At 49.5% G+C, this 45,422-nt stretch carries 49 protein-coding genes; 20 read left to right on the forward strand and 29 right to left on the reverse strand.

What is annotated here, in order from left to right:
• Positions 1-131: 131 nt before the first annotated feature.
• On the reverse strand, positions 132-287 hold the full coding sequence (locus Q0986_RS13900; RefSeq protein WP_299411279.1) for a hypothetical protein: 156 nt from the start codon (positions 285-287) through the stop codon (positions 132-134).
• A 140-nt stretch (positions 288-427) separates the two neighbouring features.
• Here Q0986_RS13900 and Q0986_RS13905 point away from each other — a divergent pair, with 140 nt between their 5' ends.
• Positions 428-979: a GNAT family N-acetyltransferase gene (locus Q0986_RS13905; RefSeq protein WP_299411281.1), complete on the forward strand. Its 552-nt coding sequence runs from the start codon at positions 428-430 to the stop codon at positions 977-979.
• 17 nt (positions 980-996) lie between these two features.
• Here Q0986_RS13905 and Q0986_RS13910 read toward each other — a convergent pair whose 3' ends face one another.
• The 3 genes from Q0986_RS13910 to lnt all read right to left on the reverse strand — a co-directional run bounded on the left by Q0986_RS13910 (position 997) and on the right by lnt (position 4,209).
• On the reverse strand, positions 997-1,845 hold the full coding sequence (locus Q0986_RS13910; RefSeq protein WP_299411283.1) for a tetratricopeptide repeat protein: 849 nt from the start codon (positions 1,843-1,845) through the stop codon (positions 997-999).
• 5 nt (positions 1,846-1,850) lie between these two features.
• The gene (locus Q0986_RS13915; protein ID WP_299411285.1) at positions 1,851-2,537 is read right to left on the reverse strand and encodes a molecular chaperone DnaJ; all 687 of its coding nucleotides are present in this window, start codon (positions 2,535-2,537) and stop codon (positions 1,851-1,853) included.
• Between the two features lie 121 nt (positions 2,538-2,658).
• Positions 2,659-4,209, reverse strand: coding sequence for an apolipoprotein N-acyltransferase (lnt, locus tag Q0986_RS13920; protein WP_299411288.1), 1,551 nt, complete (start codon positions 4,207-4,209; stop codon positions 2,659-2,661).
• Between the two features lie 214 nt (positions 4,210-4,423).
• On the opposite strand from lnt, the gene Q0986_RS13925 reads away from it, so the two are divergent.
• Together Q0986_RS13925 and Q0986_RS13930 are read left to right on the forward strand one after the other, a co-directional pair.
• The gene (locus tag Q0986_RS13925) at positions 4,424-4,747 is read left to right on the forward strand and encodes a phasin family protein (protein WP_299411290.1); all 324 of its coding nucleotides are present in this window, start codon (positions 4,424-4,426) and stop codon (positions 4,745-4,747) included.
• A gap of 59 nt (positions 4,748-4,806) precedes the next feature.
• Positions 4,807-5,337 carry an FKBP-type peptidyl-prolyl cis-trans isomerase gene (locus tag Q0986_RS13930; protein ID WP_299411293.1) on the forward strand — a complete coding sequence of 177 codons (531 nt, stop codon included), beginning with the start codon at positions 4,807-4,809 and terminating at the stop codon, positions 5,335-5,337.
• 86 nt (positions 5,338-5,423) lie between these two features.
• Here Q0986_RS13930 and Q0986_RS13935 read toward each other — a convergent pair whose 3' ends face one another.
• The 9 genes from Q0986_RS13935 to murC all read right to left on the reverse strand — a co-directional run bounded on the left by Q0986_RS13935 (position 5,424) and on the right by murC (position 14,084).
• Positions 5,424-6,083 carry an LON peptidase substrate-binding domain-containing protein gene (locus tag Q0986_RS13935; protein WP_299411295.1) on the reverse strand — a complete coding sequence of 220 codons (660 nt, stop codon included), beginning with the start codon at positions 6,081-6,083 and terminating at the stop codon, positions 5,424-5,426.
• A 101-nt stretch (positions 6,084-6,184) separates the two neighbouring features.
• The gene (rpsJ, locus tag Q0986_RS13940; RefSeq protein ID WP_010467965.1) at positions 6,185-6,502 is read right to left on the reverse strand and encodes a 30S ribosomal protein S10; all 318 of its coding nucleotides are present in this window, start codon (positions 6,500-6,502) and stop codon (positions 6,185-6,187) included.
• 150 nt (positions 6,503-6,652) lie between these two features.
• Entirely contained in the window at positions 6,653-7,882 is a 1,230-nt protein-coding gene (tuf, locus tag Q0986_RS13945) for an elongation factor Tu (RefSeq protein ID WP_299411300.1), read from the reverse strand.
• 25 nt (positions 7,883-7,907) lie between these two features.
• The gene (gene fusA / locus Q0986_RS13950; RefSeq protein ID WP_299411302.1) at positions 7,908-9,983 is read right to left on the reverse strand and encodes an elongation factor G; all 2,076 of its coding nucleotides are present in this window, start codon (positions 9,981-9,983) and stop codon (positions 7,908-7,910) included.
• 102 nt (positions 9,984-10,085) lie between these two features.
• Positions 10,086-10,556, reverse strand: coding sequence for a 30S ribosomal protein S7 (gene rpsG, locus Q0986_RS13955; protein ID WP_299411305.1), 471 nt, complete (start codon positions 10,554-10,556; stop codon positions 10,086-10,088).
• 215 nt (positions 10,557-10,771) lie between these two features.
• Positions 10,772-11,146, reverse strand: coding sequence for a 30S ribosomal protein S12 (rpsL, locus tag Q0986_RS13960; protein ID WP_299411308.1), 375 nt, complete (start codon positions 11,144-11,146; stop codon positions 10,772-10,774).
• 78 nt (positions 11,147-11,224) lie between these two features.
• Positions 11,225-11,581 (reverse strand): YbaB/EbfC family nucleoid-associated protein, encoded by a 357-nt coding sequence (locus Q0986_RS13965; protein WP_299411310.1) that lies wholly within the window; start codon positions 11,579-11,581, stop codon positions 11,225-11,227.
• A gap of 128 nt (positions 11,582-11,709) precedes the next feature.
• A complete protein-coding gene (gene murB / locus Q0986_RS13970) occupies positions 11,710-12,624 on the reverse strand; it encodes a UDP-N-acetylmuramate dehydrogenase (RefSeq protein WP_299411312.1) in 915 nt (304 codons plus the stop codon).
• On the reverse strand, positions 12,621-14,084 hold the full coding sequence (murC, locus tag Q0986_RS13975; RefSeq protein WP_299411314.1) for a UDP-N-acetylmuramate--L-alanine ligase: 1,464 nt from the start codon (positions 14,082-14,084) through the stop codon (positions 12,621-12,623). Before murC ends, murB begins: the two co-directional genes overlap by 4 nt.
• Before the next feature lie 424 nt (positions 14,085-14,508).
• On the opposite strand from murC, the gene Q0986_RS13980 reads away from it, so the two are divergent.
• From Q0986_RS13980 to Q0986_RS14000, 5 genes are all read left to right on the forward strand, one after another.
• The gene (locus Q0986_RS13980; RefSeq protein ID WP_299411369.1) at positions 14,509-15,264 is read left to right on the forward strand and encodes an RNA methyltransferase; all 756 of its coding nucleotides are present in this window, start codon (positions 14,509-14,511) and stop codon (positions 15,262-15,264) included.
• Between the two features lie 137 nt (positions 15,265-15,401).
• On the forward strand, positions 15,402-16,790 hold the full coding sequence (locus Q0986_RS13985; RefSeq protein WP_299411317.1) for a serine hydrolase: 1,389 nt from the start codon (positions 15,402-15,404) through the stop codon (positions 16,788-16,790).
• 3 nt (positions 16,791-16,793) lie between these two features.
• A complete protein-coding gene (locus Q0986_RS13990; protein ID WP_299411319.1) occupies positions 16,794-17,171 on the forward strand; it encodes an Hpt domain-containing protein in 378 nt (125 codons plus the stop codon).
• A 104-nt stretch (positions 17,172-17,275) separates the two neighbouring features.
• Entirely contained in the window at positions 17,276-18,328 is a 1,053-nt protein-coding gene (gene obgE, locus Q0986_RS13995; protein WP_299411321.1) for a GTPase ObgE, read from the forward strand.
• A gap of 147 nt (positions 18,329-18,475) precedes the next feature.
• The gene (locus tag Q0986_RS14000) at positions 18,476-19,123 is read left to right on the forward strand and encodes a response regulator transcription factor (RefSeq protein WP_299411324.1); all 648 of its coding nucleotides are present in this window, start codon (positions 18,476-18,478) and stop codon (positions 19,121-19,123) included.
• Here Q0986_RS14000 and Q0986_RS14005 read toward each other — a convergent pair.
• The 8 genes from Q0986_RS14005 to Q0986_RS14040 form a co-directional block, all read right to left on the reverse strand.
• The gene (locus Q0986_RS14005) at positions 19,120-19,395 is read right to left on the reverse strand and encodes a DUF3493 domain-containing protein (protein ID WP_299411326.1); all 276 of its coding nucleotides are present in this window, start codon (positions 19,393-19,395) and stop codon (positions 19,120-19,122) included. The genes Q0986_RS14000 and Q0986_RS14005 overlap by 4 nt on opposite strands.
• Before the next feature lie 34 nt (positions 19,396-19,429).
• Positions 19,430-20,815 (reverse strand): cytochrome c biogenesis protein, encoded by a 1,386-nt coding sequence (locus Q0986_RS14010; protein WP_299411329.1) that lies wholly within the window; start codon positions 20,813-20,815, stop codon positions 19,430-19,432.
• 28 nt (positions 20,816-20,843) lie between these two features.
• Complete coding sequence (locus tag Q0986_RS14015; protein ID WP_299411330.1) at positions 20,844-21,587, reverse strand: cytochrome c biogenesis protein CcdA; 744 nt, start codon at positions 21,585-21,587, stop codon at positions 20,844-20,846.
• A gap of 33 nt (positions 21,588-21,620) precedes the next feature.
• Positions 21,621-23,030: an FtsW/RodA/SpoVE family cell cycle protein gene (locus Q0986_RS14020; RefSeq protein ID WP_299411331.1), complete on the reverse strand. Its 1,410-nt coding sequence runs from the start codon at positions 23,028-23,030 to the stop codon at positions 21,621-21,623.
• 72 nt (positions 23,031-23,102) lie between these two features.
• Positions 23,103-24,047, reverse strand: a complete 945-nt coding sequence (gene cysK, locus Q0986_RS14025; RefSeq protein ID WP_299411334.1) for a cysteine synthase A — start codon at positions 24,045-24,047, stop codon at positions 23,103-23,105.
• Between the two features lie 74 nt (positions 24,048-24,121).
• Positions 24,122-24,559, reverse strand: a complete 438-nt coding sequence (locus Q0986_RS14030) for an Rrf2 family transcriptional regulator (RefSeq protein WP_299411335.1) — start codon at positions 24,557-24,559, stop codon at positions 24,122-24,124.
• A 116-nt stretch (positions 24,560-24,675) separates the two neighbouring features.
• Positions 24,676-25,515, reverse strand: coding sequence for an A24 family peptidase (locus tag Q0986_RS14035; protein ID WP_299411338.1), 840 nt, complete (start codon positions 25,513-25,515; stop codon positions 24,676-24,678).
• 123 nt (positions 25,516-25,638) lie between these two features.
• Positions 25,639-25,923: a hypothetical protein gene (locus Q0986_RS14040; RefSeq protein WP_299411340.1), complete on the reverse strand. Its 285-nt coding sequence runs from the start codon at positions 25,921-25,923 to the stop codon at positions 25,639-25,641.
• Between the two features lie 435 nt (positions 25,924-26,358).
• Here Q0986_RS14040 and Q0986_RS14045 point away from each other — a divergent pair, with 435 nt between their 5' ends.
• The 5 genes from Q0986_RS14045 to Q0986_RS14065 all read left to right on the forward strand — a co-directional run bounded on the left by Q0986_RS14045 (position 26,359) and on the right by Q0986_RS14065 (position 30,908).
• Entirely contained in the window at positions 26,359-28,026 is a 1,668-nt protein-coding gene (locus Q0986_RS14045) for a DUF3352 domain-containing protein (protein WP_299411342.1), read from the forward strand.
• A gap of 65 nt (positions 28,027-28,091) precedes the next feature.
• Positions 28,092-28,370 (forward strand): 4a-hydroxytetrahydrobiopterin dehydratase, encoded by a 279-nt coding sequence (locus Q0986_RS14050; protein WP_299411343.1) that lies wholly within the window; start codon positions 28,092-28,094, stop codon positions 28,368-28,370.
• A 16-nt stretch (positions 28,371-28,386) separates the two neighbouring features.
• Positions 28,387-29,175, forward strand: a complete 789-nt coding sequence (gene rsmG, locus Q0986_RS14055; protein WP_299411344.1) for a 16S rRNA (guanine(527)-N(7))-methyltransferase RsmG — start codon at positions 28,387-28,389, stop codon at positions 29,173-29,175.
• 121 nt (positions 29,176-29,296) lie between these two features.
• Positions 29,297-29,689 carry an MAPEG family protein gene (locus Q0986_RS14060; RefSeq protein ID WP_299411345.1) on the forward strand — a complete coding sequence of 131 codons (393 nt, stop codon included), beginning with the start codon at positions 29,297-29,299 and terminating at the stop codon, positions 29,687-29,689.
• 121 nt (positions 29,690-29,810) lie between these two features.
• Entirely contained in the window at positions 29,811-30,908 is a 1,098-nt protein-coding gene (locus Q0986_RS14065; protein WP_299411346.1) for a radical SAM protein, read from the forward strand.
• Here the strand turns inward: Q0986_RS14065 and Q0986_RS14070 are convergent.
• The 4 genes from Q0986_RS14070 to Q0986_RS14085 form a co-directional block, all read right to left on the reverse strand.
• Complete coding sequence (locus Q0986_RS14070; RefSeq protein ID WP_299411347.1) at positions 30,900-32,795, reverse strand: GTPase; 1,896 nt, start codon at positions 32,793-32,795, stop codon at positions 30,900-30,902. The genes Q0986_RS14065 and Q0986_RS14070 overlap by 9 nt on opposite strands.
• Positions 32,796-32,840: 45 nt before the next feature.
• Positions 32,841-33,197 carry a DUF760 domain-containing protein gene (locus tag Q0986_RS14075; protein WP_299411348.1) on the reverse strand — a complete coding sequence of 119 codons (357 nt, stop codon included), beginning with the start codon at positions 33,195-33,197 and terminating at the stop codon, positions 32,841-32,843.
• Between the two features lie 270 nt (positions 33,198-33,467).
• Positions 33,468-34,640, reverse strand: a complete 1,173-nt coding sequence (locus tag Q0986_RS14080; protein WP_299411349.1) for an aldo/keto reductase — start codon at positions 34,638-34,640, stop codon at positions 33,468-33,470.
• Positions 34,641-34,656: 16 nt separating this feature from the next.
• Positions 34,657-35,169 carry a bifunctional nuclease family protein gene (locus Q0986_RS14085; protein ID WP_299411350.1) on the reverse strand — a complete coding sequence of 171 codons (513 nt, stop codon included), beginning with the start codon at positions 35,167-35,169 and terminating at the stop codon, positions 34,657-34,659.
• 237 nt (positions 35,170-35,406) lie between these two features.
• Here Q0986_RS14085 and Q0986_RS14090 point away from each other — a divergent pair, with 237 nt between their 5' ends.
• The 3 genes from Q0986_RS14090 (at position 35,407) to Q0986_RS14100 (ending at position 38,224) form a co-directional block, all read left to right on the forward strand.
• Positions 35,407-36,078: a riboflavin synthase gene (locus tag Q0986_RS14090; protein ID WP_299411351.1), complete on the forward strand. Its 672-nt coding sequence runs from the start codon at positions 35,407-35,409 to the stop codon at positions 36,076-36,078.
• A 258-nt stretch (positions 36,079-36,336) separates the two neighbouring features.
• Positions 36,337-37,812, forward strand: coding sequence for a VanZ family protein (locus Q0986_RS14095; RefSeq protein WP_299411352.1), 1,476 nt, complete (start codon positions 36,337-36,339; stop codon positions 37,810-37,812).
• A 70-nt stretch (positions 37,813-37,882) separates the two neighbouring features.
• Positions 37,883-38,224 (forward strand): MGMT family protein, encoded by a 342-nt coding sequence (locus Q0986_RS14100; protein WP_299411353.1) that lies wholly within the window; start codon positions 37,883-37,885, stop codon positions 38,222-38,224.
• On the opposite strand, the gene Q0986_RS14105 is transcribed toward Q0986_RS14100, so the two are convergent.
• Positions 38,213-39,403: an ABC transporter permease gene (locus tag Q0986_RS14105; protein WP_299411354.1), complete on the reverse strand. Its 1,191-nt coding sequence runs from the start codon at positions 39,401-39,403 to the stop codon at positions 38,213-38,215. The genes Q0986_RS14100 and Q0986_RS14105 overlap by 12 nt on opposite strands.
• A gap of 348 nt (positions 39,404-39,751) precedes the next feature.
• Positions 39,752-40,672, reverse strand: a complete 921-nt coding sequence (locus Q0986_RS14110) for a DUF3365 domain-containing protein (RefSeq protein ID WP_299411356.1) — start codon at positions 40,670-40,672, stop codon at positions 39,752-39,754.
• 315 nt (positions 40,673-40,987) lie between these two features.
• Here Q0986_RS14110 and Q0986_RS14115 point away from each other — a divergent pair, with 315 nt between their 5' ends.
• Positions 40,988-41,872 carry a PhnD/SsuA/transferrin family substrate-binding protein gene (locus Q0986_RS14115; protein WP_299411358.1) on the forward strand — a complete coding sequence of 295 codons (885 nt, stop codon included), beginning with the start codon at positions 40,988-40,990 and terminating at the stop codon, positions 41,870-41,872.
• Between the two features lie 48 nt (positions 41,873-41,920).
• Here the strand turns inward: Q0986_RS14115 and Q0986_RS14120 are convergent, their stop codons facing one another.
• A complete protein-coding gene (locus Q0986_RS14120) occupies positions 41,921-42,418 on the reverse strand; it encodes a hypothetical protein (RefSeq protein ID WP_299411361.1) in 498 nt (165 codons plus the stop codon).
• A gap of 258 nt (positions 42,419-42,676) precedes the next feature.
• Here Q0986_RS14120 and Q0986_RS14125 point away from each other — a divergent pair, with 258 nt between their 5' ends.
• The 3 genes from Q0986_RS14125 (at position 42,677) to purD (ending at position 44,983) form a co-directional block, all read left to right on the forward strand.
• Positions 42,677-42,853: a hypothetical protein gene (locus tag Q0986_RS14125; protein WP_299411363.1), complete on the forward strand. Its 177-nt coding sequence runs from the start codon at positions 42,677-42,679 to the stop codon at positions 42,851-42,853.
• A gap of 48 nt (positions 42,854-42,901) precedes the next feature.
• Positions 42,902-43,633, forward strand: coding sequence for a class I SAM-dependent methyltransferase (locus tag Q0986_RS14130; protein ID WP_299411365.1), 732 nt, complete (start codon positions 42,902-42,904; stop codon positions 43,631-43,633).
• Between the two features lie 66 nt (positions 43,634-43,699).
• Complete coding sequence (purD, locus tag Q0986_RS14135) at positions 43,700-44,983, forward strand: phosphoribosylamine--glycine ligase (protein WP_299411371.1); 1,284 nt, start codon at positions 43,700-43,702, stop codon at positions 44,981-44,983.
• A gap of 9 nt (positions 44,984-44,992) precedes the next feature.
• On the opposite strand, the gene Q0986_RS14140 is transcribed toward purD, so the two are convergent.
• Positions 44,993-45,421: a single-stranded DNA-binding protein gene (locus Q0986_RS14140; RefSeq protein ID WP_299411368.1), complete on the reverse strand. Its 429-nt coding sequence runs from the start codon at positions 45,419-45,421 to the stop codon at positions 44,993-44,995.
• Position 45,422: the final 1 nt, after the last annotated feature.

Raw genomic sequence — 45,422 nt, forward strand, 5'->3', positions numbered from 1 at the left:
AATACTCTGGAATTGGCTAAAACTCAATTTACCAGAGATCGCATAAGTTTAACTTTGGAGGTTTTGAACCTTTTGATAAGTAAATCTTATTCAATATTAATGGATTAAGCGTATTGCATCTTTACTTGAGTTTATATTTGTGGAGGCAGATACTTCAAATAGATGAGGATATTTTTCAATACATAAAGATCTTGTGCTTCCAAACTTGGGCGCAATAATCGATCCAGCGGCATAGCTCCAGCGAGCCAGCAAGAATGGCTGATGTCTTTGGTGTAGGGCAGTTTCATGCCTTCGCCAGAGAGCCAACTCTCTATCAATTCTGCTAATTTACAACATCCAGTTGATGACCTGGCTTATACTAACTTAAGTGGCATTTTGTAAAAAAATGCCAAATCACTTGTTACACTTAGCACTCACACACACCTGCATGGGTTTTTGGAAAAGCTTATTCGGTGGATCTAATGGGGCATCTGCGCAAACATTAGTCCCTGTCAATGGTTCGATCGGTCCAAGTCTATCGATTACAAATAACAATCGGGGTTCCAAAGTTACCCAGTCCAAAATTACCTTCAGTAAAGATCGCGACATTGATCTATACGAGTTAGAGGAGCTGTGTGACGCGGTGGGATGGTCTCGTCGGCCCATTCGCAAGGTCAAGAAAGCCCTTAAATACAGCTTTATTGTCGTCTCCATGTGGGAACAGAGAGGAAGCTACAGGCGGCTGATTGGCTTCTCTCGGGCCACATCTGACCATACTTTTAATGCCACCATTTGGGATGTGGTAGTCCATCCAGACTTTCAGGGCAAGGGGTTAGGCAAAGCCCTGATGAAGCAAATTATCAAAGAGCTACGTCGTGAAGATATTAGTAATATCACGCTGTTTGCAGACCCCCATGTCGTCAACTTCTACCGCGATTTAGGGTTTATGCCCGATCCAGAAGGGATTAAGGGAATGTTCTGGTATCCCAATTTCCGGTAAGGCGGGTTGGACTGTGATCAAGCAAATAAGGCGTTTTGAAACCTTAAGTACACTTCAATGTACTGTGAGTCCAGCGTCATGGCTTGTCGTAGGGCAAAATTTGCATCTTGATACTCACCCAGTTCATAAAGAGCGGCTCCTAATCCCAAAAAACTCTCAGCATGGCGGCAGTTGAGTTGTGCAGATTGTTCAAACGCAGTAACAGCCTCTTCCTGAAAACCAATTTGGGCATGCGCTAATCCCAAGCCGTAATAGGCCGCTTGCAAATAAGGATTAAAATACATCGCCTTTTGATAGAAGAGAGCAGCTTCATCAAAGTTCTGGGTCTGATAAAGTGCACTCCCTAAATTGCAGTGAATTTGAGCGTTTTGAGGCACAAGATCTAAAGCTTGGTTATAAACGGCTATTGCTGCTGCAAAATCTTTATCTTGGTAGAGAACACCGCCCAAACCGTTGTAGGCTGCAGCTAATGCAGGCTGTTTCTGAAGCGCCTGTTTAAAATTACTTTTGGCACCTGAATAATCTGCTTGTTCATACTTATGAATACCACGACGTAACCAAACCGTTGCCCACGACGTATCATTCGTGTCCTCCATGGCGAGCATGGATTGCTCGATTAAGGTAGGTTGAATTTGGGTTGTGATTTCCGACAACCCCGTTGAATGGAGACAGGATTGCCCTTCGTGGTTTGTGTTAAAGGGATGTGCTGCTGTCGGATCAGAAGCATTTGGACAGAGGGTTGCTTCAATTTCCTGGGCAAGATTGAGTCCACGCCTGATAAAAGAGGAAGCTTGCTCATCCACGCTCGCTCGAAGAGACGGAAGATTAGTCTTCGACTTCGGTTGCCTGTTTGGACCCGCCGCCATTGTCGTTAGCCCATCTTGGTCTTTAGCTCATGGAGCTGCTGTTGAGCCATTGATATTTCTTGATCAAAACGACGCGCCATCTCCAGTAATAAATCTTGGCCTAATTTTTCCAATTTTGAGGCTTTCATACGCAATTGATGTAGGTCTGACTGTGAGAGGGTTTGGAGTTTATCTTCAATCTGCTGTAATCGCTCCTGGCTTTGCGCAATTTGGCGAATAGTACGCACTAAATCGGCGGAGATGCCTTCGCCTTGAACGGAGTCTGGGCTACTTTCCCAATCCTGCAGAATCGCGCGTAGTCGCTCTTCATTACCCGATTCATAGGCTTGATTCACTAATGCCATCAGTTGTTCCCGACGCGTCCGTTCTTCTGGATCGGTGGCTAAATCAGGATGAATTTGCTTGGCAATCTCCCGATACAGCTGTTTTAACCGTGCTGAGGGGTGAAATTTATGGTTGGACGCCATTAAGGTCAGGTACCGAGAGATTTGGGCATTGATGTGATCGAGTTCTTCTTGCCGAATCCCAACGACCTGCATATAGCGGGACTCAAAGGTATTGAGTTCCGCTTGAAAAGTCGCTAAATCTAACTCTTTTTGAGCTAATTGAGTTTCTAAATCAAGTAGCTCTACTTGCTTTTTCTGAAGTTCTAGTTCTTCTGGCGTCAATTGACGCACTAGACTACTACTCATGGATTTTAAATAGTGCTGGAAAGAGATTTTGAATGGGTTGCAAAATAGAGCACATGCCCTGGCAAAACGGCAACGATTGTTGCTAAACCTCAGTTGAAAAGCCAGTTTTATCTAACTTAGCTTACTTCTTCGTCTGGATGAAAGAGAGTCTCCCCACTATGATACTGAGTCCCACGAAGCTCGGGAGGAGCCAATTTCCCCAACGGACATAGAGGGTTTGAGTTTGGCGGCGATAAATGGTCTCAGCATGAACCACAAAGGTTTGAGGGGACGAGCGCCACAGGGTTTGCCCATGGGGGTTAATCACACCTGAGTAACCGGTATTCGTCGATCGAACCGCCCAGCGATCGGTTTCTATCGCTCTCATCACATCGTGAGCATGGTGTTGGGCCATCATGCGGGTATTATACGGATCGTTATTAGATGCAGTGAGGATAAACTCACCCCCTTGGGCAGCTTGAGCCTGAAACAGTTGTGGAAAAGCAGAATCGAAACAAATCCCTGCGATCACAGGTCCCCAGGGCGTCACAAATCGTTGGTTACGCTTCCCCAAGTTCATCTGGGCACTCACGGGCGATAGTCGGCCAATCAGTCGACCCAATAAGGGCTCAAAGGGAATGTACTCTCCCAAGGGCACTAGCTTAATTTTGTTATAACGGCTAAAAATACTGCCATCGGGCAAAACAGTAATCAAACTCTGGGTAATCCGGTGATCGTCAGGCATAAAGCTGCCTAGCCAGGCCACCACCTGTTTTTCCTGAATGGTGGCTGCCAAGGGCGGTTGATTCTGCCAGAGGAAGGGGAAAGCCCCCTCAGGGGTCAGTACGGCATCCACTCCTTGATCGGCCAGCTGACGGTAGCCAGACTCATAATTTTTTTGCCCCAGCTCAATCCCTTGCTTAAATAATTTGATGCGCGTGGGGATATTGCCTTGAATAATACCGATGGTGAGCGCGTTATCCTGATCGGCTATCAAGGGCTGAATATAGAGACTCCATCCCAGAAGATGCAGCCCTAAAAAGAGTGCGATCGCAGCCCCCTGATACCGCCATCGATACCGTATCGTCGTCCAACTGGCGGCCAAGCATCCATTGACAGCTACCAAGGCGGCAGTAATCATCGTCGGGCCAGATAATTGGCCCAAATGCAGAATCACCAAATTCGCGGGACTTTGGGTATAGGCAAGGGATGTCCACCACAAGGGGGATTGGGTCCAAATCCATTCCAGGGCCGCCCACGCGACGGCTCCCGTCAGAATCCGACTGTAAATGGGTAATCGAGGGGCGACCCAGGCTATAAAGCCAGCCCAAAGAGCCGTAATCACAGCACCATAGAGCGTTACAAAGACCCAACAGGCCACGGCAATGGTAATACTGGTCCACCACGACAGTCCCATCCAGGTCATGGGATGTAAGCCGGTTAGCCAAGACAGCGCTGCGCCTTGGTACCCAATCCCCCAAATCAACCCTAATCCCATTGCTCGACGAACCTTTCCCTGAGTCCGCATGACATAGGTCCACAGCGGCATCAGGCTGACCCAAGCCAACCACCAAGCATTGATCGGTGCCGGGATAATGCCCATGACCAGTCCCGTCAACCCGAGAAAGCCTAACTCTCGCATCCCGACGGTGGCGGGGTTCGGGTGAACTCGTTTGGGAACAGGATTATGCACGCGGCTTTTATGACGGAAGGTCTGCAGGCAGTTTAACGTGATTCAGTTGTTCTTAATCGATGTATCCAAAGCGTGATCACCTATCGAGCAGAGGGTGTCGATCACCGTACTATCCCTACTTTCAGGACCTCCATCGACTTCGTTATGCTGATGATTACAGCTCTGTTTACGCTTCTATTGCGATCGCACATTTGTGCCAACACTTGAGGTTTTCATGGATAACAACAATTTTCTCAAACAAATGTTGATGATTGGTGTCGGAACCACATCCTTTGTTGCTGATAAGCTGCGAGAAGTCAGTGATCAATGGGTGAATGAAGGGCGGCTCAATCCCGAGCAAGCCAAAGCATTTGTGGATGATCTCCTCCAGCAAATGCGTTCAGATCCAGGTGATTGGGAAGGCCAAATGGAACGCCAAGTTCGTAACATGATGCAAGATTTGGGCTTAGCACGACAAGCTGAAGTAGACGAATTGCGCGGTAGGATTGATCGGTTGGAACGGCAAGTGCGAGACTTAGAGAATAAACTGTGGCGGTAGCCTCCCCAAACAGATAAGCCTTGCAAGCCGTTACTATTCAAATATGATTGGAGGAAAACTTGCGTAATATCTTGATCAGTTTTGGGATTGTCCTCGTTTGTAGTGCCGTATTATTGGCTGCTCAACTCACTCAGGGCGCCACCGAAGTTTCTGCAGAGCCGATTCAAACCGTCCCATCTCCAACAACCGTTGCCGCTATTCCTGTTGCTCAAAACACAACTGATATGACTTCTAATGCAGACGATGCTGATTACATCACCACCCCCTCTGGCTTAAAGTATCGCGACCTACAAGAGGGAACGGGTGAACAACCCCTGCTCGGCCAAATGGTAGTTGTTCATTACACGGGCACCTTAACCGATGGCAGTAAGTTTGATAGCTCTCGTGATCGCAACCAGCCCTTCTCCTTTCCCATTGGTAAAGGACGAGTGATCAAAGGTTGGGATGAAGGCGTGGCCTCTATGAAAGTCGGTGGTCGACGACAATTAGTAATTCCGCCAGAACTCGGTTACGGCGCTAGAGGTGCGGGTGGGGTTATTCCACCCAATGCCACGCTCGTGTTTGATGTTGAATTACTCCGCATTCAGTAACATTAGACGCTAAAGAACGGAGCGGAATCATAACATTTCGCTCCATTGCCAGTCATTATTTCGCTAAACCCTTGCGTAACCAGGCTTCAAAGACTCTCAGGTTCTAATGTATCCTTCAAAACGGTACGCGCAGCCAAGTGGTTGCGCGTAGAGGTCAAAATCTCTGCTTCTCGCTCTAGACGGGCTTGAGTATCCTGCATTTCTAACAGCGATTGTTGTTCTAACGCTGCACCGTAGAAATTACTAGCCACCCAGTAGGAAAGCTCCACGGGCAAGTTCGGGATATCATCTGGCAGATTAATATCTTGTTCAGTTAACTTTGCCGAGAGTCTGACCACATCATGGAGCAACTGCTTGACATTTGTCGTTAGGGCTTGCAGATTTTGATCTTCCTGCAAGGGTTGATCTTCTATCCACTCCACTAAGCCCACTCGGTAAGGCTTCTCTCGAATATAATGCAGCACCTTGAAGCGCTGTTGCCCTAGCGTTAAAATCATAATCCGATCGTCTGGAAGCCGCTCATGCTTGGTAATTTCAGCGCAACACCCCACCATTGCAGCTTCCCCTTTATTCTGGTCCCACATCAGCACTCCAAATTGGCGATCCGCTTCCAAAATGGTGTTCATCATAATGCGATAACGATATTCGAAAATATGCAGCGGCAAAGGGCGTCCTGGGAATAGGACGACGTCGGGCAGCGGAAAAAGCGGTAGCTCACGAACTGCGATGGAGGAGGGGATAGCCATTATTGAAGAGGAGAATGGAAAAAGTCTATCTATTCACTCTAGCCCAAGTCCCCTCAAGAATTCACAAACAATCGATAGAAAAAGGTTTGAGCCTACCAGAGTTAGAGCTTAACTTCAATATCCACACCAGCGGGTAAGTCAAGCTTCATGAGGGCATCAATTGTTTTGGGAGACGGCTGGTAAATATCAACGATACGGCGATGCGTACGGGTCTCAAAATGCTCACGTGAGTCTTTATCAACGTGAGGCGATCTTAGAACGCAGTAAATTCGTCGACGGGTCGGTAGGGGGATGGGGCCGACGGGAGAGGCATTGGTGCGCTTGGCTGTTTCGACAATCTTGTCGCAAGAGGTATCCAATAAACGGTGGTCAAAGGCTTTCAGTCTGATCCGAATCTTCTGCTGCTGGAGAGTTGTCATAAGTTTATGAGTGTTAAGTTGTCAAGGTTCAGATTCAACTGCATAAGGACATGCAGTGAGGGTTAGGGGGCCTTACCGATTTGCATATGGTTGCGGGTGATAATCGGTTGATCATCAATCACAACCATATACAAAACGAGGAATGGAGGGTTATTTCAAGATTTTGGAAACAACACCTGCACCCACAGTCCGGCCACCTTCGCGAATGGCAAAGCGCATTCCCTGTTCAATCGCAATGGGGTTAATCAATTCCACAGTCATTTTAATGCGGTCACCTGGCATCACCATCTCAGCGGCACTGCCATCATCAGCGGTAAACGCGCTAATGGTCCCTGTGACATCTGTGGTTCTTACATAGAACTGAGGTCGATAGCCAGGGAAAAATGGGGTGTGGCGTCCACCCTCATCTTTCTTAAGGATATACACCTCAGATTCAAACTGAGTATGGGGGGTAATCGAACCAGGCTTGGCTAACACCATGCCTCGCTCAATATCCTCTTTTTGCACACCCCGCAACAGGAGGCCTACATTATCACCCGCCATTCCTTCGTCAAGGGTTTTTTGGAACATCTCAACGCCGGTCACGGTGGTGCTGCGAGTATCTCTAATCCCCACCAATTCAACGGTCTCGCCAACGACGACTTTCCCACGCTCGATCCGTCCAGTGGCAACGGTTCCACGACCCGTAATGGAGAAAACGTCTTCAACAGCCATCAAGAAAGGCTTATCCACGTCTCTTTCAGGCGTAGGAATGTAGGCATCCACCTCTTCCATCAACTTGTAGATTTTGTCGACCCACTCGTTGTCCCCTTTCTTCATGGAGTCGGCACCGTTAAGGGCTTCTAAAGCCATTAGGGCAGAACCAGAAACGATGGGAATATCATCTCCAGGAAAATCGTAGTCATTGAGGAGTTCTCGAACTTCTAGCTCGACCAACTCCAACAATTCCTCATCATCGACTTGGTCTTGCTTATTCATAAAGACCACGATGTTGGGTACCCCGACCTGCTTGGCGAGCAGAATGTGCTCTCGGGTTTGAGGCATCGGACCATCGGCAGCTGAGACGACTAATACTGCTCCATCCATTTGAGCCGCACCCGTAATCATGTTTTTGACATAGTCAGCATGACCTGGGCAATCCACGTGAGCATAGTGGCGGTCTTCCGTCTCATACTCCACGTGAGCGGTGTTGATCGTAATCCCTCTTTCCCGCTCTTCTGGGGCCGCATCAATGTCATCGTACTTCCTGGCTTTAGCTTGGCCAAGGGCAGCGAGAGACATGGTAATTGCTGCGGTCAAAGTGGTTTTACCATGATCAACATGACCAATGGTGCCAATGTTGACGTGGGGTTTTGTTCGTTCGAATTTTGCGCGTGCCATGTATCAACTATTCCTTTTCGATGAATTATGCGTTCCCTTTGTTTTTTTCGATAATGGGTTCAGCAACACTGCGAGGAACATCCTCATAGTGACTAAACTCCATTGTAAAGATACCTCGACCCTGAGTCATAGACCGGATATCTGTGGCATAGCCAAACATGGTCGCCAGAGGAACTTTGGTGATCACTTTGGCGAGCCCTTGGGCCACTTCTTGACCTTCGATTTGACCTCTACGAGAAATGAGATCGCCCATTACTGAGCCTAGGAAATCTTCAGGGACTTCAACCTCAACTTTCATCATGGGCTCCAACAAAGCAGGGGAGGCTTGCAATGCCCCCTCTTTAATCGCCATAGAGCCCGCAATCTTAAAGGCCATTTCAGAAGAATCAACATCATGGTAAGACCCATCAATTAATGTCGCTTTGACATCAATGAGGGGATAACCAGCTAAGATACCAGATTCGCAGGCTTCTTTCATCCCTTGCTCAGCTGGACCAATAAACTCTTTAGGGACAGATCCACCCACAATCTTGGAGATAAACTCAAAGCCAGTCCCTTCTTCAGCGGGCTCAATTTCGACGACCACATGACCGTACTGACCTTTCCCCCCACTCTGACGCACAAATTTACCTTCGGCAGTGACTGCTTTGCGAATGGTTTCGCGGTACGCCACTTGGGGAGCACCAATGTTAGCCTCCACTTTAAATTCCCGCAGCATCCGATCAATCAGGATTTCCAAATGCAGCTCTCCCATCCCTGCAATAACGGTTTGATTCGTTTCCGGGTCAACGCTAACCCGAAACGTTGGATCTTCCTGAGAGAGGGACTGCAAGGCTTTGGACAGCTTGTCCATATCCTGTTTAGTCCTGGGTTCGACCGCGACCGAAATCACAGGTTCAGGGATAAACAGCGACTCTAAGACAATAGGCTTGGCATCATTGCAAAGTGTTTCCCCCGTGAAGGTATCCTTCAGTCCCAATGCTGCCCCTAAATCACCAGCACGAAGCTCGTCCACTTCAATCCGATCATCTGCTTTCATGATGATCAATCGGGACACGCGCTCTTTTTTATCTTTGGTGGGATTAAGCACATAACTGCCTTTGGTTAAAACCCCCGAATAGACTCGGATAAACGTGAGCCGCCCGTAAGGATCGGACATCACTTTAAAGGCCAAGGCAGCTAAAGGAGCGTCATCGTCAGCGGGGCGCTCAGCTTCGGTGCCATCGAGTAAGGTTCCGCGAATAGCAGGAACATCAATGGGGGCTGGCATATAGTCAATCACAGCATCTAGTAGGAGCTGAACCCCTTTATTCTTAAAGGCAGACCCACACAGCATCGGCACAAGGGTGCCGGCAATGGTGCCCTCGCGCAACGCGGTTTTGATATCGGTATCTGATAAAGATTCACCGTCCAGATACTTTTCCATCAACGTATCGTTAGACTCGGCTACCGCCTCCACCAGTAAGGTCCGATAGGCTTGGGCTTGCTCTTGTACCGCCTCTGGAATGTCTGTTTCTTGAATATCGGTGCCTTGGTCATTGGTGTAGAGGAACGCTTTCATATGCACCAGGTCAACAATGCCTTCAAATTGATCTTCGCTACCAATGGGAAGTTGGATGGCAACGGCATTGGCTTTGAGGCGATCGCGGATCTGATCGTAAACCTTATAAAAATCGGCCCCGGTCCGATCCATTTTGTTGACAAACACGATGCGGGGAACTTGATAGCGCTCAGCTTGCCGCCAAACCGTCTCTGATTGGGGTTGAACGCCACCTACGGAGCAGAATACGGCAATCACCCCATCCAAAACGCGCATGGAGCGCTCGACTTCAATGGTGAAGTCAACGTGTCCAGGGGTATCAATAATATTGATTTGATGGTCTTGCCAGGTGGTCGAGATGGCGGCAGCGGTAATCGTGATGCCTCGTTCCCGCTCTTGATCCATCCAGTCTGTGACGGTATTGCCATCATGAACTTCCCCGACTTTGTGAACCACGCCGGAGTAGAACAAAATGCGCTCAGTTGTTGTCGTCTTTCCCGCATCAATATGGGCCGCAATGCCGATATTGCGCACTTTTTCTAGGGGGACGGAACGTGCCACAGCTACCTCCTTCGTCCTAGCCAGTCATTCGCATGAGGGTGTACTACTCTGCAATGATTCTATAACTTCTCTTGAATTATCTTTACAAAAAATCGTCCAGGTCTAATAGCGATAATGGGCAAAGGCTTTGTTTGCTTCAGCCATTCGATGGGTTTCCTCTCGCTTACGAATTGCCGCACCTGTTTCGTTAGCGGCATCAATTAGCTCATTCGCCAACTTGCTGACCATTGACTTGCCTGGGCGCTGGCGAGAAAACCGAATAATCCAGCGTAAGGCGAGGGCGATACCGCGATCAGAACGAACTTCCATCGGCACCTGGTAGGTCGCTCCACCAACTCGACGGGCTTTCACTTCCACCAACGGCGTCACGTTGCGTACAGCTGTCTCAAAGACTTCTAGAGGATCTTGGTTGGTTCGATCCTCAATGATTTTCAGCGCATCGTACAGAATACGAGAAGCCAAAGATTTCTTCCCGCTTTTCATTAAACGCCGAATAGTCATACTAATGAGACGACTATTGTAAACCGGATCAGGGGGGACAGGGCGTTTTTGGACACGAATACGACGAGACATGAGAAATCCTACACAAGATAGTAATACTTAGAATAATGGGAGATGATAGGCCCTCCCTTGCCGAGGAATCAGATTTACTATGCGATCGCAAGGGGCTAACAGTCCAGACTTACAGACAGAAAAGGCAGTTGAAACGCCCTTCGCACGATCGCAAAACAAGACTTGAGACTGAGCGATCAATCGCTATCCTTGCCCAGAGCGGTCAACCGCTCATCTTAATCTTTGGGGCGCTTAGCACCATACTTGGAACGCCCTTGGCGCCTATCCTTTACACCTGCTGTATCCAACGTGCCGCGGATAATATGGTAGCGAACACCTGGCAGATCTTTGACCCGGCCACCGCGAATCATGACCACGGAGTGCTCTTGTAAGTTATGGCCAATACCCGGGATATAAGCAGTGACTTCAAAGCCAGAAGTCAAGCGCACCCTCGCAACCTTCCGCAGAGCGGAATTCGGTTTTTTAGGAGTAGTGGTATAGACCCGCGTACAAACCCCGCGCCGTTGCGGACAGCTTTTGAGCGCTGGAGACTTCGTTTTTTTCTTGGTGTTGGAACGTTCGCTACGGATGAGCTGCTGGATAGTGGGCATAGATGGGCGGCAATATAGATTAGGATTTTAATTTCTTCCAAATCCTAACTATATAGATCTTTACGGCTTAGTGTCAACTTACCCGCTCAATCCAGGTAAATTGAGATCGCCCGTCAAATCTTCCATGCGATCTCGCATGGTTTCGGTAGATTTTTGATAAGCATCTTTCATGGCCTCAGTGACCAGTTCGGATAAGCCGTCTAAGCCTTTGTCTACCGCTTCTTGCGTAATTTCAGCTCGGATGGGTTCTTGGTTCCCGCTCATAACAACCTTGACTAAGCCCCCGCCCGCTTCGCCTGCAATCTCCATTTGTTCAAGATCTTCTTGCAGTTGCTTGGCACCCTCTTGAACTTGCTGTGCTTTTTTAATGGCTTCAGCTAGCTCTTTCATCTTGCCAAGGCCGAAACCAAATCCTTGTCCTTTTCCTTGTGTCATAAATTTGATGATTGGTTAATGTGCTTCAAGTGCCTGCCATACAGAATGCTTTTCAAGAAAGCTTCCTAACGGACTATTTACTATGATACTGAGAGTCTACCCCAAGAGGCGTATGAGGACTCCATTTTCTATGTGATTTGTGGAAATTCCCCCAACATCTTTACCTCTGGTTTCAGTAATAAGGACCAATTGTCTTCAACTTTTTGCTGAATGTAATAAATCAGATTAAAAATATCAGTGGCCGTCGCATTGCCCGCATTGAGGATAAAATTGGCATGTTTTTGGGCCACTTGTGCTCCTCCCAATTGGTATCCTTTTAATCCGGTTTGCTCAATGAGCCACCCTGCTGTTCGAGGCAGTGGATTGCGAAACACGCTGCCGCAGCTGGGCCAATCATAGGGTTGTGTGCTCAGGCGATGATCCAAGTGGGTTTGGGTGGTCGCTTTCACTTGCGCCGCAGATTGACCCGACTGGAGCTGAAAAACAGCCTGGATAACCGCTTGGGGCTGCCGCTGTAAAATCGAGGAGCGATACTGGAACGCCAATTGCTCCGTGGTGAGGACTTGGATAGAGCCATCGGCTTGCAGGACATGAGCCTCCAGTAAGCACTCTGCAATACACCCGCCGTGTGCCCCAGCATTCATGACCACAGCGCCTCCCACCGTTCCGGGAATACCTACTGCCCATTCTAAGCCGGACCATCCCTGCTTGGCGGCTTGCCAGGCCAGGCGGGGCAGGGGTTTTCCGGCATCCACAATAATTTGATGGGTCTCTGGATCCAAGGTTTGTTGTCGTAGATGGCGTGTGGAGATCACTAACCCCGGCAAGCCTTGGTCGCTAATCAGTAGATTAGACCCTGCCCCTAAAAAGGTGATCGGCAACTGTTGCTCCTGAGCCCAGGCATAACTAGCTTGCAGCGCCGTCAGATCCTTCGGTGCAATAAACCATTCCGCAGGGCCGCCCACTCGAAAGGTTGTCATCTCCGCCAAACTCACCTGAGATTGGATCTCGCAACTGGCTAGGTGGATGGAGGAGTGAGTCATTGCAAAACAACCTCAGCAGAGGGATGGGGGGCGGAGGATTGATAGTGCGCTAACACCTCGGGAATAATCCGGTTCAAATCTCCTGCTCCCAAGAATAGAACGACATCACCCGATTGCAAGTGGGTCTGTAAAAAATCGACAACATTTGCGAGGGTGGGCTGAAAGGTGACATTGGCATGATGGGCTGCGATCGCATCCATCACCCCTTGGCCATCAATCGTTCCAGGATTGACTTCCCCGGCACTATAGATATCGGTCACCACCACCAAATCTGCATCGGAGAAGGACTGACTAAACTCGGTTAAGAAGGTGGTTGCTCGACTATAGCGGTGGGGCTGGAAGACGGCCACAACTCGACTTTGAGCGTATTGAGCGGCGGCCGTTTCTGCTTGGAGTTTGGCGGACGCTAGCGTAACTTGAATCTCGCTGGGGTGATGGGCATAATCATCGATACAGCAAATACCTTGTGCTTCTCCATAGATTTCGAAGCGGCGTTTAGCCCCTGAAAACGTACTCAGGATATTGGCAATCTGGGAAAACTCTAGGCCTACGTAACGACCAATAGCAACAGCCGCCAGTGCATTACTGAGGTTATGTTTTCCGAGCAGGGGAAGGTCTAAGGTCCCTAAGCAGTCTCCTCGTTCCACAACCTGGACCGTAGTCCCTCGACCAGAATAATCAATATCTTGAACGGTGTAATCTGCGGATGCACCTGACTGCAGGCTATAGGTGATCATGGACCGATGTGCTGGACGCCAGAACCGTTCTACAACCGTCGGACAATCGATGGAGACGATAAGGGTGTGGCAGTGATCCACAAATTGCTGAAAAATATCAACGACTTGATCGAGAGAGCTGTAATGATCAGGATGATCCAGCTCAATATTGGTAATCACGCCAATATGGGGTTGAAACTTAACGAGAGAGCCATCTGACTCATCCGCTTCGGCAACTAAGTAGGCACTGTCCCCCGTGCGGGCATTTCCACCCCAGGCTGCCACTTCCCCGCCCACAATAATCGTGGGGTCGAGGCTGGCTTTAAATAACAAATACCCCACTAGGCTGCTTGTGGTGGTTTTGCCATGAGTACCAGCGATGGCAATACTCTGGGAGAATTCTTGAATGAGAGCGGCCAGCACATCGGAACGATGAAAAATAGGGCAGCCCCGCTGCAAAGCGGCTTGATACTCGGGATTATCTTCATGAATGGCCGTTGAGCAGATCACTTGGGGGGGAGCGGCAGCCCCTTGGATCAGCTGTTCAATATTTTCGGCCGTTTGTTGCTGAAATATCTGAGCCCCCAACGACTCCAGTTGTTGGGTGATGTGATTAGTGCGTAAGTCAGAACCAGAGACAGGGAGTTGCCGTTTGAGCAAAATATGGGCCAGTGCAGACATGCCGATGCCGCCTATACCGATAAAGTGAATAGAACGGCCACTTAGATCGACTGCACTTTGCATTGTTGCGTTTTGCTCCTTCACTACCCACACCTACTTACACGCGACATCATAGCAGGAACTCTTCAAAATGCGAGTCTTTCCTCCCATACAGCCAATCCTCAGCAAATTGATTAAATCTTGAGTTTTAGGCAATATTCAGACTTCTGCCATCAATATTCAAATTATGAATTCAGTTTGCGACAGGATGAGGACTCATATGTGGATGCCAACACTTTTTCAGGCTATTAACACTATAAAGTTTTATGAGTTTTACTCTGCAAGATTTTTAATATTTATTAGAACCGTTGCGTCAATTTCAGCCTGTCGTGCAAGCACCGCAGCTGAGGCAGTGCATGCATTATGGCCTGCAATGATTGTTTGTGTAACGATTGCTTGTCCAACGATCACCGCTTTACTGGTGTAGGAGGAAGCACATAGAGAAATGATGAGCGATCCAAGATTAAGAGATATCAAAATTATCTTAGTTGAGCCAGCAGGCCCTCTAAATGTAGGCGCCATTGCCAGAGTGATGAAAAATATGGGCTTAGGTCAGCTCATCTTAGTGAATCCTCACTGTGATCCAGTGGGAGAGGACGCGAAACGGATGGCGGTCCATGCCGATGACTACCTCACCCAAGCACAAGTTGTAGAGACGTTATCCGAGGGGTTAGTCGGCTGTGAGCGCGTCATCGCCACCACAGCTCGATCCCGCCGCCTCCAGATAGCGACCCATTCCCCTCGCCAAATTTTGCCGTGGCTCTTAGAGGGATCTGCTGCATTGGTATTCGGCCCAGAGGACCGGGGCCTGAGTAACGATGAGTTATATCATGCCCAGGCCTTTCTCCAAATTCCCACTAGCCCTGAGTATGCAGCGCTTAACTTGGCTCAGGCCGTGACGATCTGCTGCTATGAGTTGCGTCAGCTGGTCCTGGAGGATCTCAATCCTTCACCAGAGACATCTCTCCAGCCGCCCGTTGAGGCAGGACAGCCCCAAAATCTGGCTCCCTTTCAGCAGCGAGAGGCGTTTTTTCAAGCGCTAGAAGCCGCTTTATTGGAGATTGGCTACCTGTATCCCCATACCGCCAAATCACGGATGCAGAAACTTCGACAGCTCTTTAATCGCAGTCATCTATCGGCTCAGGAAGTGGCCATGTTGCGAGGAATGATTCGTCAGCTTCACTGGAAAATTCAGCCAAAATGATTAAAATACTCGTATCCTTGCATAGACACTGAATCGGCTAGAGACTTGAAATAAGCCTCCAGCATTGTCCATTCGGTCAGACAATTGTTCCAGTGTCATTGCGCGCTATTTCATCTAATCTTGTTCAGGAGAAGGTAGTGTTACAACACGCCAAGCGACCTTTGACTTCTCGACAGCAGCGTCAATTATGGCAGCAGCGGCGCAGAGCGCATCAAGCCCGGCGAGCGATGCGTAAACAACAACTTCTCCGGCAGCGAGTGCAAGCGCAGCCGCCACGCCGCGCTCATCCGGCTCGGGATCGGCAGGTCTTGCCAACCACGACTCCGGGATCTAGATCCCACTCGTTGAATCAACGACAACGGTCGGTTCGGCCATCGCCCTCTGTGTCCAGCAGATCGGCCCCTCTACGGCGGCCCAGACGGTCATCCAGACGTTTGAGTTGGTTTTCGTACCTGGCACGTTTGGGGATTGTCGGCTCAGGGGTCGCTGCGATCGCAGGCACCATTCTGACTCTCCTTGATCCAGCGCCATCCTCACGCCAGGCGGCGTCGTCCTCACTGATCTCGCCTGCTGCCAGCGTCTCAGAGACAACCTCAAAACAACAAGTTGTACCCAAAACCTTTGATGCCCAGCCAGAGACACCGACCTCCCTCTTTTATCGCTGGTCCCAGGAGCCACGATTAACTCGCCTGATCCGAGAGGGACAAGAGTTAACTCAGATTAAGCAACAAATCCAGCAATGGTCTGCAGCCCAAACAGGGCTCACCCCAGTCATGTTTTTCCTCAATCCAGAGACTGGAGATTATCTGAATATCCAAGGGGAGCACAGTGTTTCGGCGGCGAGCACCATCAAAATTCCCGTACTCTTTGCTTTTCTGGAAGATGTTGATGCGGGGAAAATTGATTTAGAAGAGCCCTTGGTGATGCGCAAGGATCTGGTGGCCACTGAAGCTGGGTCCATGCAATATCAACCCGTAGGCACCCAATTTTCGGCGCTAGAGACGGCAGAATATATGATCGCGATTAGCGATAATACTGCCACCAATATGCTGATTGATCGCTTAGGCGGCATGGACAAGCTCAACCAGCGATTTCGATCCTGGGGATTGAAACATACGGTACTCCGAAACCCCTTGCCAGACTTAGAAGGGACCAACACCATTAGCCCTCAAGACATGGCGGCCTTGATGCTGAAGCTGACAGATGACACCCTTCTCTCCGCTGCCAGTCGCGAGCAGGCTGTAGCCATTTTGCAGCAAACGGTAACCGACACACTGCTGCCCCAGGGCTTGGACAACGATGCCACGATTGCTCATAAAACAGGGGATATTGGCTCTGTCGTTGGCGATATCGGCCTGATTGAAATGCCCAATGGTCAGCATTATGTCGCCGCTATCTTAGTGCAGCGACCTCACAATGATCCGCGGGCTCAGGAACTGATTCGCAAAATTTCCAAGCTCACCTATCGCACCTTTCGCCAGGCTCCCCCCGCTTCATCCGCTGCCAGTAGAGAATCAGGAGACTAGAAGATGGGGGAAGCAGCAGCGGTTAATGGAGAACCGCTTGGTCCAGAGCCTCAGGTGATTGACCCCAACCAGCTGCAAGAGTACTCCGATGGCGATCGTGCCTTTGAGCAAGAACTGTTAGAGTTATTTGTTGAGGATACTCACCGCCATTTAGTTCAGTTACGGCATGCGATCGCAACTCAAGCCTTTGAAGCTGCGCGACAGGAAGCCCATCATATCAAGGGAGCGAGTGCCCATGTGGGAGCCATCGCCATGTCTAAGCTCGCCGCAACATTGGAAACTCACGCCAAGCAACAGACCGCTCCCGCTCCCTTACTAGGCCAATTAGAACAGGCCTATCAGCAGGTTATGCAACAAGCAGAGCAGTGGGGGCAAGACTGAACAGGACTCGGCTAAGCTAACTACAGCAGTTAGATTTCTCAAATTGTCACGTTGAGAACATCAAGACAGACCTCCCCTAACCGTGTTGCCAGCAGTGTGCATCTATGAGATTTATCGATCAAGCCGAGATATGGGTCAAAGCCGGTAAAGGGGGAGATGGCATGGTGGCCTTCCGACGGGAAAAATATGTCCCTGCTGGAGGACCTGCGGGCGGCAATGGTGGACGAGGGGGATCCGTTGTTTTTCAAGCCTCTAATCATCTGCAAACCCTACTAGATTTCAAATACAATCACCAATTTACGGCTGCAGATGGCAAACGCGGGGGGCCTAAGAATTTAACCGGGGCCTCTGGGCAGGATCGCCTAATCGAGGTCCCTTGTGGCACAGTCGTTTACCATGCTGACACCTTGGAGCTGTTAGGCGACCTAACGACGGATGGACAAACCCTGATTGTGGCCCAGGGCGGCAAAGGTGGATTGGGCAACAAGCATTTTCTCAGCAACCGGAATCGGGCACCAGAGCACGCACTACCGGGTTTACCAGGAGAAGAATATCGATTGCGGCTGGAACTGAAATTATTGGCGGAAGTTGGCATTATTGGTCTCCCCAATGCGGGCAAATCCACCCTGATTTCGGTGCTGTCAGCGGCTCAGCCCAAAATTGCCGACTATCCCTTCACCACCTTAGTCCCTAACTTGGGGGTCGTACCTCGGGCCACTGGTGATGGCACCGTCTTTGCCGATATTCCAGGCTTAATTGCGGGTGCCCATGCAGGGGTCGGCTTAGGCCATGATTTTCTCAGACATGTCGAGCGCACCCGATTGCTACTGCACCTGATCGATGCGACAGCCAGCGATCCCGTTCAAGACTATCAAACTATTCAGCAAGAGTTATCAGCCTATGGCCAGGACCTGTATCAGCGCCCGCAACTCTTGGTTCTTAATAAAATCGATGCTATCGAGCCAGAACGACAGTCTCAATGGCAAACTGAACTGGAACACATCAGCGGGGGGCCAGTTTACTTGATTTCAGCCGTTGCGCAACAAGGGTTAGACACTTTGTTACACCGCGTGTGGGACGTGTTAGATCATCTCTCTGACGAGGTAGAGCCCTCCATACTGTCCGATTCAGCCTTATCCATCCCAAGGGAAAAATAAAATTAGACGGAAAGAGCGTGAATTGTCAGTCAATCTGGGAAAGATTAAGTAATAATACGGTATACATGTCATAGCTCGGCGATTATCAACCCCTGGTTGAAAGCGCTGAGTCAAGCTAAGCATTAAGACACGGGTGGCTTCTAGGGTATGCAAGACGTTATCGCGACGGATCAAAATCAACTATTGCTGATCGATGATGATCCAAACCTGATTCTATTGGTGAAGGATTATTTAGAGTTGCGCGGATACGAAGTAACAACGGCCAAAAATGGCCGCGAAGCATTGCGGGTTCTGGAAAAAAGTATTCCCAATCTGATCATCTGTGATGTGATGATGCCAGAAATGGATGGCTATGCTTTTGTAAAACGGGTGCGGGACAATCCCCAAACCAGCTATTTGCCGGTGCTGTTCTTATCCGCTAAGGGCCAGATTCAGGATCGAGTGACTGGTTTAAATACGGGCGCAGACGTCTATATGATTAAGCCCTTTGAACCCGATGAGCTAGTGGCTCAAATTGAAGCCTCCCTGAAGCAAGCCTCACGGATGATGCAGAAGCAAGCCAACTCCTTAGATGGAGAGGTCTCCGTTCAGGTGCCCTTTGATGTGGATCTAACGCCGACGGAAACGAAGGTGATTCAACTGGTGGCCAAAGGGATGTCGAATCGAGAGATTGCCGATGATCTGAGCGTCAGCCAGCGGACCGTCGAAAGCCATGTCAGCAATATGCTGGGTAAAACAGGCTTAAGCAACCGCACAGAGTTAGCACGATGGGCCATTGAGCAGCGGATGGTTTAGGAAGGGCGCGATTTTGAGCGCTCCAACCATAATAACCACAGCATTAGGGTCAAAATTCCCAGCTGCAACATTAAATTAGGCAACGTGGTGGCAATATCCTGACCCGCCAGCACCTGGAAAAAGAAAACCACTGCACCGACCAAGGCTGACCCCGCGAAGGCCACATAAAAAAATTGTCGTACTCCTCGATAGGGAGCCTTCAGTTCTGCCCGCAGTTGCTGCAGCTGAGCATCGTTTAAGGAACTGCGCGAGGGCTTAGGTTGTTCAGGCATAGTCGCATTCTAATGGATCAGCAATTTCCCCAGGCTAGAGCTTGGCCACTTCCTGGGAAGGTGAGTCTTCCGTCGGCGAAGCAACATCAGCCTGAGGGACCGCTGAGGTCTGCTCAATCATCTCGACCAATTCTCGTTCAAAGGTTAACTGGGCTCGGTTGGTGCGCCCACCGATATACAGCTGGTCATCTGCCGTTAATAGCCAGATTTGGGAATGAGACACGTAACTCATAATCACGCCAATCATCAATAACCCAAACCCACTGTAAATCCAGGGAATGCCAGGGTCGGCCTTAATTTGCAACCCTGTGCTCCCCACTAGCTCCACCAATTTTAAGCTAATTTCATTCACGTCAACGGACATCCCCGTGCGCACTGTGGAGACCAGCTTGCCGGATTCATCATAGACGACGACAGTGCCCTGTAAATCGGTTGTGAGTAAGGTGACGCCAGCGCTGAGGTCCGGTTTGGTTGGCACCCATGTCCCCCAGATTCGGCCACTAGATACTTGCAAGGGGGCCATCGGCAGCTGTAATACGGGGCTATTGTTGAGCTGTACCCGCACAGCGGCAATGGACCAGTCGGCTTGATACAGGGTCACGCCCTGATGCTTGAGCGGTTGATTGACATGAATGGTTTGCCGATCCAGCTCATGCTTGTCCTCATCGACGATCGATAAGTCCGAATAAAATTGGTCAATTTGGCCTTCAGGGGTGTAGTCAATCCAGAATCGATTCACCTGTACAGACCAGTCTGTTGGAATCTGCGCCCTTGACAACGGCCCAGATTTAACAATATTGCTCACCTTGGCTGTGGTGCCGCTGGGAATCATCTCTTGGGCCATAAATCCTGTTAAGGATCCCCAAATGGATCCTAATAGAATCAGAATCATGCTGGCATGGACAACGATGGGGCCAATCCGCCCCGTCATGCCTTTACGCGCATAAATACTCTGGTCCTCCTCAAAGACTTTGTAGCGATTCTTGTGGAGGGCCGTGAGTAACGAGGCTTTTTGGTCGGGATCCAAGGTGGTGCTCAGGGCCAGCTTTTCAAACTGACGCGGCTTTTTGTAAAATTTCCAGCTGCGAGCGGCTTTCAGGGCGGGCAGCTGACGCATAAAGGTACAGGCCGTTAGACTCGTGCCGAACAAAATCAGCAGCGATAAAAACCACCAGGTTCGGTAGACATGATCTAACCCCACGGCGAGTAAGACTTTCCAAGTCAAAAACCCAAACAGTGCCGGATCCTCAGGGTAATTGGCTTGGTAAAACTCTAGGGACTGGCCTTGTTCAATCACCGTACCGGAAATGCTGAAGAGTGCGATCGCAAGTAGTAAGACTATCGCCAGTCGCAGATCCGCTAAAACCGGGACTAAAACTTTTTTAAAAAATGTGCGGAATTGGTCAAAAGTAGAGGTCATGCCGTTGGAGTCTGAAGTCTAAGTAGGTTTAAACCACTGCGCTGGGGAGGACATGGGTTAACAAGGAAAATACGCCAAAGGCAACCAGTAAAACGCCACTTGCAGGCGTAATCCAAGCAGACCATCGGCGAATCGCCAAAAATCGTTTAATCGCTGCTGTAAACGTCCCAGCAATAATCAGTGGAGTGGTATAGCCTGCCGTGTATGACAATAACAGACCACCGCCCAGAATAGGATCTTGGGTACTGGAGATCCAGGCCAACAGGGTCGCTAAAACCGGCGTACTACAGGGAGATGCCACCAAGCCAAAGGTGAGGCCGAGCAGAAAGGAACGCACGCCTCTGGGCAACTGCTCCGAGATCAGATCAGCACCCGAGAAACTGGGCAGCCGCAGCGGTAACGCTTCCAGCAAGTTCAGGCCCATCAGAATCGCGACAATACTGACGACGATGGCCAAACCAACCCCCACCTGGCCATAAACTCTCCCCAACAGCGCGGCACCAATTCCCAAGCCCGCGAGTGTTAGGGCCAATCCTAAGCAAAACCAGATAGATTGGGCCATCGCCTGCCATCGATTTTCCGTCTCATACCCACCGATATAGCCAACGGTAATCGGGAGCATAGAGAGGGTACAGGGAGTCAGGCTCGTCAGTAGACCCGCTAGAAAAATCACCCCCACACTCAGAATCGTAAGATGAGTGAGCTGAGTCGAGACGATCGCATTGGCGAATTGCTCTAGGTGATATAGCTGAAGTTCTAGACTTTCCAGCATAAGTGCTTAACCCACAGGTGTTCGTTACTGATCTTAACGAAGTCTGTGCTGTCGGCGTTGTTTTAGTCGCTCTTTTTTAGCGGCCAGCGCAGCTCTAGCGGCAGCTTGTTCCTTGGGAGGGCGCGCGGACTGTGATTTTCGGAAAAGGTGGCGAAGGAAGTTCGGGGTTCGGCGGCGCTGAGCCAGGGCGTCTTTGCGAGCGTGATGCGGGGATGCCAGCGGTCGATGCCTAGCGGTAGAAACGGACGAGTGATCTCCCACCAAGCGAATAAAGGACGGGGTCTGTTCGGAAGAATGGGGGATGGCGACCACTTCTGCACTCTGGCTTTCGCGCGCTGCCCGAATCAAAAGACCAGCAATCAATAAACTAGAAATCATCGAGTTGCCGCCATAGCTGAACATCGGCAGCGGTAACCCCGTGGTCGGCAAGACCCCGATCACAACCCCAATATTAATCAAGGACTGTCCCACTAGAAAAATCATGGCTCCAATGGCAATCAGGCGGTGAATCGTATGGGTCGATTTCATAGCAACGCGTAGGGCTAAAATGCTGTAAACCCCCAATAGGAGCAAAAAGCAAAATCCCCCCAACAAGCCAAATTCTTCAGCAAACACCGCGAAAATAAAATCGGTATGTTGAATCGGTAAATAAGATAGCTTCAATTGCGATTCTCCAAATCCTGAGCCGACGATGCCACCTGAGCCAACGGCCAACAAGCTTTGGTACAGTTGATAGCCATCTCCTAGGGGATCAGCCCAGGGATTTAAAAAGGACAGGATCCGCGCTTGTTGATAGGGGTTACGGAAAACACTTAGGGCTGCTAAACCGACGCCAGCCAGGGCAGTAAGCACTAGAGATTTATAGCGGAGGCCCGCAGCTAAGGCAATTAGCCACAGCGTCATCCCACATAACGCCGTGGTACTCAGGTTTGGTTGCACCAAAATACCCAAGAGGGCCAAACCAAATAGACACAACCATCCGACTCGCTCGCCCATGGTGAGTCGAAACCAGCGATTAAACACCAGGGCACTTTGCAAAATCAAAAAGGGTTTGATTAATTCTGAGGGCTGCAGCGGGAAGGGGCCAATATCAATCCAGCGGGTTGCACCATTGATTTCCATCCCCAGGCCAGGAATCTTGGTGGCAAAGATCAGCAGTAAAAACAGAAAGAAGCCAATCGCCGCTCCTTTCATCAGCTTTTGCAGGGGCGTATGAATAGCAGCGCAAAAGCCAAGCAGCCCTAAAACGACGCCTAGGAGTTGACGTTTGGAATAATAGAACCCATCCCCGGATTCAATCACACCGGCATAATAGGAGGCTGAAAACAAGACCACGAGGCCGATCCCCAACCAAAACAGGGTTAACCAATGCAGTAAACGAGCTTCGGCAGCCCATAATTCTGTGGAGTAGGGAGGGGCGGGGATGAGGCGGCGTCTCTTCACAACCAAAAGGCCCTAGCGATAAGTCGAGGCCAGTATAGCAGACCCTTACAGGAAGTGAAGGAGGGTGGAAGACTAATGCGACTCAGAATCTTGAAATAACGGCGTACTGAGATAGCGTTCGCCAAAACTGGGTTGGATCATCACAATCAGTTTGTCCTTATTTTCGGGGCGCTTAGCGACTTGAATCGCTGCACATAGCGCTGCACCAGATGAGATCCCAGACAGAAGCCCCTCTTCTCGGGCCAATCGGCGACCGTATGCGATCGCATCTTCATCCTTGACCACGACCACTTCATCAATCAAATCGATATTCAAGACGGGGGGAACAAACCCAGCGCCAATTCCTTGAATCTTGTGAGGACCTGGCGCCCCTCCTGACAGCACAGGGCTGCCTTCAGGTTCAACTGCGATCGCATGGAACGACGACTTGCGCGCCTTTAAGACTTCAGCGACGCCCGTCAGCGTTCCGCCCGTTCCCACGCCAGCAATCAAACAATCGACTTGGCCATCGGTATCAGCCCAAATTTCCTCAGCCGTGGTTTGACGGTGAATTTGGGGATTCGCTGGATTGCGAAATTGCTGAAGCATGTAGGCATTGGGCATCTGGTCCACTAACGCTTGTGCCCGTTCAATACACCCCCGCATTCCGTCAGTGCCAGGGGTGAGTTCCAGCTGAGCACCGTAGGCCTGCAACATGGCTCGGCGTTCGGCGCTCATAGTGTCTGGCATGGTCAAGATCAAACGATAGCCCTTGGCCGCCGCCACCATGGCCAGGGCAATCCCGGTATTGCCAGAGGTGGGCTCCACTAATACCGTAATGCCAGGATGAATCAACCCCTGCTTCTCAGCCACCGCAATCATATTGCTGCCAATGCGATCCTTCACGGAAGACGATGGGTTAAGGCTTTCCAGCTTAAGTACTATTTTGGCCAAACAGCCTTCCGCTTTGGGGATGCGATTGAGTTGAATCAGGGGAGTGTTGCCAATCAGCTCGGTAATGTCACGGGCAATACGCATGATGAACTTCTCTGCTCAAGAATCAGATAGACAAAGGAGAGGGCAGGGCACAGTGCCGTTACCTTTTAAATAGCTTAGATGTAATACATCAGGTTGGCTTGCTGCTTTGCATCTCTGCGATCGCAGAGATCCTGTAAGGTGCAATTTTGAAAAATTTTATTGACCGCTTGATCGGCATCTTGCCAAATTTCATGCACCACTGCTTTCTCGACTGTCCAATTCTCTGGAGAGGTGGCAAGGGTCTGAGACTCTCTGCCTTCAATACAGTTAATAATTTCCAACAGCGTAATCTTCCAGGGCTCACGCGCCAGCAAGTAGCCACCGCGCGCCCCGCGCTGAGAACAGACTAAACCAGAACGGCGAAGGGTGGCGAGGAGCTGCTCTAAATAGCGATCAGGAATCTGCTGCTGGGCGGCAATCTGACGAATTTGCAAGGGATCACCTTGCTGATAGTGATCAACTAGCGTGAGCAATGCTAAGACTGCATACTCACATTTACAGGACAACTCCACAGGGCAAGACCCACTTAGGCAACAACAGTCGCTGACCTAGTATACTCCGGTTCTCCGTCGGAGTTTGTGGATTTACTGGGATGGATGGCTAAAAGCCATGAATCCTTGAGCCTATCCTAATTGAGGCTGATCCCCAACCAGTCATAGAATGCCACAATCCCATACTGATAAGCAGCCCAGATCTGTGCCCCTGCAAAAGCAGAGAGTAAAGCGCCAAGCACCAAATACGGACCAAAAGGAATTTTCTGAAAACGGCCAATCTTACCGATCAACTGACCGCCGCCACCGATAATGGTCCCGGCGAAACAAGCCAAAAATAGACTTAAGAGCATATATTTCCAACCGAGCCAGGCCCCAATCATAGCCATCAACTTGCTATCTCCCCACCCCATCGCCTGTTGTCTAAACAGGAGGGTGGCTAGGACCAGAATCGTGTCAATGAGCCATATTCCAGCCACAGCCCCAAGGAATCCAACGGTCAGGCCTTGCGCGATCCCAATCGGCCCAGCAGCATGCCAGCCCAACACACTTTGAAATACTAGGCCAGAGAGGACGCCCAATTTCGTCAAGGGATTGGGCAAGATCATCACATCCAAATCGATGAGGGCGAGGGCAACCAACACACTCACGAAGAACCAATAGCCTAAGGTGCGCAATTGATAGCCAAAGAGGATGAAAATCCCCAAAAATAGCAGCGCAGTGATCGCTTCAACCAGGGGATACCGACTCGAAATCGGGGTTCGACAGTATCGACATTTGCCCTTAAGCCATAGCCAACCTAGAACAGGGACATTATCGTAGGGTTTGAGTGGCGTCTGGCATTGGGGACAGCGAGAGGGCGGGTGCAGCAGAGATAAATTAGCAGGTAGCCGATAGATGACGACATTTAAAAAGCTACCAACTGACGCTCCCAGGCTGATGACTAGCCCATAAATCAAAATTTCTGCCCAACTCATAGAACCATTGCAACGACGAGGGTGACCTAGCCTAGCTAGTCATTACCCGCGATTGTCTCCCCTGGATTTGACCTGGGATGAAAGCCGAATGACCACTCATCTCCTATTGGAGGATACCCAGTTTTAAGGGCATTCTGTATCTTCAACCGGGGAGATGTCCTCTGCTTGAATTTGAGCAACAGAAATAAAAAATTCCTGAGGAAGTAAAATCGGTTGTTCGGAAAAAATCAGCTGGCCTCGCCCTGTATTTCGATCCATGGCAACACCAATCGGAGGTTGAGCATCAACGTGAATTTCACAATAGGCTTGATAGGTTTCACGTGCAGATGCCAACATTAATTCTGGGGAAGGAAGTTCAATCGGATCAGACTTTTGAGTTGAAGCAGGGGGATTATGAACGTAAGTCACTCGAATATCCCTGTATTACTAGGTTGAATTACCTGTAATTTGTAGCAAGAAACCCTTCTTTCAGCAAGCGGAACAGTAGAATTGCTGCCCAAAAAATAGAGGGTTTTCTCAACTTTTGTCTCCTCCGAACTGCCAAGCAGAATGGAGATATTGTGATTCAATGAGTGAAGAAATTCTATGTATGGGTTCCCAAATCGCATCGCTATAATGGGTCTTCATCAGGAATGCATCCCTATTTGAGGGTGTAGGGAAACGTCACCGTCCTACAAGGCAATCGATCAAATATCTCCGTTTTGAGTTCAGAAAAACTGACCTTTAAGAAGGGTAGTGAAGGCAACCATCCACTGAATTCCCTGCTGATTTCTAGAAAGAAGACTTTACCAAAGTTAGTGAAGTTGTGCATACTGACCTCTAAGTCTTGGATAAAACGCAATCATGAGCGAACGACGAATTAGACCTAAATCCACCCAACGGAAGTCCAAAAAAAAGCAGCCTCGTTCGTTGCTGCTGACGTTAGGGGGGGCGGCTTTGTTAGTGATTGGCGGCTCTGTGGCGTTTTTGCTTCTCCAAGGCGATCAAAAGTCAGGGCCGTTGCCTTTGGGGGCCAAGGTGGTTCCTCAAGATGTGATGTTAAGTGTGACCCTGTCCACGGAAGCCAATCAGTGGCAGCAACTGGCTAAGTTTGGCACGACCACCAGCCAAAAAAGTTGGGGTCAACGCATCCAAACCTTCGAGAATCGGGTCCTGGAACCCTATGGCTTGTCCTATGCCGACAATATTCGGCCCTGGTCGGCGAATCAAGTGACGATGGCGCTGTTGCCGCCTACGGTTGAATCCGTTGAATTTCAAAGCCAACAGGCCACGGTTTGGGTGGTCCCCATTCGTGATCAGGGACAATTCGAGCAGAAATTTAAACAAAAACTGCTGACTTCGGCCAGCCAGGTGGATAAACGGACTTATAAACAGATCGATATCCATGAATTTGATGCAGAGGATGGTAAACGGTATGGCTTTGCCACTTTAGAGGATCGCTGGCTTGTGTTTACGGAGGCAGATACTCCGATTAATGCGGTCGTGGATACCCATAAAGGGAAGCCTGCTTTGGCGGATGTTCCTCGGTATCAGGATGCGCTCAAAGAGATTGAGAGCGAGAATGCGATCGCAAGGGTCTATGTCAATGTCCCCATTGCTGCGGCCCAAATGAGTCGGGTGCCCTTATCTCCTGCGAGTAAGGAGCGGATTCAAGATGTTCAGGCAATTGGGGCCACAGTGCGTTTAGTCGAAGATGGTCTGCGCTTTAAAGCGATCTCTTGGCTCCATCCAGAGGCCAAGGAAACCTTAAAGGCGAAAAATGAGGCGAAGGATATTGCCAAAAATTTGCCGCAGGATACCTTAATGATGGCTTCGGGGGGCAATTTCCAGCAGGTATGGCGGGATTATGCCCAGGGAAATATCGCTAAGCTGGTGTTTCCCCTGAACCCTAAAGCGTGGAATGACGATTTAAATCAACGGACGGGGGTTGATTTCAACAACCAGTTTGTGAACTGGATGGATGGTGAATTTTTGAGTGCCTTAGTCCCCAGCCAAGACCCAGAGGGCCAAGGCGTTGGCGTGGTCTTAATGGCTAAAGCCAAGGATCGAGCCACCGCTAATCAGGCCTTTCAAGCCTTGGATGATGCCATGCGCGATCGCTTTGACTTTTTAGTGGCAGAATCCAAAATTGATAACAAAACAGTGATCACCTGGAAAGTGCCGCCGGGACTCCCCATTGCCAGTCATGGCTGGCTGGATAATGATGTGGCCTTTTTGACCTTCGGGGCTCCGATTGCCAACCGTTTGCTGCAACCACCCAAGGAAAATTTGACCCAAGCAGCAGGATTTAAAGCGGCAACAGATTCCGATCTCGATCCAAATAATGGTCATTTCTTTGTGGATATGCCTCGCATGTTGGGCCTGCTAGAGACTAATCCCCTCTTGCCCAAACTGACCTCCGAGACCACTAAAGTGATGCAGGGGATTGAGACCATTGGCGTCACCACCGCCATTCAAAATGAATGGAGTACGCGCTATGACATTCATGTCAAACTAAAGAAAAGATCTTAAAGCAGTTTCGCCTTGGTTAGGCACAATTCACTGCGGGTCTGCCATCAAAAGATTGGAGGTTCCCTATGGCTGCTAAGTTGGATGACGCCACGATTCGTGAGCGAGCCCAGACGCTCTCAGATTGGCATACGGATGGTCAGTCTTTGCAAATGACTCGCAAATTCAAAGACTTTTTGGCGGCGATGGCCTTTGTCAATCGTCTGGTGGACCCGGCAGAAGCAGCAGGCCACCATCCCGATATTTACATTAGCTATAACCGAGTCGACATTACCCTGACCACCCATGATGCCGGGGGGTTAACGGATATGGACTTCCAAATGGCGCAAACGATTTCTAATTTGTAGGCTGACTAACGACTGCATGCAGGAGATCAACCATGCTCAGCTCCCCTGGCAATCCGAGCTATGGGAACAAACCTTAGGGTGGAAACCCACGACTGAACAACCGCAATACCAACGGCTGTTCCAACTCGTATTACAGGCCAATCAACATCTCAACCTGACCCGGATTACAGACCCCCACCCCTTTTGGGAAAAGCACTTGTGGGACTCTTTAGTGGGCATTGCACCCTGGTTACCGCGCCCAGCAGCCCCCCCACTGTGGTTACAAGCCGTAACCGATCGGGTTGAGCCTCCGGCAACGCCTCTTAAGACGATCGATATTGGCACAGGGGGTGGATTTCCAGGACTGCCGGTTGCGATCTCACAACCGACCTGGCCCTTAACCCTATTGGATTCAACCCAAAAAAAGCTCACTTTTTTAGCAGAGGCCATTGCAGAACTGGGATTAGAGCGGGTGGTCACCTGTTGCGATCGCGCCGAAAATCTGGGCCAATCTCCCACTTATCGAGAATCGTTTGATCTGGCGTTGATCCGAGCGGTGGGACCAGCCTCGGTTTGTGCAGAGTATGCGCTCCCTTTGTTGGGTATGGAGGGTTATGCAGTACTCTATCGCGGACAGTGGACTCTGGAAGAACAACAAGGATTGGAGATGGCGCTACCACAACTAGGCGGAGAGATGGTGTCTGTGCTGTCGGTAGACTTACCGCTCTCACAAGGGGTCAGACACTGGGTTTATCTGCGAAAGGTCCAGCCAACGGATGCAAAATTTCCTCGTCGGGTAGGGTTACCTGCTCGCCGCCCGTTGTAACACCATATCTGAAAGCCTATTGTGCTTCCTGAGTAAATGCCAGTCTGAGTTCCAACACTTCATTAGCCTTTGAATCGATGGCTTTAGTCTTAAACCAGTTGTCTCACCACCTGCCATCAACATGACCATCAGCCTCTGGTGTATCTTGGTCGCACTGCTAGCACCATACATTCTGTCAGTACTCGCCCGTTCTGGCGTCACCAAAGCTGACTATGTTCAAGACCCGCGCGCCTTTAACGAAACTCTCACCGGATGGCATCGTCGTGCCCATCTTGCCCAACTCAACGCCTTTGAAACCTTTCCTGGATTTGCTGCTGCCGTGCTCGTCGCACACATAACCCAAGTCCCCCAAATTCAGATTGATATCGTTGCCTCGGCCTTTATTCTGTTTCGACTCTTGCATGCCAGCTTCTACATCACCGACAAACCCAACCTCCGCAGCCTCAGCTGGCAAATGGGCATGCTCTGCATCGTCAGCCTCTTTGTCCTAGCAGCAATCTCCCAGCAAACTTAATACTCCACCAGACAAACAGCATCTGATCTCAGACCGACCAAAGCCTCCTTGGTAAAATGCTCGTATTTCAATCTAAAAGCCTTAATACTGCAGCATTATCTCCCCTTAGCCATACTCAATTATGCTCACCCAGAATCGGCAATCGAGTCCAACCAGGCGACCCCACCCCTTCAGTCCCTACCGCCCCCAATATTCACCACTCAGCTGGATCAAAAGGAATTTCGTCGTTACCAGAGCCTTTCTGGGGGCTCTCACCATCGTCCTCAAATCGAGGCGGCAAAAACAGTCCCTCCCCTTTGGGGCTTCCGTGGAAATTACCGACCGCTGCAATGCCGGTTGCCATTATTGCTATGTCTATCCCTCGGACTGGAATCAAACCCAACGCGTCCAAGGATATCTGCAGCTTTCTCCCACGGAACATAAAGCCAAAGACCACGCCATTTATCAAACTCTAGACCAACTCTCGCGCCAAGGGATGGTCCTGGCTACCTTGGTCGGTGGAGAGCCCACTCTAGCTCCTAGAGTGATTCAATATGCTGCCCGTAAATTTCCGGTGGTTTGGGTGGTGACCAATGGCTCTGCCAAATTTCCTAAAGTGCCGCGCTCGGTGGTTTATAGCGTCAGTATTGATGGCCCCCCAGACCACCATAATCAAACCCGAGATCCACTAGGGTTCTTTCAGAATCATACCTACCAAAATCTGAACGGCATGGCGGCTGCCATTGTTCGCAATATTAATGAATCAGAGCGCGGTGCTTATGCCCACATTACCCTTACCAAAGCTAGCCTTCCTCTATTTCCTGAAACCGTGAAATGGCTGGTCACCTCTGTCACCAAACTCAGAGGCATTATGGTATCTGGTGCCGCCACCCATTCCCCTAAGGATCCGAATACCCTGACGCTAGCGGATCGGCAAACTATGAAGGAAATGATTGCAACAGCGGCGGCTCAGTATGGCTGGGATTTGTTTCCCTTCAACCAGCCTGTGGTTAATTCCTACCTATTTGATGCCCCCTTTGTGATTCAAACCCCCGCTCAATGTACCGTGGCTCGACGAGTCACGAGCTTGGGATTTGACGGCCAAAGCGTCGGGAAATGCATCCTCCGAGACGCTACAGACTGTCAGACTTGTGTCTGCAATCTAACCGGGTTAATGCGGGGGGTGGCCACGGCAGATCGCCCCAGCTTGAAAGGTCTATATCAAGCGTGTCTAGGCTAGCGTGGCCTTGCTGAGATAACTTTGGTAGCGCTCTGGTAATTGCTCGACGCCCACCTTGCCCGCCCAAAACTCCACCATGGTTTGACCAAAGGCCCAGGCATCTTCCTTAATCGAGGGAGCGGTTTCCAGGAGTAACGGCCACAGGGCCAAAAAGTCAAAGGTTGGATGCGTATCGGGTTCGGCCAGCAAGGTAAATAGCTCATAGCCCATCTGTAATTTCCCCATTACCACAGGGGATTGTTCTATCGGCAACTGGGTTGCCAGGGCCGTTGCCAAGGCCGGGGAACCCGTCATCATTGTCGACAGGAACCCTAAGATGGGACTCTTGAGCAAGGCCGTGAGTCCTTGAGTTGTGCTCATTTGGGAGGCATACTGGTTGATGATTTTGGCGGCAGTGGTGATACGAGCGGTGCGATCGCGCAAAAATCGTGCCATCCGGGCCTGTTTTGCTGGGTCAAAGGTATTCACCATCACTTCGGACAGTTCCGTTTCTCCCCAGGCTGACCGATCCTGACTTGTATCCCCTGTAACCATGGGCAAAATTGCCGCCGACACCTCGCCCAAAATCTCCTGGCGATAGGCAATCGCCTCTCGAATCGAGGTCTCCTTCAGTTGATCTCCCGACCGCCAATCATAGGGCGGCGACCATTCTCGAATCGGTCGGAGCCGATCCACCTGAGTGACAATGCTAATTACAGGCAGATCATCGGCTTGGGTTCGAATCTCCTCTAAAAGCGCTAGATCCATTTGTAAAGCAGGATCGGTGGCAGGCGTAACTAGCAACAGCAGATCGGTCTCAGCAGCCTTCTCAATCACCGCTTGCCGCAGATCGTCACGTCCGCTTTGCTCATAGCCCGGTGAATCCCAGAGAATCAGGGTCTCATCTAAATCATTCTGGAACGGGTAAGACTGCAACGTGTCCGTACTGGGCAACACATCCACGGCTGCTGTCTGTCGGCCAAACAGCGTATTCACCAAACTGCTCTTACCCGCTCCCGTTCGCCCCACCAGGAGGACATTCAAGGGAGCTTGCGCCACAGCCTCAGCAGGTGCGGCTGCTGTAATAATCTCTTGTAGGGTTTGCGTCTGGACTCCGGGTAGCTTCGGCTCCAGGCTTTCCAAGGTGCGTAAGGCTTCGCCGCTGTAGAGAGCAATAGCTCGCTCTCCTAGTGCCTGCAAAGTGGTCTCTCGGACAATCTGCCCTAAATTGGCCAACAACTGTTGATTGGCCTGGTTCCGATAGGATTGTGTAGAGGTACGGGTTAAGGCCACCACCGGGTTAAAAATCCACCGGGACCATTGCCAAACCTTCACCGCCGTGCGAGCGGCAGGCTCAAGTTTTCGATAGGTTTCGTAGGTTTCATAGGCTTGTCCCACCGTCACTTGGCCAAGGACAGGGGAGAGCTTTTGCATCCACTGATCGACATCGTCTACGGTTCCGCGCAACAGCCCATAAGCATCCGGCACATAGATATTGAGAAAGGGCCGTTTAACCGTGGGGTAATACACATGGGCAACTGCCTCAATCAAGCTTTGACAGCGGCTAAAGAACTGTGCCCAGTTTTCCCAAGGTAAGACATCCTCTCGAGCGGCAATCAGAAGGGTTTGAATCTCCGCTTCGGCTTGTTCCCGGAGCGGCTGTCCCGTCAGAGTGGCTTCAGCCTTATCTTGAATAAACGCTCTGGCTTCTGCGGCAATTTGCTCCGGCAGCCGCAGCCAGCGTACCAGCAAATATTGCCAAACTAAAAACACCACAATCACCACAGCCCAAATCCAGCTCAGTCCCCACTGATGGATTTGCAACGCAGCCGCAATCCCCAGAAACCCGAGCACGCAAATGACGGGTAAGGCCAAAATGATCCACTGCCAGACCTTGAGACGCATCATAGGGCGAATTGACGGGGTTAAAGAATGGTCTATCTTTGACGGACGCTAAGCGTCTTCAGAATCTTGATCAAAAGAGAGACCATTACCCAAAAGGCTCGTATCCAATTCCATCCGCTGTTCCATCTTTCGGAGGAAGTAGCCGGTCATCATGGCGGAGGCCAGCAAGCCTGCCAGATTATCGCGATCGGTTACCACTTGAACACTAAAGGCTTCACTCGGCAGGACACCCACCAGTCCCTGAACATTTTGCGAGATGATTTGTTTGATCTCAGGGCTGACGGACTTGGCAACTCGGGCCAGAACTTCTGGCGGCTGATTTTGTAAATATTTGATTAAGAGATTGGCCTGGGCCTCCTCTGAATCACTCATAATGAAGTTGGCGTTTTCGGGGTCAAAGGCCATAAAGTACCCTCAGAATCTGCTTGCTTTTATTGTGTCACCACTTCCCCTAGTATGCCCAGTTTCTCGATGGAGAGAAGCCCGAACCTCAAGGTTGTTTGATCAACACTTCATCCAGAAATCAGAACTTTATGACTGGGTGAACAAGCGTTCTGGTTTCTTGACGGTAGTATAAACGATTGTAAACTTATTTGGCGAGTCTCAAGACTTGGCGATGCCTGCTTCGATTGCCAGGCTGGCATATCCAGGAGATTGGCCCGTTTCCTCTCAATTCTAAATCGATTCCCACAGGCGAGGACGAGGCTGACCTTGGAGACGTCCATGCGTCTCCTGCAGCAATGCGGGAATATTAAGATGCTCAGGACAGCGGGGTAGGCAGTCCCCACACTCTGTACAGCGATTCCCTCGTCGCCCTGGGAACCAATGCCCCGCATTCTCGAACATGCGGTAACGATAGCGGCCAAATTCTTCCATGTTGTATGCGAGTGTTAAATTCCGTAACCGTAAAACCTCTGGGATATTGATATTTTCTGGACAGGGTAAGCAAGCGTAACATTGCTGACACGGGTTAGGAACCGTTTGGATTTGAGTTTGAAGTCGGTTGAGAATGGCCTGTTCTATGTCTGTTAAGGGATGAATTTGATCTGCGATCGCAAGCGGCCAATCCAATTCCTCCGGTTTTGCTGCGCCCACACTCAAGGTCGTCACCGCTGGCTGGCTGAGCAAAAACCGAGCGTTGATATGCAAGGGGGCCAGCGGCTGACAGAGGTCTTGTAGCTGTTCAGGGGGCGTGTATAACAATCCCCCTTTATCCGCAGGTGAAATAATAAAAATGCCCATCTCTTTCTGGTTGGCCAGTTCAACAGCGGGCGCGTTGCGCTGAAAGAAGACGTTGTAGTGTAGATTCACAAACTCAAATAAATCCGTCTCCAGGGCCGCTAGAATAAGCGCTAAGGAACCATGGGTGGAAAACCCGATATGACGAATCCGCCCCGCCGCTTTGGCTGCCTGAACCGCCCGCATACACCCCTGCGGTTCTTGTACCCAGGCCAAGTGCTCTGGAGTATTCAGTCCATGAAGGGCTAAACAATCCACCGTCTCCAGTCCTAGCCGTTCCAAGGACCGATCGATGGCCTCCGCCATAGCCTGGGCATCCGGCTGGGGCGTAATTTTGGTCGTAATGTAGAGGCGATTGGCGTCCGGCGTTTGGTAGGGTTCCGGTAGCCAACAGCCCTCCTCCCGTGCCAGCCCCAAAGCCTGAATCATCTGCCCTAAATAGACTTCGCTTTGCCCGTATCCTTGCGCAGTTTCGATATGATTGATGCCGAGCTCAAAGGCCCGTAGCAGCGTTGCTTCGGCGTTCTGAGCCGACTGCAAATATCGCATGGTTCCCAAGGAAAAAACCGACAAATGCAGATGGGTTTTGCCAAAGCGGCGATATTTCATAGGGCGCTGCTAGCGATTAGCTGGATTCGGCCGATGGTCCACTACCGCCTTGACTCTGAATAAAGTCTTCGGGACGAATATTATCGATAAATTCGCGGAATTCTTCTTGTTCTTGCAGATCAGCTTCTTGATCAACTGCAATGGAGGCTTCGGCAACCACTTCTTCTAGGACCCAAATCGGGCAATCCATGCGTAGCGCTAGTGCGATCGCATCACTCGGGCGGGCGTCGATTTCTTTCTTCTCATCTTCCTGCTGCAGGGTCAAGACCGCATAAAAGGTATTATCTTGCAGCGAATGGATCACCACTCGCTCTAGGTCAATGTCCCACTGATCCATGCAGGTCACGATCAAGTCGTGAGTCATCGGACGCGGTGTCCTGTGACTCTCTAAGGCTGTGAGAATAGCCCGAGCTTCCGTTTGACCAATCCAAATGGGTAAAGCGCGACGTTCCGATGCATCTTTCAACAGAACGATAGGCATTCGCGTTGCGGCATCCAAGGCAATACCAGCAACATTCATTTCAATCATGCTTGTAGACCCAAGGAAAAGATGGCCATGGAGGATACCTTCTCATGTAAACAAACACCATTAAGGATTCTCTATAATTTCTTTAAGGCAACTTAAAGCTTAAAGCATCAGCTAAGCCCCTTTGAATCCAGGTGATCTGAAAAAATAAGGTTGGAATTCTCCCTCCCGATCCTAGCCAAGGCGATCAGAATTTGACAATGTAGGAAATACTGATGTTCATAACGGCTCGATCAGCACGTGTTTACAGGACTTATCCAAGGATTGGGCTATCTTCAGCCCCAAGGCCAACAGCAAATACTGGTAAAGTGCGAAGCGGTCCCGTTTTGGGATACTCTCGCCATCGGCGATAGTGTGGCGGTGGATGGCGTCTGTTTAACCGTCGAGACGCTCGTCGCCCAAGGCTTTGTGGTGTCTGTTTCTCCCGAAACGGTGCAGCGCACCACTCTCTCTCAGCGGTTGTATACTCACCAAGCCGTGAATTTGGAACCGGCGCTCAGCGTAGGCGATCGGCTCGGTGGCCATTTTGTCACGGGCCATATTGATGAGGTGGGAGTGTTCCAAGAACTGCAACAAACTAAGACCTCCTGGGAGCTGAGCTTTACAGTACCGGATGCGATCGCACGCTTTATCATCCCCAAAGGCAGCGTAGCCATCAACGGCGTTAGTCTTACGGTCGCTGACTGCGACGACAACGGTAATCACTTCAAAGTAGCCGTCATTCCCCATAGCTTTGCCAACACAAACTTACAAGACTTAAACCCAGGCGATCAGGTCAATATTGAAACAGATGTGTTGGGCAAATATGTGGCCAAACTCCTGCGTTTACCAGGGCATTCTTCCACCACCACCGATCCGCTGCCCGAAATAACGACCGAATTTCTGACTACCCACGGATTCGGCAACTTGTAAGGTCTTTCCTCGTCATCAATACCGTTAGCAATTGCTCGGGGACTGTACCAAAAACAGACCTCAAAATTCCGCATTTCATCACCTTATGAGACCATGACACCCTTTCAAAGCGCAGTCAAAGATCTTCTCTAGTTCGGTGACTGGAAGACGTCGAGCCATGCTACCGAATCTACCGACTCACCGTCATGGTATAAAATTCTCGACGTCCACAGTATTTCAGTCTTCTTCATTATTTGATCAAGCATGAAGCATCAAAGAATGGAATTAGTGATGATAGTAACGTTGTGGCTAGGTTCACTCACCTTGATCGCGACTAGCACACTGTCCCCATTTGCCTTTGACTTTCATGCTTTGAACATTCGAGAAGCCACAATATCAGCGATTAGTACGCCAACGAATCCAATCGATATATTGGCAAACCTGATCCTCTTTTTTCCCTTAGGATTCAGTAGCTATGCACTCACGCTCAGACGTCCTCATCACAACGCCTCTCTATGTCTGACTAGCGTTGGTTTGATGAGTGTTTTGATATCACTTCTGGTTGAAATTTTGCAACATTTTCTTCCAGCTCGATATCCCACCTTATCAGATATTATTTGCAATGGATTGAGTGGCTTTTTAGGCGGTTTATTTGCCTGGCAACTCTCATCACCTGCAAATAAAATTTCTGCAATTAATCTCAACAAGAAAGCCTGCATCATTGGATTTGCCGGGTATTTCACATCGGTCTATTTAGGGCTATTTATATTTGCTAGCCAAACTCAAATCAGTAACTGGCAAACCTCTTATCCTTTGACCATTGGCAATATTGCAAGCGGAGACAGTCCATGGCTAGGTCAAGCATCTAATATTTTTATGTTCGATTCAGCCCTAGCATCAGAGAGCATTGAGCAGTTACTTGACTTCAAGCTCGATGCAAATAGTTATGAATCCCTAGCGTTCTATTGTCTATTGGAGGAGGATATCCAGACAGCCAACCATCATTTACCTTCAGAGATAAACTTATGCGCCCCGTCTTCATCTGTACAAGATAGAGACAATAACCCTTGGTATTTAATCAACAATAATAAGGTTGACTTTATCAGTCGTATAGAAGCCAATTCAGCTTTTACATTGGCACTCAAAATCAACTCTAGAATCAATCCTAGATTCGGCACTGTTCTAGCAATTGCTGACGATATAGATCGCGCAAACCTTATTTTAGGTATTCAAGGCGAACAACTCACGTGTCGAATTCGCTTTCCATTGTCTGGGTTATCAAGCATCACTCCTGAATTAATTTTAAATGACTATACTCAAAATTCCATAGATCAAACTTTCGTGATTGTCTATGATGGTGTTTCCTTCCAAATTTACAAGGATAAGATCAACAGCAAAAGAGGAACCTCTCTCCTCTCCAGTCTATATTTCTTCCAGCCTCTATCTAAGATTTACTCAGAATGGAGGCTAGAGTTATTTAAATTTGACTTATACAAATGGTTATTTATTTTCTTCACTTTTGAACCAGCAGTCTTCTTGTTGGAGCTACTCAAAAAAACAGGAAACATTCAATCATCCCGAGAAAATACCCAATATGTGATCAGTATCTCAATACTCGCTTTTCTCATTTCTAGCGTATATACTAATGGCCTCAATATTTGGTTATTTGATTGTATTGAGGTGCTAGCCATTATCTTATTCTGCTGGGTTGGCACCAAGCTATACTTCGTCACTCTAGAAAAGTATCAGCTTTAGTGATCTACTCTATTTCTTCTTGCCATTTTCACCTAAAAAGTGGCGAGCTAGTGACTCAATCTATAGACCGATGAAAACCTCAGATCATCAAAGCTTTTTTTATCAGCAGATTTATCAGTTAGTACGCAAAATTCCTTCTGGAAAAGTTGCCACCTATGGTCAACTTGCGGAGCTACTCGGCAGACCTCGTCATGCCCGCCAGGTTGGCTATGCTCTGTATCGAGTGGCACCAGATTCTAATATTCCCTGGCAGCGGGTCGTGAATGCTCAGGGCATGATTTCCCATTCACCTCAACGTCAGGGAAGCGATGACCTCCAACGCATTTTGCTGGAACAGGAAGGCATCACCTTTAATCACCAAGACAAACTGGATCTGCGTCGCTATCGTTGGCAGCCAGATCTACTGGAGTGAACCTCTGGGGTCCAAAATATCGCGTAGTGTGTCACCCAACAGATTAAAAGACAGTACCGTCAAAATAATCAAAATAGCGGGGGGCCACACCAGCCAAGGTTGCAAAATTAGAATAGAGGCATTGGTCGATAGAGACAGCAAATTGCCCCAAGAGGGATCGGGTTGTTCAATTCCGAGGCCTATCAAGCTCAACACTGATTCCGCCACAATAAAACTAGGAATGGCTAGGGTTGCCGAAATAATCACATAGGTGGCTGTTTGGGGAAGGACATGGCGGGTAATGATATATAGCGGTTTAGCTCCCATTACCTTGGCTGCCTGAATAAACTCTTGTTCCTTAATCGACAAGACCTGACCGCGAATCACTCGAGCTAACCCTGCCCAACCCACAAATGAGGTAATTAAAACAATCAACAAAAAGCGCTCGCTACTGGATAGACCGGGCGGCAAAATAGCGGCCAGTGCCACCAATAAATACAGACCAGGGATGGTCATTAAGACTTCCACCAAACGCATCAAAATGCTATCAACCCAACCGCCAAAATAGCCTGAGATACCGCCGACTAGCATACCCAAAGGTAAAGAAATGGCGACCCCCACTAAACCAATACTGAGGCTAATCCGCCCCCCAAACAGAATCCGGCTAAGTTGGTCACGGGCTTGGTCATCAGTACCTAAGATATTGAGATAGCCTGGGCCAGTGGTGCCAAACAAGTGGCGGTCAAAGGCGACACCTGGAAATACTGTAACCTGATCGATTTTGGGGTCGGACCAAGAAAGCTGAGTCGGTAGAGGGAGCTTTAATTGCAAAAATCGATAGTTCCAGCCTTTGACAAACAGGCGAATGGGGGACGGTTGGGTCCGATCCACTTGCAAATCTCGGATGCCGGTTTGCCAAGCTTTAGATTCCTTATTTCGCCAGTCGATGGGTTCAAGGGTAGTGGGATAGACATGGGGACCCATCCATTTCCCATCCGCATTGTTCCAGTAAATCTGAGTGGGCGGCAATAAGGCCCCATTCACTTGCGGTTGACAGGCCCCAGTATTAATAGTTTCTGTGTCACAGGGGGCATAGGGAGCAACAAAGTCGGCTCCAATCACTAATACGTAGAACGTTATTAGAATGGCGGCTCCAAATCGAGCCAATTTTTTCTGGCGAAGCTGCTGCCACCAATTCATGATTTTCCGTCCTTGGTCCTGAAGACTTCCACATTGTAGGTCCTCGCATGATTAACCCACGCCAAGTTCTCACTCGTTCATCAACGTTGAAGACGGACGCATCCAACCGTTGGGGGAGGGGGCCTTAAACATAGGAGAGTAAGCTATGGAGTCGCTCAATGTTGATAAAACGTTTCACACCCACGTCCCCCAACTCAACGCATCTACTGAGGAACAAGCAAACCTCCTCGCATGAAGTTTACTATTTAGCGGTTGGCACCTCCCATGACTGGGAGGTCGGAGGCCCCATACAAAAACTGAGATCTGGGCGCAAGATCTCAGTTTATTTACCCAAGCTGAACTTAAGTCTTAGGGATTCTCAGGATTCTGCTTCAGCATATTCATAGCCATTTCTAAACTGACTTTCAGACGGTTCACCGATGCAGCCAAAACCCCAATTTCATCATTAGGCTTATGTTCGAAATCAGCATCCAATGTCCCAGTACTGACATCCCGAGACCACTTCGACATTTTAGTTAAAGGAGAAATAATTGAGAATTTCAAGAACAAGTTGAGAATAATGGCAGCGATGATAAATCCCGCAGCTAAGATGCCGATGACTAATAGTTGCAGTCGTCGAGCTTCTGCAAACACTTTGCTAGCAGGAACTTGGATCATTTGGGCACCCACAATTTCATTGAGTTCCCAACCGAACCCACCTTCCTTGCCGTAGGTTTTAATCTGACTCGCAGGCGCTCTATCGGGAGTGCTATGACAAACTAAGCAGCTCTCATTCTTAATTTGTAAAGGGCGGGCGATATAGAATAGGTTGCCTGCCGGGACCTTGCGGAACCCAAATTGTTCTTGCAAGTCGGGCTGGTCACGAAATCTCTCAACAATTTCAGCTTCAAACTTATCAGCCCTGTCACCTGGGGCTGTAGGATTCAAGGTCGCCTCTTTGTAAAAGAAATCGCTATATTGCTCCCGACTTTGAAGATTGTTAAAGACTTCATTGGCAGAATAGGCAGGAACGCTAGTTTTAATAAATTGACCGTCTAGCTCTAACTCTGGAGATAGTTTTTTGATTGTATTTTGAGTAACGTTCCTGCTGGTATATTCCCGTACAGAAGTCATCGTTTCAATCAGCACTAAGGCTTTATCCTTAACTTCTTGCTCGGCATTTTTTTGTAAAATGTTGGATAAGAGTAAACCATTAATGAGAACAATAATTAGAAAAACCGAAAGCAAAATAAGATTTAACTTAACGCCCAACTTGAGATTTTGGAACATTTTATAATTCCTTAACTATTATGTTAGATGAGTCTCGTCCTTAAAAAGAATGAAATGATTCAGGCAAATTTTAAGTACATGGGGAAGTAATCATTTCTTGCTGTCGAATAAATATTGGCATATCTAATCTATTTTTCATACCACGGTAGAGATTGAATCTATGCTGAGATATTATTTCATTTTTTCTCTATATTGTGATACTTTGAAACAATTGATATGACTAGGTTCAAGCTAATTCTAAGCTTAGCTTAGCTATATTGACTACGACAAGCTCAGTCAGACGCATTTTAGATAATTTTTTTTACAATCTTGAAGATGTATTCACGTCGTTTTTTCTTAATTGTCTTATTTCCAGTTTTATGGTTGTTAATCGCCTGTAATCCTACTGAGAATTCAACCTTAAAGAAATTGGTGGTGGGTGTGGTGAGCTATGGCGAGGGAGCTCGCTCACTAGAACAATATGCTGAGCTGAAAGACCATTTAGGGGCTGAGCTGAAAAGCCTGGTCGAACTCCAACCGGCCCTGAATGAGATTCAAGCGATTGATCAAATCGAAAGTCAGAAGTGGGATCTGGTGTTTGCACCGCCTGGTCTCGCAGCTATCGCCATCTCTCAAGCCCAGTATGTACCGCTTATACCCCGTACAGGGGGGGATCGCGGTCGCTCCGTTATCGTTGTTCGGGATGATAACCCGTCAACGGCGATCAAGGATCTTGCCAATCAGACGGTCGCCCTGGGGCAACGAGGGTCAGCCACAGGATATTATTTCCCAGTGTTTAATTTGTACGGCTTAACCCTCACAGAAATTAAGTTTGGTTCAACGCCAAAAGAGATTTTGCGATGGGTTGATGAAGGTGAAGTCATTGCTGGTGCTTTATCCTTAGCTGAATTTGAACGGTATCGTTCTGAGTTTAAAGACACAACATTTCGGATTTTGCATCGGGATTCTCATTCTGTCCCTCCCGGTTCCGTTTTAATTGGTCCTAAGGTTAATGCTGATGTACAAGATAAACTGCTGGATGCTCTAGAATCGGCTGCGCCAAAGACAAAGCGATCAGTAGGGTATATCTCAAATGCCAATCCCCCTAACTATGAGTACTTAATCAAGGTTGTGAAGCGGGTACAGCCGATTGCTGAGCGCATTCGGGAAAAGCCTGCCCCAATATACGAAGCAAAGGAGTCTCCTGCTCCTACACCATAGGCTTGCTCTGGGGTTCGACTATCAGGGGTTGATTTTGGCCGCAATAGTTTAAGGCAATCTAGCTGTTGGACTGGGATCGATGACAGCCACAGACCACGTACCAATGTTTTGCCAAGACTGACTTAAGTTTTCTTGATCAAACGGTGGAATCAGGCGTGTTAAGACGCGTTCCATCAACGGCATGCCGCCCAGTTGATAGAGAATCTGACCACATTGTTGTGCGATCGCAAAATTACGTCCCCGCGTATAGGTCAATCGAGGTTCTCCCACCGCACAGGATTCATCTTCCGCCAAGCTCAAGCGTAGCAACTGCATAATGGCTCGGCTCACCGTCAAGGAATCAAAAGCAGACAGGCGAATATCTTGAATTAAATTCGGCGTAAAGCCCTGATCATAACGTTGCAAAATTTGCCGAGCTTGCTCTCTTGCTTTTTTATCTTGCTCGGCCAGGTGCTTCTGTTCCGCTAGGGTCTGTTGATAGTCATCATCCGTGATGACTTCAATCTCGACAGAGACCGCATCTGGATCATGGGAAGACTGGGACATCGCTCATTCCCGTTACATTCTGTTCCATCATGACATTACCCTAGTGCCCCTGCAAAAGCATGAAGTCTTCGCCTCAGCCAATGTTGCACTGGTGGCGAAAAAGAGCCATTGCAGCGCTGGAGATCAAAGATCAGATCAATTTCTGAAGCTTAAATCAACGGGGCATTACAGACTGTGCAGATGGTAACAATTCCCGTAGCTGTGGACTAAAATTGAGGCATTATCATCGTCAAACTCTTGATCGGGAGGATACCCTCTATGCCTTTAGTATGGCTATTGTTAGTTGTGGTCTATGTTGGCGGCGGCTGGCGCTTTTGGGCAGGGTTTAGACAGACGAATTTCACCTCCAATCGCCTCTTTCTGACCCTGCTTTGGCCTGTGATGTTAGCGAACAAGTCCTATCGACAGAATTTTGTCAAAGCGCTCAAAGGCTAATCTCTTTTCCCTTATTCAGATGCCCACCTTATATTCCTGAGTCACCCTATGGCTAAAAAACAGCAGCAAACGAATTTGTATACCAGTTTGCCCCAGTTAGCCAATCCTGATGATCAATGGCAGGAGCAAATCCAATCGGTGACCCAACGGTTTAATCGCGAGTATGAACAGGCGGCCTTTGAGCTGCCGCCAGAGGTGGAAGCCATGCCTGTCTTTCAGGAATGGAATGCGGGGCGTCTGCAAGCCAGAATTGCCTCTGAATTTTGGCAGTTTCAGAAACCGAAGAAAAAGCAACACTGGCTGGATATTGGCTGTGGGCTTAGCTTTTTGGTTTATCCCTGGTTTGAGTGGGAAGCCTATTTCTATGGTCAAGAGCTGAGTAAGGTTGCCCAGGAAGCCGTCAATAGCCGAGGACCGCAGTTAAATTCCAAGCTCTTCAGAGGGGTAGAACGTGGTCCAGCCCATCACCTGAAATATGACGACAACCAGTTTGATGGCGTGGTGGCCACTGGCTTTAGCTGCTATTTCCCCCAGGACTATTGGCAAACCGTACTCACAGAAATCAAGCGAGTGCTTAAACCTGGAAGTGTTCTAGTCTTTGATGTGATCGATCCAGAGAGTGAGTTGGCCGATAACTGGTCTATCCTGGAAACCTACTTAGGGGCAGAAGTCTTTCCTGAGCCTTTGGAGAACTGGAAAAGCTTGATCAAAACGGCAGGGGGTAAGGTAATGAAGGCGGAGAGTCAAGAGCTGTTTCACCTGTTTAAAGTCAAGTTTTAGACAGTTGCCCCATACCGCTGGCGTCACCCAGACGATAGGATGTTCTCTGTTGAGTGGAAGGTGGCCGTGAATATCTTAGTGATTGGCAGTGGTGGTCGCGAGCATGCATTGGCGTGGTCCTTGTTGCGATCGCAAACGGTACAGCAAGTCTATTGTTTACCCGGAAACGGCGGTACTGCGACCCTTGCTAACTGCCAAAATATTGATATTTCTGAGCTAGACTTTGCTGCCATCGGTCAATTTGCCCAGGAACACGATATTGCCTTGGTTGTAGTCGGGCCAGAGGCACCCCTAGCCGCAGGCATTACTGATGCTTTACAGCCTTTCAAAATCCCCGTCTTTGGTCCCACCCAAGCGGGTGCCCAACTAGAAGCCAGTAAAACCTGGGCCAAGACTCTGATGACTCAGGCTGGCATCCCCACTGCTGAGGCGCAAACCTTTACCGAGGCTGATGCAGCCCAAGCCTATATTCAGGCACAAGGCGCTCCCATTGTGATCAAGGCCGATGGTCTGGCGGCGGGTAAAGGGGTGACCGTTGCCCTCACCTTGGATGAAGCGCTCAACGCCATAACCGAAGCCTTCTCTGGCAAATTTGGCGAGGCGGGTCAAACCGTCCTGATTGAAGAATATCTGACCGGGCAAGAGGTCTCGGTGTTAGCTCTGACCGACGGCAAAACCATTAAACCCTTGATTCCGGCGCAGGACCATAAGCCGATTGGAGAAGGGGATACGGGTCCAAACACGGGCGGCATGGGAGCCTATGCTCCCGTTCCCTGGGTGACGCCTCAATTGATGCAGCGGGTTGAGGTGGAGATTCTTCAGCCGACTTTAGCAGCATTACAAAATCAGGGAATTGACTATCGAGGCGTGGTCTATGCAGGCTTGATTATCACTCCGACAGGTGATCCTAAAGTGATCGAATTTAACTGTCGGTTTGGTGATCCTGAGACCCAAGCCGTTTTAAGTCTCTTGGCCACTCCTTTGGATCAGCTTTTACTGGCCTGCACCCAACAGACATTACGGGAAACCGATATTCAGTGGCAATCAGGATTTTCTGCCTGCGTCGTCTTGGCATCCGGCGGTTATCCTGACAGTTATCAAAAAGGCTTTCCCATTTCCGGTATCGCCAATGCCGAAGCCCAGCACGTGACTGTCTTCCATGCAGGCACCCAACTCAAAGGCCAAGACATCGTCACCAGCGGGGGACGGGTGCTGGCGGTGACTGGACACGGGAGTACCTTTGAAGCAGCCTTGAAAACTGCTTATCAAGCTATCCCTGCCATTCAATTCGAAGGGTGCTACTATCGCCAGGATATTGGTCAGCGTCAGATCAATATCAACCTGGATTAGGCTGAGCGATTAGAAGGGAATGTCATCGTAATTGGGCTCTGCCTCTGCTTGGGGCTGGGGTGGAGCTGGGATAGCTGCAGGTGCTGCAGGTGCCGCAGGTGCTTGACTGGCCGGAGCAGGGGAGGCGGCTGGCGTGGCACTAGCGCTGATGGACATATCGGTAGTGTGAATCCGAGAAGCGGTCAGCTCAGCTTGCTTCTCCTTAAAGCCTTCCGGGCGATCAATCGTATTCATGCCCAATCGGCCTTCAATAATGACCTGATCCCCTTCGTGGAACTGTTCTTGAATTTGTTGGGCCAAATTTCCCCAGCCCGTCACTTTGATGGTAGACATGGGATCGCCCGACCGTAAAGCGGGAAACTGCACCCACATCTCGGAGATGGCAGTTTGTCCATCTTGGGTATATCGCAGTTGAGGGGCTTTGGTAATCTCTGCCATT

The sequence above is a fragment of the Acaryochloris sp. IP29b_bin.148 genome (assembly GCF_028285565.1).
Taxonomy (GTDB): Bacteria; Cyanobacteriota; Cyanobacteriia; order Thermosynechococcales; family Thermosynechococcaceae; genus Acaryochloris.

Bases quoted from the DNA above. Each gene is read 5' to 3' on its own strand.
- Q0986_RS14140 (WP_299411368.1), bottom strand. From the start codon at position 45,421: ATGGCAGAGATTACCAAAGCCCCTCAACTGCGATATACCCAAGATGGA.
- Q0986_RS14105 (WP_299411354.1), bottom strand. From the start codon at position 39,403: ATGAATTGGTGGCAGCAGCTTCGCCAGAAAAAATTGGCTCGATTTGGA.
- Q0986_RS14015 (WP_299411330.1), bottom strand. From the start codon at position 21,587: ATGCTGGAAAGTCTAGAACTTCAGCTATATCACCTAGAGCAATTCGCC.
- murB (WP_299411312.1), bottom strand. From the start codon at position 12,624: ATGACTCACTCCTCCATCCACCTAGCCAGTTGCGAGATCCAATCTCAG.
- Q0986_RS13910 (WP_299411283.1), bottom strand. From the start codon at position 1,845: ATGGCGGCGGGTCCAAACAGGCAACCGAAGTCGAAGACTAATCTTCCG.
- Q0986_RS14110 (WP_299411356.1), bottom strand. From the start codon at position 40,672: ATGTTCCAAAATCTCAAGTTGGGCGTTAAGTTAAATCTTATTTTGCTT.
- tuf (WP_299411300.1), bottom strand. From the start codon at position 7,882: ATGGCACGCGCAAAATTCGAACGAACAAAACCCCACGTCAACATTGGC.
- Q0986_RS14060 (WP_299411345.1), top strand. From the start codon at position 29,297: ATGACCATCAGCCTCTGGTGTATCTTGGTCGCACTGCTAGCACCATAC.
- Q0986_RS14000 (WP_299411324.1), top strand. From the start codon at position 18,476: ATGCAAGACGTTATCGCGACGGATCAAAATCAACTATTGCTGATCGAT.
- rpsJ (WP_010467965.1), bottom strand. From the start codon at position 6,502: ATGACAACTCTCCAGCAGCAGAAGATTCGGATCAGACTGAAAGCCTTT.
- murC (WP_299411314.1), bottom strand. From the start codon at position 14,084: ATGCAAAGTGCAGTCGATCTAAGTGGCCGTTCTATTCACTTTATCGGT.
- Q0986_RS13900 (WP_299411279.1), bottom strand. From the start codon at position 287: ATGAAACTGCCCTACACCAAAGACATCAGCCATTCTTGCTGGCTCGCT.
- Q0986_RS14075 (WP_299411348.1), bottom strand. From the start codon at position 33,197: ATGGCCTTTGACCCCGAAAACGCCAACTTCATTATGAGTGATTCAGAG.
- Q0986_RS14100 (WP_299411353.1), top strand. From the start codon at position 37,883: ATGAAAACCTCAGATCATCAAAGCTTTTTTTATCAGCAGATTTATCAG.
- cysK (WP_299411334.1), bottom strand. From the start codon at position 24,047: ATGCGTATTGCCCGTGACATTACCGAGCTGATTGGCAACACTCCCCTG.
- Q0986_RS14065 (WP_299411346.1), top strand. From the start codon at position 29,811: ATGCTCACCCAGAATCGGCAATCGAGTCCAACCAGGCGACCCCACCCC.
- Q0986_RS13935 (WP_299411295.1), bottom strand. From the start codon at position 6,083: ATGGCTATCCCCTCCTCCATCGCAGTTCGTGAGCTACCGCTTTTTCCG.
- Q0986_RS14120 (WP_299411361.1), bottom strand. From the start codon at position 42,418: ATGTCCCAGTCTTCCCATGATCCAGATGCGGTCTCTGTCGAGATTGAA.
- Q0986_RS14085 (WP_299411350.1), bottom strand. From the start codon at position 35,169: ATGATTGAAATGAATGTTGCTGGTATTGCCTTGGATGCCGCAACGCGA.
- Q0986_RS14070 (WP_299411347.1), bottom strand. From the start codon at position 32,795: ATGATGCGTCTCAAGGTCTGGCAGTGGATCATTTTGGCCTTACCCGTC.
- Q0986_RS13915 (WP_299411285.1), bottom strand. From the start codon at position 2,537: ATGAGTAGTAGTCTAGTGCGTCAATTGACGCCAGAAGAACTAGAACTT.
- Q0986_RS13965 (WP_299411310.1), bottom strand. From the start codon at position 11,581: ATGACACAAGGAAAAGGACAAGGATTTGGTTTCGGCCTTGGCAAGATG.
- rpsG (WP_299411305.1), bottom strand. From the start codon at position 10,556: ATGTCTCGTCGTATTCGTGTCCAAAAACGCCCTGTCCCCCCTGATCCG.
- Q0986_RS14125 (WP_299411363.1), top strand. From the start codon at position 42,677: ATGCCTTTAGTATGGCTATTGTTAGTTGTGGTCTATGTTGGCGGCGGC.
- Q0986_RS13980 (WP_299411369.1), top strand. From the start codon at position 14,509: ATGAGCGATCCAAGATTAAGAGATATCAAAATTATCTTAGTTGAGCCA.
- obgE (WP_299411321.1), top strand. From the start codon at position 17,276: ATGAGATTTATCGATCAAGCCGAGATATGGGTCAAAGCCGGTAAAGGG.
- Q0986_RS13905 (WP_299411281.1), top strand. From the start codon at position 428: ATGGGTTTTTGGAAAAGCTTATTCGGTGGATCTAATGGGGCATCTGCG.
- rsmG (WP_299411344.1), top strand. From the start codon at position 28,387: ATGCAGGAGATCAACCATGCTCAGCTCCCCTGGCAATCCGAGCTATGG.
- Q0986_RS13925 (WP_299411290.1), top strand. From the start codon at position 4,424: ATGGATAACAACAATTTTCTCAAACAAATGTTGATGATTGGTGTCGGA.
- Q0986_RS14005 (WP_299411326.1), bottom strand. From the start codon at position 19,395: ATGCCTGAACAACCTAAGCCCTCGCGCAGTTCCTTAAACGATGCTCAG.
- Q0986_RS14035 (WP_299411338.1), bottom strand. From the start codon at position 25,515: ATGAGTTGGGCAGAAATTTTGATTTATGGGCTAGTCATCAGCCTGGGA.
- Q0986_RS14080 (WP_299411349.1), bottom strand. From the start codon at position 34,640: ATGAAATATCGCCGCTTTGGCAAAACCCATCTGCATTTGTCGGTTTTT.
- rpsL (WP_299411308.1), bottom strand. From the start codon at position 11,146: ATGCCCACTATCCAGCAGCTCATCCGTAGCGAACGTTCCAACACCAAG.
- Q0986_RS14095 (WP_299411352.1), top strand. From the start codon at position 36,337: ATGGAATTAGTGATGATAGTAACGTTGTGGCTAGGTTCACTCACCTTG.
- Q0986_RS13990 (WP_299411319.1), top strand. From the start codon at position 16,794: ATGGGGGAAGCAGCAGCGGTTAATGGAGAACCGCTTGGTCCAGAGCCT.
- Q0986_RS14130 (WP_299411365.1), top strand. From the start codon at position 42,902: ATGGCTAAAAAACAGCAGCAAACGAATTTGTATACCAGTTTGCCCCAG.
- Q0986_RS14115 (WP_299411358.1), top strand. From the start codon at position 40,988: ATGTATTCACGTCGTTTTTTCTTAATTGTCTTATTTCCAGTTTTATGG.
- Q0986_RS14010 (WP_299411329.1), bottom strand. From the start codon at position 20,815: ATGACCTCTACTTTTGACCAATTCCGCACATTTTTTAAAAAAGTTTTA.
- Q0986_RS14045 (WP_299411342.1), top strand. From the start codon at position 26,359: ATGAGCGAACGACGAATTAGACCTAAATCCACCCAACGGAAGTCCAAA.
- Q0986_RS14050 (WP_299411343.1), top strand. From the start codon at position 28,092: ATGGCTGCTAAGTTGGATGACGCCACGATTCGTGAGCGAGCCCAGACG.